48 protein-coding genes, 1 pseudogene and 1 other annotated feature are annotated in these 57,671 nt (G+C 41.9%); of the genes and pseudogenes, 42 read left to right on the top strand and 7 right to left on the bottom strand.

From position 1 onward, the window contains the following. Positions 1-182: 182 nt before the first annotated feature. The 22 genes from UF75_RS06280 (at position 183) to UF75_RS06180 (ending at position 26,282) form a co-directional block, all read left to right on the top strand. A complete protein-coding gene (locus UF75_RS06280; protein ID WP_045573749.1) occupies positions 183-962 on the top strand; it encodes an enoyl-CoA hydratase-related protein in 780 nt (259 codons plus the stop codon). 93 nt (positions 963-1,055) lie between these two features. Next, positions 1,056-2,870: an acyl-CoA dehydrogenase gene (locus UF75_RS06275; protein WP_045573748.1), complete on the top strand. Its 1,815-nt coding sequence runs from the start codon at positions 1,056-1,058 to the stop codon at positions 2,868-2,870. Positions 2,871-2,929: 59 nt separating this feature from the next. After that, complete coding sequence (locus UF75_RS06270) at positions 2,930-3,796, top strand: 3-hydroxyacyl-CoA dehydrogenase family protein (protein ID WP_045573747.1); 867 nt, start codon at positions 2,930-2,932, stop codon at positions 3,794-3,796. Positions 3,797-3,818: 22 nt separating this feature from the next. Further along, positions 3,819-4,988: a thiolase family protein gene (locus UF75_RS06265; RefSeq protein ID WP_045573746.1), complete on the top strand. Its 1,170-nt coding sequence runs from the start codon at positions 3,819-3,821 to the stop codon at positions 4,986-4,988. A gap of 165 nt (positions 4,989-5,153) precedes the next feature. Further along, positions 5,154-6,032 carry a 3-hydroxyacyl-CoA dehydrogenase family protein gene (locus UF75_RS06260; RefSeq protein ID WP_045573756.1) on the top strand — a complete coding sequence of 293 codons (879 nt, stop codon included), beginning with the start codon at positions 5,154-5,156 and terminating at the stop codon, positions 6,030-6,032. Between the two features lie 89 nt (positions 6,033-6,121). Beyond that, a complete protein-coding gene (locus UF75_RS06255) occupies positions 6,122-7,270 on the top strand; it encodes an acyl-CoA dehydrogenase family protein (RefSeq protein WP_045573745.1) in 1,149 nt (382 codons plus the stop codon). A gap of 23 nt (positions 7,271-7,293) precedes the next feature. Beyond that, complete coding sequence (locus tag UF75_RS06250; RefSeq protein ID WP_045573744.1) at positions 7,294-8,487, top strand: thiolase family protein; 1,194 nt, start codon at positions 7,294-7,296, stop codon at positions 8,485-8,487. Positions 8,488-8,938: 451 nt separating this feature from the next. Beyond that, the gene (locus tag UF75_RS06245) at positions 8,939-10,492 is read left to right on the top strand and encodes a carboxyl transferase domain-containing protein (protein ID WP_045573743.1); all 1,554 of its coding nucleotides are present in this window, start codon (positions 8,939-8,941) and stop codon (positions 10,490-10,492) included. Between the two features lie 54 nt (positions 10,493-10,546). After that, positions 10,547-11,386 carry a 3-hydroxyacyl-CoA dehydrogenase NAD-binding domain-containing protein gene (locus UF75_RS06240; RefSeq protein WP_082075037.1) on the top strand — a complete coding sequence of 280 codons (840 nt, stop codon included), beginning with the start codon at positions 10,547-10,549 and terminating at the stop codon, positions 11,384-11,386. A 48-nt stretch (positions 11,387-11,434) separates the two neighbouring features. Next, positions 11,435-12,736, top strand: coding sequence for a DUF362 domain-containing protein (locus UF75_RS06235; protein WP_045573742.1), 1,302 nt, complete (start codon positions 11,435-11,437; stop codon positions 12,734-12,736). 379 nt (positions 12,737-13,115) lie between these two features. Beyond that, positions 13,116-13,634, top strand: a complete 519-nt coding sequence (locus UF75_RS06230; RefSeq protein ID WP_045573741.1) for a carboxymuconolactone decarboxylase family protein — start codon at positions 13,116-13,118, stop codon at positions 13,632-13,634. 148 nt (positions 13,635-13,782) lie between these two features. Next, complete coding sequence (locus UF75_RS06225; protein WP_045573754.1) at positions 13,783-14,937, top strand: NADH:flavin oxidoreductase; 1,155 nt, start codon at positions 13,783-13,785, stop codon at positions 14,935-14,937. Positions 14,938-15,024: 87 nt separating this feature from the next. After that, positions 15,025-16,785, top strand: a complete 1,761-nt coding sequence (locus tag UF75_RS06220) for an adenine deaminase C-terminal domain-containing protein (RefSeq protein WP_045573740.1) — start codon at positions 15,025-15,027, stop codon at positions 16,783-16,785. Positions 16,786-16,858: 73 nt separating this feature from the next. After that, positions 16,859-17,146 (top strand): putative quinol monooxygenase, encoded by a 288-nt coding sequence (locus UF75_RS06215; RefSeq protein ID WP_045573739.1) that lies wholly within the window; start codon positions 16,859-16,861, stop codon positions 17,144-17,146. Beyond that, complete coding sequence (locus UF75_RS28050) at positions 17,146-17,304, top strand: hypothetical protein (RefSeq protein WP_156146262.1); 159 nt, start codon at positions 17,146-17,148, stop codon at positions 17,302-17,304. The genes UF75_RS06215 and UF75_RS28050 overlap by 1 nt, the downstream gene beginning before the upstream one ends. 33 nt (positions 17,305-17,337) lie before the next feature. After that, entirely contained in the window at positions 17,338-17,520 is a 183-nt protein-coding gene (locus UF75_RS06210; protein WP_045573738.1) for a hypothetical protein, read from the top strand. A 422-nt stretch (positions 17,521-17,942) separates the two neighbouring features. Continuing rightward, positions 17,943-19,145 carry an ABC transporter substrate-binding protein gene (locus UF75_RS06205; protein WP_045573737.1) on the top strand — a complete coding sequence of 401 codons (1,203 nt, stop codon included), beginning with the start codon at positions 17,943-17,945 and terminating at the stop codon, positions 19,143-19,145. 405 nt (positions 19,146-19,550) lie between these two features. Next, the gene (locus UF75_RS06200; RefSeq protein WP_045573736.1) at positions 19,551-19,952 is read left to right on the top strand and encodes a MaoC family dehydratase N-terminal domain-containing protein; all 402 of its coding nucleotides are present in this window, start codon (positions 19,551-19,553) and stop codon (positions 19,950-19,952) included. A gap of 76 nt (positions 19,953-20,028) precedes the next feature. Then, on the top strand, positions 20,029-20,895 hold the full coding sequence (locus UF75_RS06195) for a 3-hydroxyacyl-CoA dehydrogenase family protein (RefSeq protein WP_045573735.1): 867 nt from the start codon (positions 20,029-20,031) through the stop codon (positions 20,893-20,895). Between the two features lie 68 nt (positions 20,896-20,963). Next, complete coding sequence (locus tag UF75_RS06190) at positions 20,964-22,613, top strand: long-chain fatty acid--CoA ligase (RefSeq protein WP_045573734.1); 1,650 nt, start codon at positions 20,964-20,966, stop codon at positions 22,611-22,613. 100 nt (positions 22,614-22,713) lie between these two features. Next, positions 22,714-24,186, top strand: a complete 1,473-nt coding sequence (locus UF75_RS06185) for a 4-hydroxyphenylacetate 3-hydroxylase N-terminal domain-containing protein (RefSeq protein WP_045573733.1) — start codon at positions 22,714-22,716, stop codon at positions 24,184-24,186. Positions 24,187-24,632: 446 nt separating this feature from the next. Beyond that, positions 24,633-26,282 carry a long-chain fatty acid--CoA ligase gene (locus tag UF75_RS06180; RefSeq protein WP_045573732.1) on the top strand — a complete coding sequence of 550 codons (1,650 nt, stop codon included), beginning with the start codon at positions 24,633-24,635 and terminating at the stop codon, positions 26,280-26,282. 149 nt (positions 26,283-26,431) lie between these two features. Here UF75_RS06180 and UF75_RS06175 read toward each other — a convergent pair whose 3' ends face one another. Continuing rightward, positions 26,432-27,631 (bottom strand): MFS transporter, encoded by a 1,200-nt coding sequence (locus UF75_RS06175; RefSeq protein WP_045573731.1) that lies wholly within the window; start codon positions 27,629-27,631, stop codon positions 26,432-26,434. 272 nt (positions 27,632-27,903) lie between these two features. On the opposite strand from UF75_RS06175, the gene UF75_RS06170 reads away from it, so the two are divergent. The 4 genes from UF75_RS06170 to nrfD all read left to right on the top strand — a co-directional run bounded on the left by UF75_RS06170 (position 27,904) and on the right by nrfD (position 33,736). After that, positions 27,904-28,836 carry a magnesium transporter CorA family protein gene (locus tag UF75_RS06170; RefSeq protein ID WP_045573730.1) on the top strand — a complete coding sequence of 311 codons (933 nt, stop codon included), beginning with the start codon at positions 27,904-27,906 and terminating at the stop codon, positions 28,834-28,836. 321 nt (positions 28,837-29,157) lie between these two features. Continuing rightward, a complete protein-coding gene (locus UF75_RS06165; RefSeq protein WP_045573729.1) occupies positions 29,158-31,728 on the top strand; it encodes a molybdopterin-dependent oxidoreductase in 2,571 nt (856 codons plus the stop codon). Further along, a complete protein-coding gene (locus tag UF75_RS06160; RefSeq protein WP_045573728.1) occupies positions 31,725-32,411 on the top strand; it encodes a 4Fe-4S dicluster domain-containing protein in 687 nt (228 codons plus the stop codon). The genes UF75_RS06165 and UF75_RS06160 overlap by 4 nt, the downstream gene beginning before the upstream one ends. A gap of 14 nt (positions 32,412-32,425) precedes the next feature. Further along, positions 32,426-33,736, top strand: a complete 1,311-nt coding sequence (gene nrfD, locus UF75_RS06155) for an NrfD/PsrC family molybdoenzyme membrane anchor subunit (protein WP_156146260.1) — start codon at positions 32,426-32,428, stop codon at positions 33,734-33,736. Between the two features lie 87 nt (positions 33,737-33,823). Here nrfD and UF75_RS06150 read toward each other — a convergent pair whose 3' ends face one another. Further along, complete coding sequence (locus UF75_RS06150; RefSeq protein WP_045573726.1) at positions 33,824-35,083, bottom strand: DUF438 domain-containing protein; 1,260 nt, start codon at positions 35,081-35,083, stop codon at positions 33,824-33,826. 450 nt (positions 35,084-35,533) lie between these two features. On the opposite strand from UF75_RS06150, the gene UF75_RS06145 reads away from it, so the two are divergent. After that, positions 35,534-36,580, top strand: a complete 1,047-nt coding sequence (locus tag UF75_RS06145; protein ID WP_242860139.1) for a permease — start codon at positions 35,534-35,536, stop codon at positions 36,578-36,580. Between the two features lie 357 nt (positions 36,581-36,937). On the opposite strand, the gene UF75_RS06140 is transcribed toward UF75_RS06145, so the two are convergent. Together UF75_RS06140 and UF75_RS06135 are read right to left on the bottom strand one after the other, a co-directional pair. After that, positions 36,938-37,642 (bottom strand): phosphatase PAP2 family protein, encoded by a 705-nt coding sequence (locus UF75_RS06140; RefSeq protein ID WP_242860138.1) that lies wholly within the window; start codon positions 37,640-37,642, stop codon positions 36,938-36,940. 464 nt (positions 37,643-38,106) lie between these two features. Further along, complete coding sequence (locus tag UF75_RS06135; protein ID WP_052693040.1) at positions 38,107-39,429, bottom strand: heparan-alpha-glucosaminide N-acetyltransferase domain-containing protein; 1,323 nt, start codon at positions 39,427-39,429, stop codon at positions 38,107-38,109. A 244-nt stretch (positions 39,430-39,673) separates the two neighbouring features. Here UF75_RS06135 and UF75_RS06130 point away from each other — a divergent pair, with 244 nt between their 5' ends. From UF75_RS06130 to mutY, 4 genes are all read left to right on the top strand, one after another. Further along, positions 39,674-40,174, top strand: a complete 501-nt coding sequence (locus tag UF75_RS06130) for a GNAT family N-acetyltransferase (RefSeq protein WP_045573724.1) — start codon at positions 39,674-39,676, stop codon at positions 40,172-40,174. Positions 40,175-40,354: 180 nt separating this feature from the next. Continuing rightward, positions 40,355-42,763, top strand: a complete 2,409-nt coding sequence (locus UF75_RS06125) for an ATP-dependent DNA helicase (RefSeq protein ID WP_045573723.1) — start codon at positions 40,355-40,357, stop codon at positions 42,761-42,763. Positions 42,764-42,808: 45 nt separating this feature from the next. Next, positions 42,809-43,237, top strand: a complete 429-nt coding sequence (locus UF75_RS06120; RefSeq protein WP_045573751.1) for an EamA family transporter — start codon at positions 42,809-42,811, stop codon at positions 43,235-43,237. Positions 43,238-43,486: 249 nt separating this feature from the next. Continuing rightward, positions 43,487-44,755 carry an A/G-specific adenine glycosylase gene (gene mutY, locus UF75_RS06115; RefSeq protein ID WP_045573722.1) on the top strand — a complete coding sequence of 423 codons (1,269 nt, stop codon included), beginning with the start codon at positions 43,487-43,489 and terminating at the stop codon, positions 44,753-44,755. A 121-nt stretch (positions 44,756-44,876) separates the two neighbouring features. On the opposite strand, the gene UF75_RS26860 is transcribed toward mutY, so the two are convergent. After that, a complete protein-coding gene (locus tag UF75_RS26860) occupies positions 44,877-45,188 on the bottom strand; it encodes a late competence development ComFB family protein (protein ID WP_242860137.1) in 312 nt (103 codons plus the stop codon). Positions 45,189-45,813: 625 nt separating this feature from the next. Between UF75_RS26860 and UF75_RS06110 the strand changes: the two genes are divergently transcribed. The 6 genes and pseudogenes from UF75_RS06110 (at position 45,814) to UF75_RS06085 (ending at position 52,310) form a co-directional block, all read left to right on the top strand. Then, positions 45,814-46,065, top strand: a complete 252-nt coding sequence (locus UF75_RS06110) for a hypothetical protein (RefSeq protein WP_045573721.1) — start codon at positions 45,814-45,816, stop codon at positions 46,063-46,065. After that, positions 46,062-46,319, top strand: coding sequence for a hypothetical protein (locus UF75_RS06105; RefSeq protein ID WP_045573720.1), 258 nt, complete (start codon positions 46,062-46,064; stop codon positions 46,317-46,319). The genes UF75_RS06110 and UF75_RS06105 overlap by 4 nt, the downstream gene beginning before the upstream one ends. A 594-nt stretch (positions 46,320-46,913) precedes the next feature. After that, on the top strand, positions 46,914-47,996 hold the full coding sequence (serC, locus tag UF75_RS06100; protein ID WP_045573719.1) for a 3-phosphoserine/phosphohydroxythreonine transaminase: 1,083 nt from the start codon (positions 46,914-46,916) through the stop codon (positions 47,994-47,996). Between the two features lie 15 nt (positions 47,997-48,011). Continuing rightward, positions 48,012-49,175 (top strand): phosphoglycerate dehydrogenase, encoded by a 1,164-nt coding sequence (locus tag UF75_RS06095; RefSeq protein WP_045573718.1) that lies wholly within the window; start codon positions 48,012-48,014, stop codon positions 49,173-49,175. Between the two features lie 14 nt (positions 49,176-49,189). Continuing rightward, a pseudogene (locus tag UF75_RS06090) lies at positions 49,190-50,429 on the top strand (DUF1015 family protein). A 289-nt stretch (positions 50,430-50,718) separates the two neighbouring features. Continuing rightward, positions 50,719-50,973: a binding site (T-box leader), on the top strand. A gap of 188 nt (positions 50,974-51,161) precedes the next feature. Further along, entirely contained in the window at positions 51,162-52,310 is a 1,149-nt protein-coding gene (locus tag UF75_RS06085) for a bifunctional 3-deoxy-7-phosphoheptulonate synthase/chorismate mutase (RefSeq protein WP_045573717.1), read from the top strand. 138 nt (positions 52,311-52,448) lie between these two features. On the opposite strand, the gene UF75_RS06080 is transcribed toward UF75_RS06085, so the two are convergent. Continuing rightward, on the bottom strand, positions 52,449-53,003 hold the full coding sequence (locus UF75_RS06080; RefSeq protein ID WP_045573716.1) for a manganese catalase family protein: 555 nt from the start codon (positions 53,001-53,003) through the stop codon (positions 52,449-52,451). Between the two features lie 243 nt (positions 53,004-53,246). Between UF75_RS06080 and UF75_RS06075 the strand changes: the two genes are divergently transcribed. The 5 genes from UF75_RS06075 (at position 53,247) to UF75_RS06055 (ending at position 56,966) form a co-directional block, all read left to right on the top strand. Further along, positions 53,247-53,924 (top strand): GntR family transcriptional regulator, encoded by a 678-nt coding sequence (locus UF75_RS06075; RefSeq protein ID WP_045573715.1) that lies wholly within the window; start codon positions 53,247-53,249, stop codon positions 53,922-53,924. Between the two features lie 334 nt (positions 53,925-54,258). Then, positions 54,259-54,786 carry a chromate transporter gene (locus UF75_RS06070; RefSeq protein WP_045573714.1) on the top strand — a complete coding sequence of 176 codons (528 nt, stop codon included), beginning with the start codon at positions 54,259-54,261 and terminating at the stop codon, positions 54,784-54,786. A 43-nt stretch (positions 54,787-54,829) separates the two neighbouring features. After that, positions 54,830-55,369, top strand: coding sequence for a chromate transporter (locus UF75_RS06065; RefSeq protein ID WP_045573713.1), 540 nt, complete (start codon positions 54,830-54,832; stop codon positions 55,367-55,369). A 67-nt stretch (positions 55,370-55,436) separates the two neighbouring features. Beyond that, entirely contained in the window at positions 55,437-55,781 is a 345-nt protein-coding gene (locus tag UF75_RS06060) for an HIT family protein (RefSeq protein WP_348983031.1), read from the top strand. Between the two features lie 54 nt (positions 55,782-55,835). After that, positions 55,836-56,966, top strand: a complete 1,131-nt coding sequence (locus tag UF75_RS06055; RefSeq protein ID WP_045573711.1) for a M20/M25/M40 family metallo-hydrolase — start codon at positions 55,836-55,838, stop codon at positions 56,964-56,966. A 451-nt stretch (positions 56,967-57,417) separates the two neighbouring features. Here the strand turns inward: UF75_RS06055 and UF75_RS06050 are convergent. After that, on the bottom strand, positions 57,418-57,671 hold a 254-nt coding region (locus UF75_RS06050), incomplete at its 5' end, for a Uma2 family endonuclease (protein WP_045573710.1).

Raw genomic sequence — 57,671 nt, 5'->3', positions numbered from 1 at the left:
GAAAAGCGGCTACTTTAAGAGATAGATAGGTCAGCTTATTTTTCTTTACTATATTTAGGCAATTGGCATGGTTCTTGTATATAAAGAATAGGTCAGATTTTTTGAATATTCGGAAAAGAGTTGAGATTTAAGAACTAATGCTTACGTGAGACAGAAATAAGTAATTGGGGGAGGTAGTTAAATTGGCTTACGAAACAATCCTTGTGGAAATTGAAGAGGGAATTGCCACGATCACTCTAAATCGCCCAGAGGTACTAAACGCTCTCAATAGTCAGGTTTTTATTGAATTGGGGGAGGCGGCCCAAACGTTAAGTATCGATAATTCTGTACGAGTAGTCATTATCACGGGCGGCGACAAAGTATTTGCAGCCGGCGCGGACATCAAGCAAATGGCTTCTGCAACAGCTGTGGATGTATCGACAAGTGTTAGACCCTCGTTAATATCGTTTAATTTAATTGAAAATATGCCCAAGCCTGTCATCGCTGCAGTTGCAGGATATGCTTTAGGTGGTGGGTGTGAACTAACCTTAGTGGCCGACGTACGCATTGCAGCCGACAATGCTCAGTTTGGTTTACCGGAAATAAAGTTGGGTATTTTACCGGGTGGTGGAGGAACTCAACGCCTGCCTCGACTCATCGGTGCAGGTAAAGCAAAAGAGTTGATTTTTAGCGGCGATTTTATCTCAGCAGAGGAGGCTTTGCGGATTGGTCTTGTGAATAAAGTGGTACCTGCAGATCAATTATTAATCGAAGCAAAGAAAATGGCTAAGAAGTTTGCATCCCGAGGCGCTGTGGCCATTCAGATGGCTAAAACATGTGTCAATGAAGGGCTACGGATGGATTTGGATATGGGCTTACAATATGAGCATAAATGTTTTAGCCTATTGTTTGCTACTGAAGATCAAAAAGAAGGCATGAAGGCCTTTGTTGAAAAACGCAAACCAAACTTCCAAGGGAAATAATAGTTTCGTCCAAATCATCATAAAGAGCTTCTTCGAATGGTCGACTCGCTGTTCGATGAAAGATCAGAACTAAGCAAAGAAGGAGTGCATGTTATGGCCAGTAATTATCTATATAGCACACGCGACCATAAATTTATTATCAAAGAATGGCTAAATGGAGAAAAAATTCTTGGGTTGAAACGTTTCAGAGATGTATACAGCATGGAGGATGTCGATGGTATTCTTGACCAATCCTTAAGAGTCTGTAAAGAGGTTGTCGCTCCTACTAATGATGACGGCGACACGATTAGAGCAGTTTTTAAGGATGGGAAAGTGACCGTTCCCCCTTCCTTTCATAACGCTTTCAGGTATGTAGCAGAAAATGGGTGGGGTGCAAGCAACAAGGACGTGGACGGGGAGGGCTCCCTTCCATCGCTGTTGTATGGAGCTGTCCATGAATATATGATTGCCGCAAACCCTGCGTTTGTAGCGTATTTGGGTTTGCCCGGCGGGGTTGGGTCCATTATTAAGCAGTTTGGGTCTAAGGAACAAATCGACTTCTTCACTCCTAAAATGTTCGAGGCTGTGTGGGGAGGAACGATGTGTATTACTGAACCTGGTGGCGGTTCCGATGTGGGGGATATGTTAAGTAAGGCCTATCCAACGGATGACCCTAAAATTTATAAGATAAAAGGAACAAAGTGCTTTATTACTTGTGGGGATCACGATCTTACTGAAAATATCATTCACTTGGTTTTAGCCAGAATCGATGGGGCAGTTCCCGGTACCAAAGGCTTGTCACTTTTCATTGTCCCTAAAATCTGGGTGAATGAAGTTGGAAGTCTTGGGGAACCAAACGATGTTGCAACTGTGGGAATCGAGCATAAGATGGGGCTTCAAGGCTCTGCTACAGCGGTACTTAACTTCGGTGAAGAGGGTTTGTGTCGAGGCTTTCTGTTAGGTGCACCACTGGATGAAAAAGGGTTTGGGCAAGGCATGGCGCAAATGTTTAAGATGATTAATGGATCACGGGTAGATACTGGACATTGCGCTCTGTCCGTAGCGACTGTGGCGTATAATAACGCGGTCGCTTATGCCAAAGAACGTGTTCAGGGTCGCCCCATTGATAATCCTAAAGGAAGTCGGGTACCTCTTATTCAACACGAAGATATTCGGCGCATGTTACTCACCCAAAAGGCCACGCTTGAAGCTTTGCGAGCTATGATTTTTAAAGGGTACTACTATTTAGATTTAATTGCGTTTGGGGATAATCCAGAAGATGTTCGGCAAGCCAAACGTTATATTGAAATAGTTACTCCCTTAATTAAAGCATACGGCTCTGACCAAGCTTGGCTGATGATTACGGAAGCCATTCAAGTCCATGGAGGATACGGGTATACCGAGGAGTACCCAATTGCTCGTCAAGCGAGAGATGTTAAGATTTATTCCATCTGGGAAGGTACAAATTTCATCCAGTCTTTGGATTTAGTCTTCCGTAAGTGGGGATTAGACAAAGGTAATGTTTTCAAGGAATGGCTACAGGATATTGCTGTATTTGTTCAGGAAAATTCAGCGAATGTAGAATTCCCCCGCGAGATGGCAATGCTGAGTCAAGCGCTAAAGGCTTATCAGAAACTCATGGGAACAGTATTTGGCTATATGAGGGAAAATATTCACTTGGTGCCGCTGTATAGCACAAGAATTTTACGGGTTACAGCCGAACTCTATTGCGCTTTTTTGTTGATGCAACAAGCATTAGTTGCTCAGGAAAAACTGGCTCAAGGAATTGGGGATACAGACTTTTATCAAGGTAAAATTAACTCTGCTCAATTCTATTTGCGAAATATTGTGCCGGACGTGATAGCTACAGCCCAGATTATTCAAGATTATGACACCTCTGCCATGGAGATTCCTGAAGGAGCTTTTTAGGCCTTTAGTATAAACTAAAATTCTTTTTGCTTAGAGATAATTTTGAGGAGGTAATAAAATTGAAGATAGAAGATGTTAAAACTATTTGTGTGGTTGGCGCTGGTAACATGGGTCATCAGATTGCCTTAGCATGCGCATTGGCAGGTTATAAAGTGACCTGCACGGATATTAGTCAAGAGATGCTGGATAAGGCAGAGGGGTTTGCACGATCGTATTTACCAGAGAGGGTTGCAAAAGGAAAGTTAAGCCAAGAAAAAGCAGACCAAGCTCTAGCCAACATTCGCTTTACTGCGAACCTAGAAGATGCTGCAGGAGAGGTCGATTTTGTCATCGAGGCTGCTGTTGAAAAGATGAATATTAAGCGGAAGCTTTTTGCAGATTTAGATAGGATCGCGCCCCCTCATGCCATACTTGCCACAAACAGTTCCTATATCGTTAGTTCACAGGTAGCAGATGCAACCAATCGTCCGGATAAGGTTTGTAATATGCACTTTTTTAACCCTGCTTTGGTTATGAAACTAGTTGAAGTTGTGCAGGGACCCCATACTTCTACAGAAACCGCTCAGGTAACGATGGATTTGTGCGCTAAACTTGGCAAGACAGCAGTTTGGCTTAAGAAGGAAATCTATGGTTTCTTAGTCAATAGAATTCTGTCTGCACTAGCTCAAGAGGCTTTATTTCTTGCCGACATGGGGATCGCTACTCCAGAAGAGATCGATATTGCCGTGACGAATGCCTTAGGCCATCCGATGGGACCCTTCCGCCTCATGGATTTAACAGGGATTGATCTTGCTTACTATTCTTCTATGGAACGTTATCAAACGAGTCGTGATCCAAAAGATAAGCCCTCACCGTTGGTAGTTGAGAAGTTCACCAAGGGAGAATGGGGTAAGAAAACTAAAAAAGGCTATTACACTTACGAGTGAAATAAAAATAGGGGGTGTTTTTATGATTAATGAAGCAGTTATTGTATCCGCAGTTCGAAGTCCTATTGGTCGGGCAGGGGGCGCCTTAGGTAAGATTCCTCCCGAATATTATGGGGCGGAAGTCATCAAAGAAGCGATCAAACGCGTAGGCTTAGATCCGAATGAGATCGAAGATGTATTGTTTGGAAACTGTTTGAATGCAGGAGGTAATATTGCTCGTTTATGCGCTTTGCAGGCAGGGTTACCCGTGGAAATTTCAGGGGTTACGATTGATCGGCAGTGTGGGTCTGGTTTGAACGCTGTAAATTCAGCGGCTCAAGCTATAATGGCCGGAATGGGCGACGTTTTTATTGCTGGTGGCACTGAGAGCTGCTCACTAAAACCGTATATTATGGAACATATGGAATTTTTCAGTAAGACTCTCCCTCAATTTCGGAGTGGTTTCCAACTCTCCACGAATGAAATCGGTAATCCACCCATGGGGATCACCGCAGAGAATTTGGCGGAAAAATATCAGATCAGTCGTTTAGAACAAGATGAGTTCTCTGTATACAGCCAACAAAAGATGGGTAAGGCAATGGAAACAGGTTTGTTTAAGAGCCAAATTGTTCCGCTCACCATTCCAGTAGGCAAGAATAAGTCGCTCGTTTTTGATACGGATGAACATCCACGGCCACAGACAACACTTGAAGGATTGGGGAAGCTTTCTCCTGCTTTTAAAGCGAATGGTACGGTTACAGCGGGAAATAGCTCTGGCTTAAATGATGCGGCAGCCGCAGTTGTAGTAATGTCGGCAGAAAAGGCGAAGGGCTTAGGTCTAAAACCTTTAGCTAAAATTCGCACATTTGCCTATGCTGGTGTTGATCCAAACATTATGGGAATCGGTCCAGTGCCAGCTACCAAGAAAGCTTTAGCCAAGGCAGGTCTGTCCTTAGAGGATATCGATCTGATTGAATTAAACGAAGCTTTTGCGGCCCAAGTGTTAGCCGTGGATCGGGAGCTTCATTTTAACATGGATAAAGTGAATGTTAATGGTGGGGCGATAGCCCATGGTCATCCAATCGCTGCAACCGGGGCAATTCTCACTGCAAAATTAGTCCACGAAATGAAGCGCAGGGATGTTCAATTTGGTTTAATTACGGCTTGTATTGGTGGCGGACAAGGGGTCGCTACGATTTTTGAGAGAGTCTAAGGAATCCTTCAAGATAAGGTTGTTTGATCTCCCCTGGCCCTAAAGGGTTAGGGGAGACTTATCCTTAAGCATCTTATGGCAGGCTCTATTGTGCGGGTAGATACTCACCCTAAAGGTTTCTTTAGTATAGCAGAAAGTGTAAGTGAACAATTATTGCTAGGGGGAATGAATGTGGGAGAGCATAAAATTCGTAAGGTTTGTATCGTTGGGGCTGGGAATATGGGACATCAGATTGCCTTGAGTGCAGCATTAGCGGGCTTCGAAGTGAAATGCACAGATGTTAATGAAGAGGTATTAAAAAAAGCGGAGCAATTTGTAATAACCTATCTACCTGAAAGGGTTGCTAAAGGTAAGCTGACGCAGGCACAGGTAGATGCAGCCAGAGCAAACCTTTCATTTACTAACGATTTATCAGAGGCTGCTTGTGATGCGGATCTAGTGATAGAGGCGATTATTGAACGATTAGAAATTAAACGTAAGTTATTTGCAGAATTAGACAGCCTATGTCTACCACATACCATTCTCGCTACGAATAGTTCATATATTGTGAGTTCGAAAATTGCAGACGTGACGGAGCGTCCTGAAAAGGTCTGTAATCTCCATTTCTTTAATCCAGCCTTGGTCATGAAACTAGTTGAAGTTGTTAAAGGACCCCATACTTCTGAGGAAACTGCCCAAACATTAATGAATTTTTGCGTTAGCCTAGGTAAGACCCCTGTTTTATTAAAACAGGAGATATACGGTTTTCTCGTCAATCGAATGCTTGCCGCTATTAAAAATGAGTCCATTTATTTACTTGACATGGGGATAGCGGGGCATGAAGAGATTGATACAGCGGTTACCTTAGCCCTTGGACATCCGATGGGACCCTTTCGTTTAATGGATCTGACGGGAATTGATCTCACCTATATTGTAGGTTTGGAACGTTTTCAAGAAACGGGTGATCCAATCTACCGTCCTTCCCCTACAATTGCAGAGAAGTTTGTCAAAAAAGAATGGGGCCGGAAAACAGGCAAAGGATTTTACGATTACCCGAATGGCTAAGTGACTAGATAGTTTAACGAGACTTCGAATGAGTAAACACCCGAAGCAAGTTTCCTATAACCAGAAATTGAAGGGCTGGAGGGATTGCGATGAATGTTTCTGACGAAGAGCTAAATATTATTCGTCAAGCAGTACGCACTTTAATTAAAAAAGATGTGGAGCCTCTGGGTGAACAAATGGAGGAAGAAGACAAAGTCCCTCAAAGTTTACTCGATAAGGCTGCAGAGATGGGATTGTTTGGGCTAAGCATTCCCCAAGAGTATGACGGCTTAGGGGCAGGTATGGTAGGCAAAGTCATGATTTTTGAAGAATTAGGCCGCGGGCCGAATTGCTTTGTGTCGATAATTGGTTGCCACAATGGAATTGGAAGTGTCGGGATTGTGATGGCTGGCAATGAAGAGCAAAAGAAACGTTACTTGCCTAAAATGGCTACGGGCCATTCGATAGGCGCATTTGCCCTGACAGAAGCGTCTGCGGGTTCAGATCCTGGCAACATGAAGACAACCGCCGTGTTAAAGGGTGATAAATATATCTTAAACGGTACCAAACAGTTTATTACCAATGGTGATATAGCCGATGTATTCACGGTGATGGCCGTGACGGACAAGAGTAAAGGGAGCAAGGGTATTACATCGTTTATCGTAGAGCGGAACTTTAAAGGGTTCACTGTCGGTAAGTATGAGAAGAAAATGGGACTTCACGGGTCTCAAACGGCTGAGCTGATCTTTGAAGACTGTGAGGTCCCCATTGAGAATGTTTTAGGTGAGCCAGGGCAGGGATATGTTAATGCTCTTAAAATCTTGGCTAATGGACGAGCTGGGCTGGCAGCCCGAAATCTTGGTTCTAGTCAAAAATTAATGGAAGTAAGTATCAAATATGCTTTACAGCGCGTCCAATTTGGCAAGCCAATTTTTGATAATCAAATTATTCAACATTATTTAGCCAACATGGCAATCGAGATTGAGGCCTTGCGCAGCTTAACCTATGATGTTGCTCGGAAAATTGACCGAGGAGAAACCATCATCAAAGAGGCTGCTATTGTAAAAACTTTTGGCTCTGAAGTCTATGGTCGGGTTGCGGATATGGCTGTGCAAATTCATGGAGGTATGGGTTACATGAGAGAGTGCGAAGTGGAACGATTTTATCGTGATGCTAGGATTGCACGCATCTACGAAGGCACTTCAGAAATTCAACGCAATATTATTGCCAATCAGTTAAGAAAAGAATTTGCGCTCTAAAGCTGTGGAAAGGGGGAGAGGGAATGCAAGAGGCAGTTATCGTTGCCGGAGTACGCACAGCTATTGGTAGAGTGGGTGGTGCTCTCAAAGAGATTGAGGTCGATTATTTAGCGGCTGAAGTCATGCGAGAAATACTCAAGCGCAGTGGGATTCCCGGGCAGTCGGTCGATGAAGTGATACTTGGTCATACAAAACAGAGTGGGGATAATCCCAACCTTGCTCGTTTAGCTTTATTGAGGGCTAATATGCCCGAAGAAGTGCCCGCCTATACGGTACATCGTCAATGTGGGTCTGCACTGACTGCTGTCAATAACGGGGTTCAGGGGATTTGGGCGGGAACCTCGGAAATGATCATGGCTGGTGGAGCAGAAAGTATGAGCACGGCTCCTTATTATCTGAGAAACGCACGTTATGGCTTTCGCATGGGAAATGCTGAAATTCTGGACTCAAATACTGAAAGTCAACCTCGCTGCCAGCCGGAAGATCGTTATGGGCGCTTGACAATGGGCATGACTGCGGAAAATTTAGCCGATAAATACAATATCAGTCGCCAAGAACAAGATGAATTTGCCCTGGCTAGTCAGGAACGTGCCATGAAAGCAATTGAGGCAGGACTGTTTAAAGAGGAAATTGTACCTTACGAAATTAAAAGTAAAAAGGGGGTTATCATTTTTGATCAAGATGAGCACCCTCGTCAAACCAGTATGGCTCAGCTTGCAAAATTAGCCCCTGTGTTTAAAGAGAATGGTACGGTTACGGCTGGGAATTCTAGTGGACGCAATGATGCCGCGGCAGTATTAATGCTAACGACTCCAGAAAAAGCTAAAGCGTTTGGGCTTAAACCCTTAGTTAAAGTGATTGGAATTGGAGCAAAAGGAGTACCGCCCCAAATTATGGGTATTGGCCCTGTGGCGGCTTCCCAAGCTGCTCTTAAAATGGCTGGTTTAAGCTTAAATCAGATAGATTTGATAGAACTGAACGAGGCCTTTGCGGCTCAGACATTGGCCGTTGTAAAAGAGCTTGGCCTGGATTTTTCGAGAACGAATGTCAATGGCGGTGCGATTGCTTTAGGACACCCATTGGGAGCAACTGGTGCAATCATCTTAATCAAATTAATCAATGAGATGATGCGGACTGGCAAGAGATACGGCTTAGCAACTTTGTGTATCGGCGGAGGTCAAGGTATCTCTACTGTGGTTGAAAATCTGACCATTTAACTCCAATAAAACAGAGCAATTAACATTCCTGAGGCTGCTATTTAACAATATTCAGTCCCCATTAGTTTGCTAAATATTACAGAGCCTTTTACCACTTAAAATTTTAAGGGTGAAGGCTCTGTGCTTTATGAAACAGGTAAGGAGTTTCTAAAAATTTTGGAATATTGGCACAATAATTGCATTTAATTTCCCTGAAGGAATTAAGCAGAACATATTGTCGGCCAGTAAATCAAACGGTTGGAAAGGGGTGGGAATAATGGGGTAAAGCCAACTAATTCTTAAAACTAACGCGATCAACGCAGTTTCTTAATCTAAAAAGGATATCGTCAGGGCTATTGCTGGAATGACACCTAGGTCGAAAAAGTAGTAATACTTGTGGGCGAAATACCTAAAGTATTGAAAGAACTAGCGCCGCGTGAGAAGCTCAAAAGGTTCCGGAGGGGGTTATAAATTGAATTGGCAACCCGAGGTTGATGAATTACACAAACGAGAAGAATTAGCTAAACTAATGGGGGGAGAAGAGCGGGTCGCTAAGCATCGGGCCCAAGGTAAGTTAACGGTAAGAGAAAGAATCGATCAACTCCTTGATCAAGGTACGTTTCACGAAACGGGAGCTCTAGCAGGAAAAGCAATCTATGAGGAAGGCAAGATGACTGACTTCCGGCCAGCCAATTTTGTCCTTGGTACGGGTCGTATTGAGGGGCGTAAAGTTGTAGTTGGAGGGGATGATTTTACCGTGCGCGGTGGCGCTGCAGATGGGTCAGTGCGAGGTAAACAGGAGTATGCAGAGCGCATGGCCCATGACCTTAAAGTTCCTATCGTTCGTTTTGTCGATGGCACTGGGGGTGGAGGAAGCGTTAAATTCTTGTCCAATGAAGGGTACACATATGTACCAGTCAACCCTGCTTGGGACTTAGTGGTTGCAAACCTAGGTCGTATCCCTGTGGTAGCGGCTTGTCTCGGATCCGTAGCTGGGTTGGGTGCGGCTAGGGTGGTAACCGCCCATTTCTCGGTGATGGTTGAGAGCAATTCCCAGGTTATGGTGGCGGGTCCGCCTGTTGTTAAATTCGGGACCGGAGAAGATTTAACGAAAGAGGAACTGGGCGGGGTCCTTGTTCATAGAGCCAGCGGGGTTGTCGATAATGTAGTTAAATCAGAACAAGAGGCTTTCCAACAAATTAAAACGTTTCTTTCTTTTTTACCTTCCAATGTATGGCAACTTCCGCCCGTTATGCCTTCCAACGATGATCCTCAGCGAAAAGAGGAAAAATTAGTTGCAGTAATTCCGCGCAATCGAAGGCGACCCTACAAGATCAGGGAATTATTGTCCATGGTTTTTGATCAAGGCTCTTTATTCGAAATGGGACGTTTTTTCGGTGCTGGTACTGTTACAATGCTGGCACGATTAGACGGTCATCCAGTAGGTGTTATCGCCCCTGATCCCTTTATTCGGGGGGGAGGGCTTACCGACAAAGGGGCGGACAAATTAGAACGATTCGTCGATCTATGCCAAACATTTCATTTGCCCATTGTCAATTTGGTAGATCAACCTGGAATGGATATTGGTTTGAATGCGGAAAAGAGGGGGACTATTCGTCGAGGTGCTCGAGCAATAGCTGCTATCTACCAAGCAACAGTACCTATGCTTGAAGTTATTTTAAGACGAGTCTTTGGTGTTGGCGGAGCAGGGATGATCAATGGTCATGCTCTTCATTTGCGTTACGCTTGGCCGTCGGGTGACTGGGGTTCCCTACCTTTAGAAGGAGGAGTACAAGCGGCCTATCGACGAGAGTTAGAGGCCAGTTCGGATCCCGAGGCTCTTCTTAAGGAAATTATGGATGGAATGGAGTCCGTTCGTTCACCCTTTCGAACAGCAGAAGCTTTTGGCATCGAGGAGATTATTGACCCTCGTGAAACCCGTCCACTTCTTTGTGACTGGGTGAAAGATGCTTATGCGCTTTTGCCAGAACTATTGGGTCCCTACCAACATGCTATGCGACCATAAAAAAGAAATAAGCTTGGGACGAAGTGGCGATTCGTATTTGAGGAGTGGGATGAGTTGTCGATTGGAATAGTTGGATCCGGAACCATGGGGGCGGGTATTGCCCAGGTGGCAGCCCAAGCAGGATACGAAGTTTTCTTATGGGATTTGAATGAAGAGTTGGTACAGAGCGGTCTTGCCAACATCCAGAAAAGCTTGAATATGATCGCACAAAAAGGTGAGACAACCGTAGAGACTGCTAAACAGTGTTTAGAGCGAATTAATACGACCACCAATTTAGCAAATCTCAGTTCCTCGGACTTTATTATTGAATCGGTCATTGAGAAATTGGAGATTAAAAAGAGTCTGTTTAAAAAACTAGACGGTCTTTGTCCACCTGAAACAATTCTAGCGACCAACACTTCAGGGCTTAGTATTACTGAATTAGCTGCAGCTACAAATAGACAGGAAAAAGTGATAGGAACACACTTTTTTATACCACCCCCGCGCATGGAACCAGTAGAGTTAGTACAAGGTTATCACACGTCTGAAGCCACCTTGAAAGAAACGGAAAAACTATTAATAAGCTTTGGAAAAACAGTCATTAAAGTTAAGGATAGTCCTTTATTTGTGTTCAATAGAATCATCAATCCCATGATCAACGAGGCTATCTTTGTGTTACAAGAAGGATTGGCTACGGCAGAAGATATCGATAAAGTTATGAAACTGGCTGGACATCACCCAATCGGTCCATTAGCTTTAGCGGATTTCTGTGGTCTAGACGTAGTTCTAATGGTTTCAGAAACCTTGTTTCGAGACACGGGTGATACTAAATATCGGACTCCTGTTTTATTACGACAATTGGTCAGCGCAGGCCACTTAGGTAGAAAAACCGGTAAGGGTTTTTTCGAATACTAGTCAACCGAAGAACGACCAAGAAAACCATAAGGATCGAGGAGAGTAACTATGGAAAAAGCCACTGTATCAATTGTAAAAGTAACTGACGTCTACGATTCTCTACAAGAAAGTTTGAGATTAAGTGATGGACTAGCAGGATTAAACGTGAACGACCGTATTCTCATCAAGCCGAACATTGTAAGCTGGGATTTCGATTTACCATTTCCTCCATTTGGTGTTGTTACTACAAGTGTCGTTATGAGTGCATTAGTGCGCATTTTAGTTGAACATGGGTTTAAAGATCTAACCATTGGCGAAGGTGCAGTTACAAATGGAAAGTCTCTAGGAGATGCTGTTTTCGAAGCGCTGGGTTATAAAAAATTGCAGGAACGTTACGGAGTTAAATTAGTAGATTTCAACCAAGATGAGTTTGTAACGACGGATTATGGGGACGGGTTTAAAATTGACATCGCTAAAAAAGCTCTTGAAGCTGATAAAATTATCAATGTACCCGTGCTAAAGTCTCATAATCAGGCTAAAGTATCTTTAGGTATTAAGAACCTTAAGGGGTGTATTAATAAAAAATCAAAACAATTTTGCCACGGACTTGGGGATGGAGAACTCAGTAGTACATTCCCGCGGATCATCGAAAAGTTGCCAGTGGCTTTAACGATTATCGATGGTCTCTATACTCTTGAAAAGGGACCTGGTCCAACCGGCAAGGCGTTCAGAAAGGATCTTTTAATAGCTTCTCGTGATCCTTTTGCTTGTGATCTTGTGGGTGCGGCTATCATAGGCTATAAAGCTGAAGAAGTGGTACATCTGACAAACTATGCTAAACGGCACGGTTACAGTTTGGAACTTGCAGATTATGAGGTTAAGGGAGAACGTATTGCCGATCATCAACAGTATGTTAATTATGACTGGGAATGGACAGAGGAAGACACTGGTCCAGCCGGATTTAAAAAGCGCGGCATTACCGGTCTAGCAATCCGTAAATATGACAGCAGCCTTTGTACCGGTTGCTCGGCACAATATAATCCCATGTTGATTCTTTTTTCCTCAGCTTATAAGGGAAAGCCCTTTCCAAATGTAGAGGTAGTCACCGGAAAGAAACAACTAGCCAGTTCTAGTTTTGACTACTCAGTGCTATTTGGAAAATGTGCTTGCCACCTAAATAAGGATAATCCATCCCTTACAAAGGCTATACCAATTTGGGGATGTCCCCCTGATATGGAGAAATTGGTAGAAGTGTTAGCTAAAGAAGGGATCGAGTGCGACTATAAAGAATATGTGCGTTTTCGGCACTATCTATTTGACAGATATAAGAATGTCGAGGGTTTTAGGCTCGCAGACTGGTCGGTCGAATAGTTTAATGGTAAACCGAATTTAGTGAACTCGTTCAACTAAAGTTAAACATCGATGATAAGATTAATAAAAATTAGAACTAATTTCAGGGAAACTTGGTTAGTTCTTTTCTTTTCAAAAGCGAGCGAGGGTATTGGGGGTGGCACAAATATTGCAATTGTAAGTTAAAAATATTTTTTTAGAATACTGAGAAAGAGAGAGGTGTTATTACCTTCCGTGTAAAATTAAAGTACATAGCTAGGTAGTAATGGTTTGAACTAGGAAGAGCGGAAGAAAAAAATTTTTTAACTAAATAATTCAGAACATTCACAATTTAAGAGAAACATTTAATTACTGGATCTATTTATTGAATAAGAACTTTCTTAAGTAAGGGGGATTGTAAATGACTAGGTTACCCATGATGCCGTTGGAGGAGATGCCTGAAAAGACTCGCAATATGATTACAGGAGGCAAGTCCCAACTGAGTGTCCTAAATATCAACAAAATGATGGCCCATGCAGAACACAGTGTACGCCATTTCATGCGTATGGGAAATTCTTTACTGACTCAAGCAAAGCTTGATGCCCGCCTCCGTGAATTATCCATTTTACGGATTGCCTATCTTTGTGACTCCCGATACGAGTGGTACCAGCACGAAATTGTGGCTAAGCAAGTTGGGGTACCGGAACAACAGATCACTGCAGTTAGGCAAGATAGGGACAGTCTGGTATTCAATGATCAAGAGCGTGCCGTCCTTAGATACACTGAGGAAGTTACGGTCAATGTCAAATCAAGTGAAGAGTCTTTTGCCGAACTATCTCAGTTCCTAAGCCACCAGGAATTAGTGGAACTTACTCTTACGATCGGCTTTTATAATATGGTAGCCCGATTTTTGGAAAATACAGGGGTGGAAATTGAGTGAATCAGCAGCAAAGTAGCGCTAGTTAACGGAGGGAGTAAAGGGATTGGGCAGGCATCGCCCGCACCTTGGCAGAAGTGGGCTTTTAAAGAAAAAAGAAAGCCCAAATTTAAGGGCAAGTAACTTGAAAAATCTTATTATGGAGGCAAGTATGAGTGTTTTATTTGAGCCTTGCAGTATTAAAAACTTAGAGATTAGAAATCGCTTTGTAAGATCTGCTACTTATGATGGTTTTGCAGACAACAACGGTCATATATCTGATAGACAAATAAAGCTATACTCTGATCTAGCTGAGGGTGGGGTAGGATTAATCATATCGGGTATAGCCTATGTTCATCATTCAGGGCAGGTATCCCCGTTTCAGAACTCTATCGCAGGGGAGGAATTTGTCCCTGGCTTTAGAAAGCTTACAAGTGCAGTTCACGAACGAGGGGCTAAAATTGCTGTTCAACTTTTTCATGGTGGGAGAGAGGCTAAATACTTAAAAACAAAAAATACTCTTCCACTAGCCCCATCAATCATTGAAAATGATCTCTATTATAAAGGCGAATATCGGGCCCTGACTGATAGTGAAATCTGGGAGATAATTCATGCCTTTGGGGATGGAGCAAAACGAGCCAAGGAAGCCGGTTTCGATGCTGTACAGCTTCATGGTGCCCATGCCTATCTTTTAAGTCAATTTCTTTCACCCTATACAAACCAAAGACAGGATCAATGGGGCGGGAGTCTTGAAAATCGCCTTCGTTTGCATTTCGAAATATATAGGGACATTAGGGAAAAGGTTGGCAATGACTACCCTGTATTGATTAAAATCGGAGTAGAAGATGGTTTCTTGGGTGGTCTGGAGTTTAATGAGGGAAAACAAGCCGCTAAACTACTGGCTGATTTTGGATTTGACTCTTTAGAAATCAGTCAGGGGTTAAGGGGTATAAGGTATGTGGGTACTGAATATAAAACTAAGATCAATAGCCGCGATAAAGAGGCCTACTATCGCAATTGGTGCCGAGAAATCAAAAGCCAGACAGATATTCCAACCATGATGGTGGGTGGGTTAAGAACCTTTTCTCTTATGAAGGAGATCATTGAGAATAAAGAGGCTAATTTTGTTTCGCTATGTCGTCCTCTTATCTGTGAACCAAACCTCATCAACGATTGGAAAACTAATGAACATAAGAAAGCAAAATGTATCTCGTGTAATAAATGTGTCGAAAGTATTTTTAAAGGCAAACCGATTGATTGTATCCAAGCAACCAAGAAAAAGTCCAAAAGGCGAATTGGGCCTAAAAACAAGGAAGGATCTTTATGATTATACGGGTGTAGATATAGACAAGTTGATTGAAAACCGTGACAGACTATTTATAAAAAGGCTAATAGAAGAAGGCGATAGAACGAAATGAAAATATCCATTCAAACGGATGAGATCTTACGTCTGCAACGGATCGCTTTGGGCAAAGAGGCGGCTGACGTCATCTTGTCTGGAGGTACTGTACTAAATGTATACACAGGTGAATTACTTCAAAATTACGAGATTTTAATTTCGGGCGAACGCATTGCTTATGTAGGACCTAGTCAAGGCTTTCCTATCGGTCCCAATACTTTGAAGCTTGATGTTCATGACCAAGTAGTCATTCCGGGGCTAATAGAAGCTCATTGTCATATGGATAATTGGATGGGGTTAAGAGAATTTGTTACCTTGATCCTTCCTCATGGAACTACTACCGTGATTACAGAGACTTCTTCAGCAGCGAACGGAATGGGAATAGCCGGGGTCCGAACGTTTGTGGAGAAATTCTCTGCATATCCCCTCAGGTTTTTTGCAACTGCCCCGGTTATTTCTTTTCTTTGTGCTCAACGTGAGGAAAAGCCAGCTGTCAGCAAAACTGAAATGCTCGAAATTCTTGAATACCCAGAAATATTAGGTCTGGGAGAGATTTATTGGTCAAGGGTTGTCGAAGCGATTGAGGGAGATCTAAGTGAATTAGTTGCCAAGGCACGTTCCCTGGGTAAAACGGTGGAGGGACATGGTGCTGGGGCTAGAGAGGGTAGGTTAAATGCCTTTGTCGCTTATGGAGTGGACAGTTGTCACGAACCAATTAATTGCGAAGATGTATTAGGTCGACTGCGCTTAGGCCTAGCAACCATGATCAGAGAAGGCTCAATTCGTCGTGAGTTGGAGACTATCATTCCAGTGTTAAGTAAGCTAGATATCGATCTACGTCGGGTCATCCTGGTTTCCGATGGCCTATTGCCCAACCATTTGCTACAATACGGTCACATGGATTTTATTGTTAATAAGGCCATTTCCTTAGGATTGAATCCGATTAAAGCGATTCAAATGGTGACTTTAAATGCGGCTGAACATTTTAATCTGGATACTGATCTAGGCGGAATTGCTCCGGGAAAATATGCAGATCTAGTCGTAATTCCCTCAATTGATAAAATTGAGGCTCAACTGGTAATCAGTAAAGGCCGAGTAGTGGCTCAACAAGGTAAACTAGATATTGACCTGCCGGTAGAGAATCTCTCCTCTGAGTTTAACCAAAGCATTAAAATTCCAACTGTGACGCCCTCTTTCTTTCATATTGCGGCTCCTGGCAATACTGTTCGAGTTAGAGTCATGGATATGATAACAGAGATCGTGAACCGAGAGGCTCTTCTAGACATGCCTGTTGATGAAGGTGTGATCCAATTGAAAGACAATATTTTAAAAATAGCGGTATTCGATCGTTTTGAGGGGACAGGTCGCAGATCGCTAGGATTGATTAAAGGTTACGGTTTACGGCAGGGGGCGATTGCAATCAGTACGGCTTTTGATGAAGGTAATGCCGTCGTAATTGGGTGTGACGATCAGAGCATGTCTATAGCGGTAAATCGTCTGCAGGAGTTAAATGGAGGTATAGTTTACATTTGTGACAGTAAGGTAAAAGTTGAATTGGCCTTCCCGATATATGGGGTTGTTTCCACTCTCGCCGGAGCAGTTGTTGCTGAGCGGTTAACTTCATTAATATTAGCGTTACGAGAGGCGGGTTGTTGGGCTGAAAATCCTCTTTTAACCCTTTTAACCGCCACTTTTACGGCAATTCCTTCTTTGCGGCTCACTGTCGGGGGATATTGGCTTTCAAAGGAGAATCAAATCGTAAGCCTTTTTGTCTAGTGCTTGAAATAAGACCCATACCATTAAATGGACTGAAATAACCAAAAAACTAAAAAAGAGAGGGGATTTTTAAATGATAACCATTTTAGCTGGTTTAAAAGCCCAAATGGGCAAAGAAACCGAATTAGCTGAGGCCTGCGCTCTACTGGCCAATGAGGTAAGGACCCAAGAAGAAGGTAATTTAATGTACATTGCCCATGTTACAGCCAACGACCCTACCGAGATTATCTTTGTAGAGAAATATAAAGATGAGCAAGCGATGGCTGATCATCGACACTCAGCTCATTTCAAAGAGGCTGGATCAAAATTTAAAGATCTTCTTGCTGCTCCGCCCGCCATAAAAATCTTAAAGGAGTTGTAGTGTTCTTTTTAGTAATCGGCACAAAGAAAGAGAAGGTGGGATCATTGATTAGTAAACGTGAGATTATCGACCAGGCTCTCAAGCTGGGGTTTGATGACGTTGGTTTTACGACTGCCGATGCTTTTGAAACACAACAAAAGTGGTCGGTGCTATATTGATGATGACAGGGTTACGCGAGGTAGCCAGTATACATGTCTGCAAATGAAATTTGGCGCTGGAAAATGAATGTGGCACGGGTAATGGGAAATAGCCATGATTCTTTTTTCATCCCCCATTTGGAAAAGGCTTTCTTTGAGAATAGCGATGAACGGGTTAAGGGTATGGCAGCCTGGGCATTGGGTTGTATTGGGGGCTCAGATCATACAAGCTTTTGAACGATGATTTTTAACGGGTAAACTTAAATTTGTAAAAATGAGGACTAATACCAGGCGAGCGGGTTAGTCCTTTTTCTGTTTAAGGCATAAGGTATCAAAGGCTTGTTAACTGCCAAATTTCATAGGAATAATAGACATTATATGTTTACATTTCATACAATAAATGGGTAAAAGTGTATAAAAAGTAAATAACTTTTAGATATAGATCCGCAAATAGCGGAGATTAGGGATGGTATCAAATTTGCATATAATATTCAGTATATTAATAATATTCAATTAATTAATCTTTTTTTTAAAAGGTGTTTTCAGTTTCTATTGTGATGAGTGTTAAAAGGGGGAATTGTTATAGCATATTGAAACGTTAAGTAACACATAACCATCATAAAGAGAGCTTAAGAAAAAGGAAGAGGTGTAATGACTTAATGAATCGTAAGAATAGTTTATGGCTAGCAATTACTTTAATCGGCTTGCTGGTGATTGCAGGTTGTAGTACTAAACCTGCTACTAGTAGCACTACCCCCTCTGCTAACACGGAGGTAAAAACGTTGAACATTGGTTATACCGGCCCTCTAAGTGGCGGTGCCGCATTATATGGTAAAGATAATACCGATGGTTTGGATATGGCTGTAGAAGAGATTAATGCCAAAGGAATGACGGTATCCGGACAAAAGTATAAAATCAATCTAATAAAACTAGATGACCAATACTTACCAGATAAAGCCGCGACAAATGCTCGAAGACTTAAGTCTGAATATAATACCCCTGTTATATTTACACCTCATAGTGGTGGTGCTTTCGCTCTTCAACAATTTAATGAAACCGATGGATTTTTGCTCGCTGCTTACACCAGCGAACCAAAGATTACTTCGGGTGGAAACAAATTAACTTTACGGATTCCTCCACCGTATAGTCTCTATCCTGAGGAGTTTTCAAAAAAGGTTATGGATAAATATGGCAAAAAAATTGCGCTTATTCCTACTACAAGTCAATATGGAAAAGACTGGGCCACAGTACTCGTCCCAGTGTGGGAAAAACTAGGAGGTACTGTAGTAGCCAATAATCCAGTGGATTATAACAAAGAATCCGATTTCAATACCTATATCAGCAAAGCCCTAGCCAGCAAACCGGACGTATTGTTCGTAGGTGGACCTTCGCAACCCACGGCTATGGTTGTTAAACAAGCCAGACAACTCGGCTTTAAGGGTGGATTCTTAGTCATGGACCAAGCCAAAGTAGAACAAATGGCTGAAGTAGTTCCATTGGCAGAATTGGATGGAGTTGTAGGTGTTGTACCAGTCTATCTTTTCGAGGGTCCAGGAACAAAGGCCTTTGTTGATCGATTTAAAGCCAAGTATAGTAATAAAGTTCCTGCCTGGGAACCAACTTGGAATTATGAAGCAATGATGCTTGTAGCAAAAGGAATTGAAAAGTCCGGGAGTGTTACTGATGCAACTAAGATTTTTGAAGGAATTAAAGGAAGTATGCCCTTTAATGATCCTAGTCTCGTTGTTCCACTACCCGGAGTCGATGCGGGGGGCGGGATGACAACGGATGGAACAGGGATTATGGTGGAAAATGGGAAGTACGGTAAGCCATTCTCGATTAAGAATTCTGCAGGCAAGTAATTGGCTAACTAAAATTTAAGTGAGGGCCGTAATGGGGTGAATACCCAGAACGGCCCTTCACGTTGGGGTGGATCTTTTTAATGGTCGAAACATCGAGGTGGTTATAGGGAATCGACGTTTAAACTGTATACTATCAATACAAAAATCCTAAAGTTTGTATTGATTTCGTACACGATAAGGTAGCTTAAGTCCTTGGATAGGTTATACAAGTTTCAGAGGGAGCATAAACTCTTCCTAAAAAGCAAGTTTTTAAATATTTAACTCATAAACTTTGGTGGCATAAATATTGCAGTTAAATTTATCAGAATATTTGAAAAAGGAGAAGTTATTTGAATTAGAAATTTAGGAGTATCTTAGAATTCTGGTCTAAGAAGAGGAGATCTGCGAATAGAAAGGAAGCAGAGTATGATTGCGAAAGAATTAATTGGCCGGGAAAGTGAGCCGATTTTATTAAAGATAAAAAGCGAGGAAGTACGTAAGTTCGCCGAGGCTGCGGGAATCAAATGTGATGACCGGGTGCCCGCAACGTTTGTGGGGACTCTAATCCAGTCTAACATAGGGGAATTTGAATTACCTATTCCCGGTATGATTCATGGAGAACAAAAAATAACTTACCATCGACCACTTTTTATTGGAGACAGCGTAACCTATAAGCGTCGTGTTAAAGATGTCTATGAACGCATAGGAAAGTCGGGAAAGTTAATTTTTGTCGTGGTTGAAACCATAGGTTATGATTTTTCGGGCGAATTGGTGTTTACCAGCTGTTCCACCCTGATAACACGAGCGACAGAGGAAGAGGGATTATAAGGCAGCAAACGGCCTATGAACATTATCGGATTACGTTAAAGTGGTGTGAGCAAACGAAAGATTGCGGAGGTAAATCATGAAAATTGATAATATTAAAAAGATCTGTGTAATAGGTGCTGGAAATATGGGTCATCAGATTGCTTTATGTACTGCATTGGCTGGCTTTCAGGTCAGATGTACTGATATTAGTCAAGACATGCTGAATAAAGCAGAAGATTTTACACGAACTTATTTGCCCGAACGGGTTGCCAAAGGAAAAATACCACAAGCGCAAGCTGACCAAGCCCTCTCAAATCTAAGCTTTACACAGAATTTAGAGGAAGCAGCTGGAGAGGCTGATTTTGTAATCGAGGCAGCTGTAGAAATAATGGACATCAAAAGGAAGCTTTTTGCTGATTTAGATAGAATCGCCCCTCCTCATGCGATTTTAGCCACCAACAGCTCCTTTATTGTCAGTTCAAAGATTGCTGATGCTACGAAACGACCGGACAAAGTATGCAACATGCACTTTTTTAATCCTGCCCTAGTTATGAAGCTGGTTGAAGTTGTAAAAGGGCCGCACACTTCAATAGAAACAGTACAAGTCACGATGGATTTATGCACTAAACTAGGTAAAAATGGTGTGTTGCTGAAGAAAGAAATTTATGGTTTTTTGGTCAATCGGATCCTATCGGCGCTTCATCATGAGGCACTGTTTCTAGCCGATATGGGTATTGCTAGCCCGGAAGAAATTGATATGGCGGTAACTAATGCTTTAGGTCATCCGATGGGTCCGTTCCGCCTAATGGATTTTACAGGCATCGATCTTTCCTACTATATCGGCATGGAACGATACAGAGAAACCGGTGATCCTAAAGACAAGCCTTCACCACTAGTTATTGAGAAGTTTTTTAAAGGAGAATATGGTAAGAAAACTAAAAAGGGCTTTTATTCATATGAGTGAGAAATTATGAAAGAAAACCTAGGTAAGCTTATGCCTTTTTGATTGATGGGAAGAAAGAGAGGTTAAGGATGATGAAGAGCGAGAAACTATGGTTGAAAAGCTACCCAAGTAAGGTTAGGTATCACATTGATTATCCCTTTAAGTCGCTTGGCCAAATGCTTGATGAGACTGTGGACAAAGAGCCGGACACAGTTGCTATGATTTTTGGGGCTCAGACCGTAACTTATAGGCAGTTCGGGGATCAGGTCAATCGCTTTGCGGGAGCTTTAGCTAACATTGGTATTGTAAGAGGGGACCGTGTCGGGCTTATGGGTCCGAATTGCCCCCAATGGGAAATCGCTTTCTTCGCCATACTCAAATTAGGCGCCATTGTTGTACAGACAAACCCCATGTATATTGAACGGGAAATAGCCTATCAAATGAATGATTCTGGTGCAACGACCATCATTGTCTTAGAAATGATGTATCCTAGGGTAAAGAATATAATTGCAGAAACGTCCTTACAACGGGTGGTAGTCTTTAACTTTTTGGCTTCGGTTCAGCCGGCAGAAGGTTTGTATTCCTATGATGAACTCATCAAACATGACTCTGTTTATCCCAAGGTAGCCATTAATCCCATCGAAGATCTCGCCGTCCTGCAGTACACGGGTGGAACAACGGGTGTATCCAAAGGGGTTATGCTCACACACCATAATTTAATCGCTAATACCCTCCAAGTTCAAGAATGGGACCCAAACAAGGAGCATGGAAATGAACGGATTCTCACGATCCTACCGATATTTCACGTCTATGGTATGACCGACTGCATGAATTATGCCGTGTCTCTTGCAGCTACGCAGATAATTTTGCCGCGTTTTGATGTAGATCAGGTGTTGGAAACGATTCGCATCCATAAGCCGACGTTCTTCCCGGGCGCGCCAACTATGTTTATGGCACTTAACAATCATCCCCGGATCGAGGAATATCGTGAGTACTTAGTTGCGATCAAATCCTGTACGAGTGGCTCCGCACCTTTACCCTTAGAGGTAGCCCAGAAATTTAGCAAAGTGACGCATGGCGAAGGAATCTTAGTCGAAGGCTATGGTTTGTCTGAGGCTTCCCCTGTTACGCATTGTAATCCACTTGATCGTCCATCTCTCGCTGGTTCTATCGGTTTACCGCTCCCTGACACGGATTACGTAATCATGGATCTAGAGACGGGCGACCGGGAAGTTCCTGTGGGTGAGATAGGAGAATTATGCGTTCGGGGTCCTCAAGTCATGAAGGGATATTGGGAAAAGCCCCTAGAGACAGCTGAAACCTTGCGCAACGGTTGGTTGCATACGGGTGACATCGGCAGAATGAACGAAGATGGCTTCTGCTTTATTATTGACCGCAAAAAAGATATCATCATTGCAGGTGGATATAATATCTATCCGCGTGATATCGAGGAAGTCCTATACGAACATCCTAAGGTTAAAGAAGTTGTTGTTGCAGGGGTACCGGATCTCTACCGTGGAGAAACTGTCAAGGCATATATAGTTTTGCACGCCAATATGGAAGCAGATGAAAAGGAATTCATCGCTTTTTGCAAGACCAGAATGGCAGCTTTTAAAGTTCCCCGCCACGTGGAGTTTAGAGATGAATTGCCAAGGACTATTGTCGGGAAAGTTTTGCGTCGCAAGCTGGTAGAAGAGGAAAAAGCTAAGCTTCAAGCAGCTGCAACGACGGAATCCTGAGTTTGGTTACAGTGAACTCGTCTAAATAAAGCTGAGCCTCGAAACTTCGGTGACGAAAGCTTCAAGCAATTGAGTTAATCTTGCAAATGAGGTGACCAGGATGACTTTGAAAACGTCACAACAATATATCAATGACATTCGTAAAATGAAAATCGACCTTTATATGTTTGGGGAGAAGGTAGAGAATTACGTTGATCATCCGATGGTTCGCCCCTCGGTCAATGCTATGGCGATGACCTATAAGATGGCCATGGAAGCAGAGTATGAAGATATCATGATCGCCACTTCGAACCTAACCGGTCAAAAGGTTAACCGTTTCACACATCTTCATCAGAGCACTGAGGACTTGGTGAAAAAAGTTAAGATGCAGCGTCTCTTGGGACAAAAAACAGGCTGCTGTTTTCAACGCTGTGTCGGCATGGATGCGTTTAATGCAGTTTTTAACACAACGTTTGAGATTGATGTTAAACATGGTACCCACTACCATCAACGATTTATTGAATTCATGAAATACGTGCAGGACAACGATCTCGCGGTTGATGGATGTATGACTGATTCACGCGGCGATCGGTCGAAGAGACCTAAGGAACAAACTGATCCAGATGCCTATGTTCATATAGTGGATCGGAGTGAAGCCGGCATTGTCGTTAGGGGATGCAAGATGCATCAAACTGGCATGCTTAACTCTCATGAAATCTTAGTGATGCCCAATAACTCACTTAAAGAGGATGAGAAAGAATGGGCAGTAAGCTTTGCTGTGGCGCTCGAAACTCCGGGAATTATTTTTGTCTATGGTAGACAATCCTGTGATACCCGTAAAATGGAGAGCGGAAGCATAGATGTCGGCAACCAGTATTTTGGTGGGCAAGAGATTATGACTATATTCAATGATGTATTTGTACCGTGGGAACGGGTCTTCATGGATGGTGAAACCGATTTTACGACCATGCTGGTGGAACGATTCGCTTCTTATCACCGTCAGAGTTATGGGGGGTGCAAGGTTGGAGTGGGTGATGCTCTAATTGGAGCTACTCAAGCTATGGCAGAGTACAATGGGATTTCTCGCGCCTCGCATGTTAAGGACAAGATTGTGGAGATGTGCCATCTTAATGAGACTCTATATTCTTGCGGAATTGCTTGCTCGGCGGAGGGGTATAAAACAGCCGCTGGCAATTACCTTGTCGACATATTGTTAGCTAATATCTGTAAGCAAAACGTGACACGTTTCCCATACGAGATTGCACGCTTGGCGCAAGATGTTGCAGGTGGAGCGTTCGTTACGATGCCATCGGAAAAAGATTTTGTTCATGCTGATGTGGGGCCAATAATAAGGAAATACTTTGTAGGTAAGTCAGATATACCGGTTGAAAACCGTCAGCGAATGCTGAGGTTAATAGAGAATCTCACAATGGGAACCGCGGCCGTAGGTTACCTCACAGAATCTATGCATGGAGCGGGTTCTCCCCAAGCTCAGCGCATTATGATTAGTCGATTGATTAATCTAGAACATCGTAAAAACCTTGCTGAGAAGCTTTCAGGGGTTAAAGAAAATAAGGACTTGGATTGGCAATAAGTGAATTTGTTAAACCATAAGGAACTGGTTGCTTTTACTAAGTGAAGCAGTTCCTTTCTTCGTAAACAAAGTCTTTGATTCTCGCAAAGGAGATTGTCAACCATGAATAAGGAATTTATTTAAGGGTCGATTGTGCGGTTTACGTACAAAAAATAGAGTTTGAAGAGGACTGTTTGTATGTAATTCCATACAGGTTAGACTCACACAACCTACTAATCGCTTAGTGGGGTGGGTTTGATTGACATATTTGGATGGCACAAATATTGCATTAGATTGTCCTAGTGGTTGTCAGAATATTAAAAAAGGAATGAGGTGCTGATTTAACGTCCTGTGGGAGATATTCACAACAAGGCATAAGGAGAAAAAAATTTTAAATTAGGTATTCTGAAAATTCCTAATTATATAAAAATACTATGATTAAGGAGTTATAAAGAGGAGGAAATCGAATGAAGGATAACCAAAAACTCTGGCTTAAAAGTTACCCCTCCAGTGTTAGGCACCATATTGATTATCCCTATAAGTCGCTTGGTCAAATGTTTGATGATACAGTTGAAAAAATGCCGGACACAATTGCTATGATTTTTGGGGGTCAGACGGTTACCTACAGGCAGTTTGGAGATCAGGTTAACCGTTTCGCGGGTGCCTTAGCTGATATAGGTATTGTAAGAGGGGACCGTGTCGGGCTGATGGGTCCGAATTGCCCCCAATGGGAAATCGCTTTCTTCGCCATACTCAAATTAGGCGCCATTGTAGTACAAACAAACCCCATGTATATTGAACGGGAAATAGCTTATCAAATGAATGATGCGGGTGCAACGACCATTATTGTCTTAGAAATGATGTATCCTAGGGTGAAAAATATAATAGCAGAAACGGCGTTACAACGGGTAGTTGTCTTTAACTTTATGGCACCAGTCCAGCAGGCAGAAGGCTTTTATTCCTACGATGAACTCATCAAACATGATCCCGTATATCCCGTCACAGCGATTAATCCCGTCGAGGACCTCGCCGTATTGCAATACACGGGTGGAACGACCGGTGTATCTAAAGGGGTAATGCTCACCCACCTTAATCTGATCGCCAATACCCTTCAAGTCATTGAATGGTCGATAAATATGGAGTATGGGAATGAACGAATTCTTACCATCTTGCCAGTATTTCATGTCTATGGTATGACCGATTGCATGAATTATGCAGTATCACTTGCGGCTACTCAGATTATTTTGCCCCGCTTCGACCCGGATCAAGTGCTGGAAACGATTCGCAACTATAAACCCACTCTTTTTCCGGGCGCGCCAACTATGTTTATGGCACTTAACAATCATCCTCGGATCGAAGAATATCGGGAGAATTTGGCGGCCATTAAAGTGTGCACGAGTGGCTCTGCACCTTTACCCTTGGAGGTAGCCCAAAAGTTTACTGCAGTGACGCATGGCGAAGGAAATTTAGTCGAAGGCTATGGCTTGTCTGAGGCTTCCCCTATAACTCATTGCAATCCACTTGATCGTCCAACGCTCTCGGGTTCCATCGGTTTACCGCTCCCTGACACGGATTATGTAATCATGGATCTAGAGACGGGCGACCGGGAAGTTCCTGTGGGTGAGATAGGAGAATTATGCGTTCGGGGTCCTCAAGTCATGAAGGGGTATTGGGAAAAGCACCTAGAGACAGCTGAAACCTTGCGCAACGGTTGGTTGCATACGGGTGACATCGGCAGAATGGACGAAGATGGCTTCTGCTTTATTATTGACCGCAAAAAAGATATCATCATTGCAGGTGGATATAATATCTATCCGCGTGATATCGAGGAAGTCCTATACGAACATCCTAAGGTTAAAGAAGTTGTTGTTGCAGGGGTACCGGATCTCTACCGTGGAGAAACTGTCAAGGCGTATATAGTTTTGCACGCTAATATGGAAGCAGACGAAAAGGAATTCATCGCTTTTTGCAAGACCAGAATGGCAGCTTTTAAAGTTCCCCGCCACGTGGAGTTTAGAGATGAATTGCCAAGGACTATTGTCGGGAAAGTTTTGCGTCGCAAGCTGGTAGAAGAGGAAAAAGCTAAGCTTCAAGCAGCTGCCACGACGGAATCCTAAATCAGCCCTTGATATATAATCATATGTTTTAAAAAGGTAGCTATAAAACGCTTATTCAAAGTGAAGGGGATGTACCGAAACTTCAAAGTTTTCGGCACATCCCCTTCTTAAACTTGGGTTAGATAGAGTCTCTATCACTGAGAACATACTTATACGATAGCTTCATTAGCGGGTTGACTACTTGACGTCTTCATTCTAGTCGTTAAAAGTAGATTGAGGGCTGCAATAGCAGATCCAACCATAAATACGTATTCATAGCCGAAAACAGTCCAGATAAACCCACCCAGAAATGGCACAAACATTGAGACTATGTGATCAATGCTTATCCCCATGGATAAAGTTGGAGAAACATCTTCGTTATTTAAGGCGATTTTCTTAACATAGGTGGCTCTGGCCATGCTCACGGACGCCAGCATTTGATCGAGAACAAATAATGCACAGACGACGTAAAGCGCAATTTTTCCTAGACCCAAATTTCCTAGTAACCCTTGAGTAAAAGCATAACCTAAACAAATAAAGATTAAAGACACCGCTTCTCCCGCCAGAACAAATCGTTCGCCTTTACTATCAATCAGGTACCCGATAAACGGCTTAAAAAGAATTCCAAGTCCCGCTATGATAAAGCTTAAGATAGCGAAGGTCGCCACACCCTGTCCAAATACCTTAATGAGTACCCACGGCCCAAAGGTGACAAAGATCTGTTTCCTTGCGCCAAAGAGGATGCTTAATCCATAAAAAACCCTATACTCTTTGCGCAGCACAAACCGCTTACCGATTCTCTTACCCGTGTGTGGTTTCATCATTAAGATGAGTACAGCCGAGAGAAAGAAGGCTCCTGCCGAAATTGCGAAGGCCAAATGATAGTCGATTTTAATATACCTGAAAAGGAGGGCTGTAGCCAAACTGGTCGCTAAAAAGACGGCTGTGTTGACAGAGTTGATCTGACCTAATCTTCTCCCCATCTGGCCATCAGAGGCTAAATTCATTCCTATACTATTGGACATAGGCATAAACAAATGTTGCCCCATACTGTAGACTGTCAACCAGCCAATCATAGGTAAGTATTCAGGTGACCAGAATGCGAGACCGAGAGCCCCTAATCCACCGAGAAGGTTCGCTACAGCGGCTGTCCGAACGTCTCCAAAAGCAAACAAAAGACCCGTTACAAAGACAACTGCAAAGCCTGGAAATTCCCGGGGGATTTCCAGGAATGTTCTCTGAGAAATGGTTACATGATAAGTATCACTTAGAAAGTTGTTAAAAAATGAAGTATCGATGCTTTGCGTAATTCCGATCACAGCACTCGCCAATAAGAATAAAACAAAATCTCTTTTGCCAAAACCCCACATATCAAGTCCTCATTCTCTCAATATTACTTATAATAGATTCGACTATTATAGAGAAATACCTTGCGATAAACGAAACTTTTTATAGCTATTCTGCTTCAGTAGAAGAAGACTCTTCTTTTGTCAGAAATTTTACCTTTGTCAGCATTGGCTAATTTAACAAGCACTTAGAGCTATAAAGATACTTTAAAAATGGCATGCTAGTCGGGAGAGTTAAAGAACCTAGAAATGGGGCTTGGTTGGGATTTGCTTAACCGAAGTGGAGGGCAGTTATAATGTTAGCGGTGTATAATACGGTGGACGATATCATCTGTAATATAAATAAACTTGAAGAAAAGGGAACTTGGATAAATATGGTTGATCCAACTGAAGAGGAAATTGGATTAGTAACCAAGACCACGGGAATGGAATGTGATTATTTCATTAAAGATGTTTTGGATGATGAAGAGAGACCACGAATTGAAACTGAGAATAACCAGATTTTGGTTATTATTAACGTTCCCATAATTAAAGATGCTACGGTTATCTACGAAACGATTCCTCTCGGGATCATTTTAACTGAGGACCATTTTGTGACGGTATGTTTACAAGAGGTCGATTTCCTTAATGATTTTGCACGTGGGAAAATTCGCGGAATAGAAACCTATAAGAAGACAAGGTTTCTATTTCAAATCCTCTATAGAAGTGCCTCGTTATATCTAACCTTACTTAGAGAAATTGAAAAGAAAACGAACGAAATAGAATTGGCACTCCACAAATCAATGAAGAATAAGGAATTAATCAGGTTGCTAAACCTTCAAAAAAGTCTGGTCTATTTTACCACCTCCCTCAAATCCAATGAAAAGGTCATGGAGAAAATGTTAAGAACTAAGGTCCTGAAAGTATATGAAGAGGATCAAGATTTACTTGAAGATGTCATCATAGAAAATAAACAAGCGGTCGAGATGGCTGAAACCTATAGCAACATTTCGAGTAGTATGATGGACGCTTTTGCTTCTATAATTTCAAATAACTTAAATATGGTCATGAAGTTTCTAGCATCGATTACAATTATTTTAGCTCTACCGACTATGTTAGCCAGCTTTTTCGGTATGAACCTAAAAATTCCTTTTCAGACTTCAGACTATGGTTTTGTGATTGTCGTGCTTATGTCTGTTGTCCTTTGTTTTGGTGGTATTGTTTATTTAATGAAGAAGGAAATGTTTTAGAAAAACGGGGGTATTGTCGGCAGATAGTCGAAATTAAAACAAGGCAATTAAAAGAGACTTAAGCCCTTAATTTAGGGTTTGAGTCTCTTTTAATCCGTGGTATCAGAATTCTTATAGAATTGATGGAATCACAGTTTCAATTGATGAGATTATCCGGTGGCTAACCGCTACCAGGCCCTCCATGACGTCGGGAGAACAAATCACATTTTAAGTGTGACAGCGTTCACGGAATTACTAACGAAATTGTGATCTAATTGAGCGTAAGAACCAACTACATAGAACTACGTTTGGAAATAGTACAATCAAGTGGAGGTGTCCAAAGTGGAAAGAAAGAACTTGAAGCTTTCGCGTCGACAATTTCTTAAAGTGTCTGCGGCTACGGGCGTTTTGGTGGGGACAGGAGGTACGGCGTCATTCATTCAGCAGGCGATGGCCATACCCGAACAAGTTGATCCGCAGCTAAATTACGTTCGCACAACGTGTTCTCCGAACTGCACTGGGGCGTGTGGGATGAATGCTCTTGTCGAGAACGACCAGATTAAATCCATTATTCAAGCTGCAGACTATCCAGAAGAGGAGTACAATCCCCGCGGTTGCCTGAAAGGACTTTCCATGACAAACCTTATTTATGGCCCGGACCGCTTGCAAAAGCCTCTCATTTTAAAAGGGAAGCCAGGTTCAGGCGATTTTAAAGAAGCTTCGTGGAATGAAACCTTGGATTATACCGCAGGCCGATTAAAAGAAATAGCTGATAAATACGGCCCTGAGTCGATCGGGGTACTCTTTCAGGTAGGCGGAACTGGGTATGTCCAAAAAGGGGCAGTGAGTAGGTTAGCAACTTTAGCAGGTTGGACTATGCATCATGCTTATGACCAAAACGGAGACTTACCAATGTTTTGGCCGATGACCTTCGGGGTGCAGAGCGAAGAACTCGAGCCGAGAGAATGGACTAATTCCCGTTATGTCATGGTCTTTGGCTCTAATATCCTAGCCACGCGAATTCCGGATGCCCATTTTTTGCTAGAAGCTAGAAATCGTGGAGCTAAGATTTTGGTTTTTGACCCTAACTTTAGTCCTACCGCAGCTAAAGCGGATGAGTGGTTTCCCATTAACGCCAGCAGCGATGCAGCGGTTGCCTTAGGTTTGGCGCGGGTTTTAATTGAAGAGAAGCTATATGATGTGGATTTTATCAGAACCTTTACCGACCTGCCGCTTCTTGTGCGCTTGGATAATGGCAAACGACTTAAAGCGGATAAGGTTAAAGATCTCGTCAAACCAGCAGATATACCAGCCTACAGGGAATCCTATGTTGCTTATAACGGTCATTTTATAGCGGTCCATCCGGAGAAACTCGATCTTCCCACAGATATCATGATCGAAGGTATTCTGAACGTAACCCTTATAACGGGTGAAATCGTGAAAGTCAAACCTGCGTTCCAACTTCTTAAAGAAAGCCTCAACCAATACACCCCAGATGCCGTCGAGAAACTGGCGGGGATACATAAAGAGGATCTTGTACGCATTGCTCGAGAAATGGTGGAGAACAAACCATTGCATGTGATTTATGGGGCAGGTAATTATCAGTGGTATCACGGTGATCTTAAGGGACGAGCGCTAGCTATGCTTCCAATTTTAACGGGGAATATTGGTAAACCCGGAGCAGGGATTTCCACGTATGCTGGTCAGTATCGGATTCGTTTTAAAGTCGCAGAGTGGTGGGTTCCTGAAGGCAAAAAGCAAAATTGGCTACCCTTTCTTTATGTCCTTAATGGCCCGACTAAAACCATGAAAGCCTCATGGCCCAAAAATGGGATTAAAGCACTGGTTGTAGGTTGGGGTAATCCGTTTGATCAGCATAACATGTCAAATAAACTCCGTGAAATGGTAGAAAAAACAGACTTAGAATTTGTCGTGACCACTGATTTTCAAATGACCACGTCGTGTCAATATAGTCATGCCGTTTTACCGGCCGTATCTTGGTATGAAAAAACTGATCTTGTGGCCACGCCGGTACATCCATACCTTCAACTGCAACAACCAGCTGTGAAACCGCTTTATGAGGGTAAACCGGAGTTTTGGATTATTCGCGAACTGGCGAAGAGGCTTAATCCTAATTTTGAAAAGTACTTTTATCCAGAGCTTGATCCGCAAGCTGCAGCAGAGAAGGTCATTGAGCTTTTGCTCAAAACTGGAGGACCTGAGGTTGAGGGGATTACATTAGAACAATTGAAAAAAGGCCCAGTTCGCTTGAAGTCTGATGTCCCAGGAGGTCGGCAAATTCCATTCTATGACCAAGTCCAGCATAAGAAGCCATTTCCCCCCATCAGCCTGCCTGCCAAACTTGAACAAACAGCACAGTTTGTGAAGAGTGGACGGATTGAACTTTACAAAGATGAAGATATCATGCAGCAATTGGGCGAGGCGCTTCCAGTCCATAAACCTCCCTTTGAGGAAAGCGAGTATGCCTTAAATCCACTCAATAAAGAAAAGTATCAATTTAGCTATGTCACTCGGAATGCTATCTACCGAGTACACTCCACGCACTCCAATAACATCTGGATGAATGAGCTTCAAGAGGGGAAGCCGAGAGTTTGGCTCAGTCCTGAGGATGGCAAAGAAAAGGGAATCAATGAAGGGGATCTCGTCGAAATCTTCAATGATCGTGGCAAAGTCACAGCTTACGCAATTATTGATCCAGGGGTTGGACACAAGCAAGCGGTTTTTGAGCAGGGCTGGTGGAGTCGGTATCTAAAGGGGGAGTCTTACAACTCCTTAACCTATCCCTTCATTAAGCCGACCCATGAACTCTACTTTGTCCCCGGGATGTGGTCCCCAAACACGGCCTGGAACGAATGCCTCTGTGATGTGAGAAAGGTGGATGATGTCCAATGAGACTTGGAATGGTGATAGACCTGGATCGTTGCATTGGTTGCCGTTCTTGTGCGGTGGCCTGCAAATCCCATAACGCACAGCCGCCAGGGACGTGGTGGAATAGAGTATTTACTCCAGGGAGTACCTTTCACCAAGCCGCGGTGGGCAAAGCTGGAGCCTTGCAAATGAATTTTCTGCCTGTATCCTGTCAAATGTGCGACAATCCCCCTTGCCAAAAGGTTTGTCCCACTGGAGCCACCTATACCGATGAACGTGGCGTGGTTTTGATTGACTACGAACGTTGTATTGGTTGTCGATATTGTTTTGCAGCCTGTCCTTACGGGGTTCGACAATTCAACTGGGAAGACCCTAAAAAGGCTAAAGAACGGGTGGGATATAAGGAAGGGTATGAGTATGGCTACCCTGTCGATTTCCGAGATAAGGAGGGTAGATTGGTTTTTACCCCTGATCGGCCAGCAGGAGTAGCCGAAAAATGTACGTTCTGTGTGCAATACACCGCTAATGGAGAAGAACCAGCCTGTACTCGAGGCTGTCCGGGAAAGGTGCGCATTTTCGGAGACCTCGATGATCCAAATTCAGAAGTTAGTAAGCTTATCGGAAAACGGCCTTCGTATCGCTTGAAAGAAGAACTGGGCACTTCACCCAAAGTATTCTATCTGGCGCCCACGAAGCCGATACGCTAGGAGGTGGGTTTGACGTGAAAAGAAGTAATATCCTGATGGGCTTAGCAATTGTTTTAATCCTGATCAGTTTAGGTGCCTGGGGATACCAACTGCACAAGGGTTTAATTGTGACTAATATGCGCAATTCCTTTAGCTGGGGACTATACATCGCGACCTTTGCATTTTTTGTTGGGGTTGCTGCAGGAGGATTGATTGTTTCCTCTTCAGTCTATCTCTTCAATATTGAGAAACTAAAGCCTTTTACCCGTATCGCCTCTCTCTCGGCGTTCGCCAGTATTTTAGGTGCAGGGGCCATGATTTTCCCAGATATGGGCCGGGTTGAGCGGGTATGGAAGATCTTTGTTCATCCAAATTTTACCTCACCACTCGTTTGGGATGTCATTGTCATTACAGCGTACCTTATTATTACGTTTTTAAGTGTTTATGTTCAACTTTTACCGGATTGGAGAAAAGAAGGGCGTGGTTTTTTCAATAACTGGACCAAAAAACGCTCCCAAGAAGAGATTGAAGTTCTCTCGAAAAAGTGGTCAAAACGTGTCGCTCTCATTGGATTACCGGTAGCTATATTGATTCACACGGTGACGGCTTTGATCTTTGCCACACAGGGATCACGAGGGTGGTGGAATACTGCAGTGATGCCTCCAGATTTTGTTTCTGTGGCGGTTGCCTCTGGAACTGCTTTAGTCATGGTAATTTCTCTTCTTACTGTAGGAAAAGAAAAATTTTATCAGTATGAGGAAGCCTTTCAAACGATGGCCCTTATCGTGGCTGGAGCTTTGGTAGTACACTTTTTCTTCGTCACGGTTGACCTGCTCGTCCATGGGTGGTGGGGGAAACCAGAAGCCAATGAAATCCTGTCCCTTGTTTTTGGTCGCTATGGGCTTCTCTATGCGACAGAACTTCTGCTGCCTGCCTTTACCATGATTTTCTTCTTTACTAAGCGGGGAAAAGGCAGTTTCAAGACTCTGATGATCGGAAGTATCCTCCTCTTCATAGGAGTTTTCGTTCACCGTATGATGCTGATGTTCCCTGCCTTTAATGCCATCCCGCTCACCTTAGCTATTCCAGGAGCGGGGATAGAAAGTTGGGCTTATCCGATTGCCCTTGGGCAATTTAGCGAAGGCATGCCTGTTTTTGTCAATACTTGGGACTACGCGCCAACTTTGGTGGAGTATGCAGTGGCGCTCTTACCGTTCGGGCTAGTGCTCTTTGTTGTGACTGCTGCGTTAAGAATGTACGATTTTCTGCCACAGAAACGGGTGGGTAAACATTTGGCAAGCAAAATAGAGCAAGCAAAAGCTCCTAAGGGTATAGACTTTACTTGAGTAGATTGATAGGATTAGCCCTCTTTACAAAGTTTAGTAAAGGGGGCTAATCCAGTTCGTACTAAAACATGAGAGATATTCAATTTATTATTCCTCTGAGTAAATGCGTTTTTCCCCTTGAAGGGTCTGAATTTTTTGTACATCTTGGGTCACTTCGATTGTGCCACGATAAGTTCCATCATCATCACGTACTGCGAAATATTGAATATAGACATACTGTTCGTTCATGTGGATCCAGAATTCGGCTGAGTCTCGTATTCCTCTTTTAAAGTCATCCACTATTTTGGTGACAATATGAACACTATCTGGTGGATGACAGTCTTTAACATTGCGTCCGATAATGGCCTTACTCCGTTGGAATATGCGTTCTTTGCCGTAGGAAAAGTAACGGACAAGATCTTTTTCGTCAACAAATGTAATATCGATGGGGAGATGGTTAAAGATAAGACTGATCTGCTCAAGGGTTAAGGCACCAGTCTCAAAAGGAAGAAGTGCTTGGAGTCCGTTTTTTCCTCCTACGGGATTTGTTTGAAACGCTCCTGGATCGACTGATGGCTTGGGTGGAGCAGAAGGAATCCAACCATGCTCAGGTTCCACCAAAGTATAGCCAATTTCGCCACTCTGCTCAGCCACAGCAGCCCATTCCCCATCGGTTAAAGTTTCCATACTCATAGGAAACATGATGTTTTCCTCTTTGTATATTAGATCTTCAATCGCTTGTAGGGCTGGGAGGGCTGTGGTTTGGATGAGTTTAGTTAGGTCGTCTGTTTCAACTTTATTGTTGGAAAGTCCTTGAGAGATTTGTTTGAGCTGAGCGCGTATGTCATCTTGAATAGCCCACATGACTTTAGGAGGGCCGCTCACCCCATGTTTTTCTAAATAAGCAAAGAGAATGTTCTCCTTACGACTATAATGTTTCTCGATCTCTAGTAATTGTTTATGTAAAGAGTGCCAGTCTTCGAGCTTAGCTTCCAAGTTAAGCTCGTTGTTTTTGTGCAAAATCTGCTCCAGAATAGGGCGAATTGCCTGAACAAGCTGGGTAATGGCCTTATTTTCTTTGCGAAACGTATGAACGGGGTGGCCCCCAAGTTCTTGTGATTTAGGTTGTTTGTCGAGACTATCTTGAAACACGGAAACGTGGACATCACAAAGGCTCTTAATTTCTTCAGCAGGCAATCCTTCTTGAATTAACTCTTGTTCAAGAACAGCAATTTCCGTGGCACCCACATCAGATAAAAGCTCTCGGAATCTTTCTTTAAGTTCTCGCGGACTCTTATTTTGGTGGATATCAAGAATAATCTGCTTTAAGGTTTCTCTTCGTTGTTTATTGTCAATTAGTTCGCTCATAGTGAGACTCCCTTCAACCCAAATTTTCTGTCATCCTAAGGATGTGAGGATTATCTACTTTTCATACATCTTTATCCAATCTCTAGACCCCACTTCCATAAGCTTCAATCAGTGTTCGTTCTTCGAAACCCTCAAGTAAAGTAGACATCCTATGGGCGGCAATGTTTTTTTGGAGTTAGCCCTTCGACATTAGTAATCTCAGGGGGTTAGCACTCTATGAGAAGCATGCGCCTTCGGTAATAGTAGATGTTCCTTACAAGTGTTCAGGTTTAGCTGAAAGGGTTTCAGTGACTTGGTTAATTTTGGTCTTGACGGACGGGCTTATAATCACTATAATCACCTTATTGCATAAACAACAGGTTATTAAATACATAACCTAATACCTATATTATCGTTTTCACACACAGACTAGTGAATACGGCAAGGTCAAAGCAGAAAGAGGAGAATTAATTGAGAAAAATAGAGATGAACTCTGTAATTCCCATCCTAATATTCATGGCGATTGCTATCAGTGGGATATGGTATGTTAAGTGGGCACCATATTACTATAAGGCCTTTCTAGCAGCAGGTAGCCATTCGATCGGGTCATCTATTCTATCCGGAAAGATTGCTTCTGCGCCAGGTCCCTCTTGGCAAACTGCTCTGAGTTATACTACTACTTATTTCACCTCAGTCTGGAAAGCGGTGATCCTTGGGCTGCTAATGGGATCCTTAGTTCAAGTTCTATTGCCACGAGAATGGATCAGAAAAGCACTAGGGAGTACGTCTTTCGGTAGTACTTTGATTGGGGGGATGGCCTCTATTCCGTCAATGATGTGTACTTGCTGTGCGGCACCAGTAGCGGTTGGTTTACGTAAAAGTTCGGCATCTGTGGGCTCTTCCTTAGCTTACTGGTTGGGTAACCCAGTCCTTAATCCTGCTACGATTATCTTTATGGGATTTGTTCTATCTTGGAAATTTGCTTTACTTCGAGTCATAGCCGGTCTTATTTTAGTCTTTGGTATTGCCTATTTCGCCAATTATTTGACGAACGATCAAGACCTAAACTTGCATGAAGAAGTAATACCATCGATGTCACTAACTCCGATTAAAGAGAACTTTTTTGTTCGATGGATGAAAGCGTTGTGGCCACTGATTTTAGATACAATTCCTGCCTATATCGCGACGGTATTTATACTTGGCGCGGTAAGAGCTTGGCTATTTCCGGTTATAAGTCCAGAATGGGCTAATAGTTTACTAGTGATTATTTTCTTAGCAGTTACAGGTACCTTGTTTATTATTCCTACCGCAGCTGAGATCCCAATTGTTCAAACCTTGATGGCATTCGGACTTGGTGTAGGTCCAGCGGTAGCACTAATGATGACATTACCAGCCATAAGCCTACCTTCACTATTGATTGTTAAGAGGACATTTAGTACACGAATCCTCTTCTTTGTAACAGGTTCAGTTATCTTAATAGGGATTATTAGTGGCCTCAGTGCTATGGCAATTTTTTAACTACTAGGCGCTCTATGACCGTCCTTCGCGTGATAAGTGGCGCTAAGCTCCTGGATAACATGATCTAAGATTTAGAGGGGGTAAAAACCCCACCTGAATCTTAGGAGATTGTTGATAGAAGTCATGAAGAATTGGAACCGATAATAAAGAATTGAAACCGATAATGAATTATAGAAGACGTGGAAACAGAGCTGATCTTGTTTCCACGTCTTCTATAATGAGAAACATATAGTTTAATTTGGATTTAAGTTTGGATTTAAGTTAGGGCTATGACTTGAGCCTGGAACTTGATTTGTAGTTACTTTTGTATCTGTATCTGTATTTGCCTGTACATTAAGATTAAGATCTGATTTAAACCTAAGCCTGAGACTCGGATTTTGTCTTCGACTCACACTTAAGTGAATAGGTAGGGCTAGATTGTCCACGATTTTTTTCCTTGAATAAAGAGAAGGAGGATATAACCCAATCTCCAAGTCTGACAGCTGTTATTGCCAGAAGAATGCCTGCAATTACATCGGTTATCCAGTGAATTTCAAGATAAAGCGTGGAATAAATAATTGAAAGGCAGAAAACTGTCCAAACCCCGCGGAAAAGTCTATCTTTTTCTCTCCAAGCAAGTAAGAGCATAGCGAATGCCACAGAAGTATGCATTGAAGGAAAGCAATTGACTACTGTAACTGCGGCGTCATTTGGTGTAAGATGGCGAGCCATACCGTCGGGATCGCTCAGAACATACCAGACTTCTTTTACGGTAATCGATAAATAGAAGGGAAAGATTAATATAAATTGTAATACATGAGCCGATAAACAGTAACGAAACATTTTCAAAGAGTCTTTGGCTAGAAAAGAACGAAAAACAGGAATGAGTACGGGGAGTGCAAACCCATTAGCATAGATCCAACGGAAATAGCCTGTTAACCAAGGAGTCTGAATGGTCCGAAAGATCCCTCCATCATTATAAGGGATTGCTTTAAAAAAATTATTTAAATCTAAAAGGTGTGTTTTTGTTCCTAGCTGCCAATAAACGACTTCATTCCAGATTGGTGGGAAGTATTTCCACATCAGGATGGGAAAAAGAACCAGGGGAACCCCAACCTCTAAGAAGTGCTTCCCGGAATTCTGTAAACGATCATGTCGCACGCCCCAAAAGGAGAAGGCTAATAAGATCCAGGGGTAATGAGTAGAATGGTTTGGAACAATAATAAAACAGAATCCTATGATTAATGAACAGATTTGAAAGGAATGTTTCGTGATCATTGTTTCAGTCCTTCCCATAAGGGTACAAAAGAGCTTTCAGTTTTATTTTACTAGTCAGAAAGTATAACTTCGTTATATACTTTCTGGAAGGTCCCTTCTCGCCATCACGGCGCCTTGCCATCCATGGCGGCGCTCTAATCTCGAACATCCTTGTTCGAGTCTTGGCTACAGGGACACTCGGCCAATCCACACTGCTGGAGTATGCGTAGTGAGTTGCAGTGTGGCGATAAGCTCATCCGCTTATCGTCATGGCCAGCGCATAAGGGCAACTAAGGCGGCCGCCTTCGCCAAGGCTGCAAGAAGGTTAAAACGTGCGAAGAACAGTGTCTTCGCTCCGCTAAGCTAACACGTGCGAAGACAGTGTCTTCGGGCGCCAGCCAAGTTTTCTTTATACAAACGGGCTTAGCTCCCTGAGTAAATCCCACTTTACGTTTAAGGATTCTGGCGGAGGATTGTTTTGCCAAATAAAAACAACACAGTGGATATAAAATAAATAAACCTATGAGCCAAATTCCAAATCCTTGCGTCAGAGAATAGGCATTAAAGTTCTGAAGTAATGCTGGTATTGCTGCATAAAGCCAGAGATGTGCGTTATAAAAGAGAAGGGGAGTTTGGCCAAAGTTCTCCAGAATCCGCCCTATTTTTGAGAACTTTGGCAGTTTGTCTAACAAGAAAAACATGATGAATAGAAGCCCTAGATTTAAAAGCATGTAGTCTAGACTAGGGGGGTATTTAGAAAGGCCCATAAAGCCATGAAAGGTCCCATTTGAGGGAAGGTAATCCCCTGTTTTCAATAAACGTAGAATTAAAAAAAGCGTCAAGCTACAAATCCCAGTCATCGCAAATCGTTTTGCCTCGTAAGCAACGCCACGTTGCTTAGCATAGGTAGTTCCATAGAGCCAGCCAAGGCTCATAGGTAAAAACCAAGGAATCAAGGGGAAGTTATTATTCACAAAACGTTCTGCAGAGAAGGGAATAGGTAAAATAAAAATAGTTTCAAAAACCTGTAATAAAGTTTGATTTTCAGGGAAAATCGTTGTAAAAAAGGGTAGAGACAGTTGACTGAAAAGATAAAAGAACCCAGATATCCCCGCTAGAGTCCAAGGAGATATATGACGCCCAAGTGTAAAAATAAGGAAACCAAAAGCAATCGTTGATAAAACGCTCAATGATAAAAAGGTTCCTAAAGTAACGATGGTAAGTGTTTGGGCTTGTACTATTGTAGGTAGATAAAATGCTGGGGAAACTATAAACAGTTGAAAAGCTATCAAAGTTAGCGCTCTTCGCCATAACAGACGGTCAATATTCGAGCTGGATTGTCCATTTGCTTGACGCTTTTTAATAGAACCAGCTAATACATACCCGGCAATAAAAAGAAATCCTGGCGCACAGATATTTGCTGAAAGCATGACTATTAAAGCTAAGTTATTTGAGCTCACAATTGGATTATAGGAAACGATACCATTAACTAGACGTGGTAATCCTTCATTATTAATTCGTCCAACACTCCAAAAAAATAAGGCATGGTCTAGAGCCATAAAAATCATAATCAAACCGCGGGCACGGTCTAAAAATGGGAGTCTAAAACTCAAATTAACCCATCCTTCCCTAGAACTAAGACAAGATCATAGATTATGTTACCCAAAATTGTAGAAAATTTGCAAAAAAAGTAAGTCTCAACTTGTCTCATTAAGGAACTGTAACGTAACCTTGCTTGTGATTCAGAACAAAACATTGAAATCGACCGTCAAGGAGGAATTAGGATGAAAATGGAGAAATGAACTTTCAGCTATTTGTGCAACATTTTGTGATTTTCCGATTTGGAGGTGAGTAGAGTTGGATATTATTCAAGCTTCTGAAAGACACCTAGAAGAAGTTCTGAGTTTATGTAAATATTGTTCAGAAAACATGACGAAAAACTTAATAGATCAATGGGATGAAGTTTATCCAAATAAAAAAGACTTCTTGGAGGATATAAGAGATAAATCGTTATACCTTGTAGTGGATAATAATTTAGAGGAAGTAATAGCTTGTATTGTCTTAAATGATTATCAAGATCCGGAATACAAAGAAATCCGATGGGGATATGAGGGAGAAAATGTTGCGGTCATTCACAGATTAATGGTTCATCCACACCATGAAGGAAAAGGGATTGCCAAACGTTTAGTAAGATATGTTGAGGAACTAGCGAAAAATAGACGATATGAGGCAATTAGATTAGATGTTTTTGTTAAGAATCCTAGAGCAGTAGGTTTTTATAATCAACAGGGATACGAAGTGATCGATAAAGTCATTTTTAGAAAAGGAGAGTTTTTTTGTTGTGAAAAACTCATATAAGCGGAGACGAAACTCCGGTTCGATTACAAAGGTTGCCCTTTCGATGTGTTATAATATGTTGAGCTAATAAGGCAAAAGGCTTCGTCCTTATCAAATTCACTTTACCCAATAAAAAAGATGTCAAGGAGCATATTGATGGAGCGATTTTTTTCGCTCTGTGAAAGATAAATAGGTGAAAAAATGAAAAAAGATGGCGCAGAGGCATCAGAACCAACTCCTTGTTTCAAAGTATCGGTCCGAAATCTCGTTGAGTTTGTGCTTATGCACGGAGATTTACAGCCGGGTTCGATCGGGGCTTCACGAGCTCAAGAAGGGACCAAGGCCCATCAGTATGTTCAAAAAATAAGTGGAGCAGAGTATGTCCCGGAAGTAACGCTAAGTTATGTGTATTCCAAGTTGGACTCACAACTCAAGGGTGATGAAAGAGCAAATCTTTCTCTCGAAATCAAGGGGCGTGCAGATGGCGTTATTAAGAACGATTTTGGGATCTGCATCGATGAGATAAAAACAACCTCGCTGGATTTAGATCTTATCGATGAAACATTTAACGATTTACATTGGGCACAAGCTCAGTGCTATGGCTTTATGTATGCCGTTCAAGAGGGCTTAGAAACAGTGGATATTCAGCTAACCTACTTTCAACTTGATACCGCCAAAACTAAGAAATTCAGGAATAGCTTTTCAAAGACAGAGCTTTCGCAGTTTTTCTTTCACTTAGTCGAGCGCTATCTGGCATGGGCATATCATTTAAAAGAATGGTCAGAGGCGAGAGACTCTAGTATTCGCGAGATGCAATTCCCCTTCGGGTCGTACCGACCGGGACAACGGGAATTGGCGGTTGCAGTATACCAAACAGTCAAACATAAACAAAAATTATTTGCCCAAGCTCCTACTGGTATCGGCAAGACGATGGGAACCTTATTTCCTGCGCTTAAGGCTATGGCCGAAGGGTTAACGACTCAGATCTTTTATCTTACAGCAAAAACCATTACCCGAACGGTTGCCGAAAGAGCCCTATCCGATTTGCATAGGCAAGGGTTATCAATCAAGTTTTTGACTTTGACAGCGAAACGTAAACTTTGTTTTCTCCCCGAGTCGACATGTCTCCCTGAGGAATGCCCTTATGCACAGGGATTTTACGATCGCATACGAACAGCGGTGGAAGATGTGTTTAAGGAGGATGCTTGGACGCGTCATGTAATTGAAGAATATGCACGCAAACACTCAATTTGCCCCTTTGAATTCTCTTTGGAAATGGCAAATTGGGCGGATGTCGTGATTTGTGATTATAATTACGTTTTTGACCCTCGGGTGTACTTAAGAAGGTTTTTCCTCGAAGGAGGAGAGTACACATTTTTAGTCGATGAGGCTCATAACCTAGTAGATCGGGCAAGGGAAATGTTTTCAGCAGAAGTTAACAAGGAATCTTGGTTAAAACTTAAGAGGCTCACGAAAGAGGACGATCCGAGGTTAACGAAAAGCTTAAGTAAAGTTAATTCCGCCTTAGTCAAAGAGAAAAAGCTGTGCTCTGAAACCGGGGGTAACGGAGAACGTGTGGAAAAGGAGCTTCCTACCAAGTTGCTCCAAGCGTTGAGACAGTTTGTCAAAGAGGCTGAACGTGTTCTGAAAATTAATGAACGACCTTTTTCCTGGCAGGAACTATTTGTCGAACACTATTTTCAAGCCTTAAGTTTTATTCGGACCTCTGAAAGTTATGATAGTCATTATGTTAGTTATCATCAGCCAATTCGAGATGATTTTCGGGTAAAACTGTTTTGCCTTGACCCTTCGGTTCGATTAAAAGAAGCCTTGGGGAGAGGGCGGGCGACGGTGCTTTTTTCGGCTACTTTGAGCCCGATGGACTATTATATGAACATTTTGGGTGGCGAGGAAACCTCATATAAGTTAAAGCTAACGTCGCCCTTTCCCTCTGAAAACCTTTGTCTGCTTATTCAGGACCATATCTCTACCAAGTATAAACAGCGTGTTCAGTCGTATGATCTTGTTGCTGAAGCCATTAATGCTGCCATTTCTTATAAAGAGGGAAACTATCTGGTCTATTTCCCCTCTTATGCTTATCTGAATGAGATTTATCTCAGGTTTAGTGAACAAAACCAACACGTTCAAGTGATCTGCCAAACTCCAGGTATGGCAGAAGAAGCCCGGGAAGAATTTTTAGCAAACTTTGCTTCAAATCCCGAGCAGACCTTGGTCGGTTTTGCGCTGATGGGTGGGATTTATGGCGAAGGCATTGATCTGATCGGAGATCAACTTTCCGGAGCAGTGATTGTGGGAGTTGGACTACCACAGATAGGCTCAGAACGAGAAATTATTCGCTCATATTATGAATCCGCAAGTAGGCAAGGCTTCGAATTTGCGTATATGTATCCAGGTTTCAATAAGGTCTTACAAGCTGTAGGGAGGGTTATTCGTACTGAAAGAGACCGAGGGGTGGTTCTGCTGATCGATGAGCGTTTTTCTCAATCGTCATATAAGAGGCTCTTTCCAGAAGAATGGAAAGAAGTTGGCCTTGTCACAAATCCGGATAGTATCCGTACGGCAATGAAGAGATTCTGGACGGATGTTTAATTGACATCTTGCACCAAATACCAAATGATTGTTGAGGTTGAATTTATGGTTCTGTATATGTTCCCGATTGCTCTTATTGTTTTGTCAAATATCGTCTATAATGTTTGCCAGAAATCGACACCTCAGAGTGTTAACCCCTTTTCGGCGTTGCTGATTACTTACTTGACTGCAGCAATTTTAACTCTAGTTGCGTTTCCATTTTATAAAACGGATAAGGGCTTTTTTCAATCCTTTTATGAGTTGAATTGGACTAGTTTTGCCCTAGGTGGAGCAATTGTCGGACTTGAACTAGGATATCTGTTTGCGTATAGGGTGGGATGGAATTTAGGTGTCGGTTCCTTAGTGGCCAATATTATTCTCGCGATTATGCTTATCCCCATAGGAATTCTGTTTTACAAAGAGGGATTTGCGATTAACCAGATTATAGGGGCAGTATTTTGCATTGTAGGATTGATACTAATCAATAAGAAATAAGTAAACCAAGGGGACATGAAACAAGGGCATGAAACAAGGGGACAGGTTCCTTGTTTAGTGTGAAACAAGGGGACAGGTTCCTTGTTTGCATGAAACAAGGGGACAGGTTCCTTGTTTAGTGAAACAACATGTGTGAACCAAGGGGACAGGTTACATGTTTTGATTTCCGTTATCTGAAATAATGCATGCACAATTAATATAACAAAGGACGGCCTAAGACTTTATGGCAACTATAGGAGATGACACAAGATGGATGCATCCTACGATAGCTTAATAGATATAGCCCAAGATCAGAGTCTGTCTGTACGATTACTAACTTGGTATACAGTAGAAAAAAGAGATTTGCCTTGGAGGAAGACGAGTGACCCCTATGCTATTTGGGTATCCGAAGTCATGCTACAGCAAACTCAGGTGAAAACGGTCATACCCTATTATGAACGATTTTTGCAACGTTTTCCCAATGTAGAACAACTCTCAAAAGCTAATCTCGAAGACGTCCTGACAATCTGGAGTGGGCTGGGGTACTATTCTAGAGCTCGAAGAATGTGGGAAGGGGCCCGATATATTTGCGATTTCTGCGGAGGGAAGATGCCTGAGGATTATGATTCACTTCTTCGAGTGCCAGGGATCGGAAAATATACTGCCGGAGCAATAGCCAGTATTGCGTTTGGTCAGAGTGTGGCGGCAATCGATGGCAATGTCCTACGAGTGGTATCTCGATTGTTAGCTTGGTCTGAACCAGTTGAGACAGTTCGTAGCTTTCGCCACTTTAGTGACCATTTGGCAGTTTGGCAATCCGATGATCAGCCAGGCGACTTTAACCAAGCATTAATGGAATTAGGAGCTATGATTTGCATAACGACAAAACCAGACTGTAGCAACTGCCCGCTGGCTCAACTCTGTGTGGGGTGTTTGCAGGGTGAAGTCCTGCGCTATCCCGTAAAAAAGCCCAAAGCTCAGCGGCAGGTGCTGACCCGCTTGACCTTTGTCTTACGTATAGGGGATCAAATTTACCTACAAAAACGTCCTTCCAGTGGGCTGCTCGCTGACTTGTGGGAGTTTCCCGGCGTCGAATTGTCTGAAGACAAGGTCATGGAAGAGGGTATCCCTATCTTTAATTTAAGTCAGATCTTTGATTATTATAAAAAGGCGATAGCTGTACGGTCGTTTGACGGACGAGTGAAAGATCGATTTGCGCAGGGATTACCATTGCAAGGCCCGGTATGGTACACCTTTAGTCATAGACGGTGGAGAATTATCTGGACAATAATTGATCTACCTAGTCTGCCCGATTCGATCAAACTTACTGATCCGCTCGACTTACCGGAATTGCCTGAATCGATTGGAACAAAGTCGACGGGAGTTTCGTTGCTAAGAGAACTGGACGGGAAATATCTGTTCGATCCAAGGGAAGTCTTTCAGTCCGTCGATAATAGTTGCTGGGTTTCGCTTCAGGACTTAAGCAATTTCCCTCTCCCAGTAGCATTTAGTGCTATTGTTGAAGATTTAACCAAATAAGTTTTGCATAAACAATGTTCCATAATGTGAAAAACGCCAATCAAGGTAACTGTTAACCTTGACCGGCGTTTCACTTTTTGTGAATCAAAAAACATTTTGGTTAATACATCGCTAGGGTGGTTTAGTCAAGCGTGTGTAAAGGTCTAGCGCTGACTTGTTGGACAGCACGAACAACTTCCGCCATTACATGCACTTGGTCTGAAAGGACATGTGATTCCGATTTCATAATAAGTTCGCCTCGTAAGGAAACAAAATAACGTGCTGGTAAACGGTTTAAGGTTAGTGCCATTATATCAGCGATACAGCGTTTACAAGAGCAGGATATTGTGTTATTACGGAGATATTCTTGTAGTGCTTGATGGACTACAATTTCCGAATAATTTCTAAATTCATAATCGATGATTATACAACTCCTTTGAATTTTAATTATCAAGCGAGATCCTACATATTAGATTAGCGTTATTACAATTGATAAATAACAATATTTAAAACAAATAAAAATAATATTCTGTTAATTTTAAAAAATTCGACATAAGTTTCTGATCTCCTTCTAATTGGTCATATGATCATAATAATTTCCAGAAATAGTTAGAGATAATTGGTGCCTCAGTTAAGTGGGGCACCAATTATTAATGAATTTTCTTCAAACTACAGATTCCACTTTACTTTATCATGTTTTTCATGTTTGCGCAGGATTCAGGGGGAGACACAGCATTCTTCATCTTACAATCCTCACAGATTTGTAAACCATGGTCTTCATACAAATCCTCTTTCGAAACATTAACGTTACACTTTTCGCATTGTGCCAATTCAATCCCCTCTTTCAAGTTCAGCTGGAATATAAAAACCCTCACTTAACTTAACTCGAAAAAGAAGGGTTTAGTCATTTACTCTTCGCTCAAAACTTGGATGATGGCATTAAGATCTATGGTTAAGTCAGGAAGAACGTTAACAGGAAGCAGATCGTTAGTAGAACATTGGCTACATCATAAGTTCATGTCTCTCAACCCTTTGGGGCATAACTAAAGGAAAGTATGAGTTGATAAGGAGTTTTTTCCGTGCAGTTAGTAATTAAGGCAGCGGGGGAAGGGGCTAAGGCCTTATCGTTTCTCCTAGCCAAGAATCCCCAAAATCTTTATGACCGGGCCGAGAAAGGGTATCTTGTTCGTCTAGCTTATACGATTTTCACGGAAACAGAAGTGGAAGTGATCTTGTTTGTTACTCATGATCCGATTGAACTAGTAAAAAAACAGTCCAGATTTGTAGTTAAGCCGGACACTTATATTGCTCGGAATGATAAAGACGTTTGATCCAACCTGCAATTAAGGCCAGGGGGAGAAACTATCTTCATATCATTTATGGCATTGATTACTTACAACCTGAGAATTTAGCCCGCTTAAAACAGCGCAATGTCAGCCGCAAGCAACGTCATGCTTTAATGGAGTTTGCTTTAGGGATAGAAGGGGTCAAACGTTTTGTTGACAAGGAACCAATCTCAAGAGTTCATGAATGTGTTTTGGCCACCTTGGCCTTAGAGGCTGAACCCGTTGACCCTAGGTTATAAACAAGCATCGTTTTTTACTCAGGGGCTGGATGAACCAATATCTTCTAGGATTTTTAGCGTGAAAATCGAAAATAAAGACTTGACATGCAGGCACGAATCAATTAATATCTATATAATCCAAAAAATAATACTTAACACGATGAAGGGAAGTCCCTAGCTCATAGAGTTAAGAGAACTGACGGTTGGTGCAAGTCAGTCTACAGAGCTTAAGGATTCCATCCTGGAGTGGCCAATGATGAATTGTGACGGGTTCCGCCCGATAAAGCGGACATAAGTTGGCCGATTTAGGCAACATGGGTGGCAACGCGGGAATAACCTCTCGTCCCTTATTGGGACGAGGGGTTTTTATAATTTTAAGCGTCTGTTTTCATGTACCTTAATCGACTAGAACTTGGGTGGCACCGCGGAATTCCCGCCCCAATGCTGGGGTGGGTTTTGTTTTTTCTCTAATTACCCAATTTTAAACATTTTATTAATAATTTTAAAAGGGAGGAGTATTTTGGGAGTTACAAATTAGTGGTATTGAGCTCAAATTTAAGGACGCATTAATAGTATGTTAAGGTACGTTTTTAAATAGAAGAAGGAGGATTTTTTATGACAAGAGTTTATAATTTTGCGGCAGGTCCTGCAGTATTACCGGAAGAAGTGCTTAAAGAAGCAGCAGAGGAGATGTTAGACTACAACGGTACGGGCATGTCCGTAATGGAGATGAGTCATCGTTCGAAGGCTTTTGAACAAATTATAGTGGATGCAGAAAACACATTAAGGGATTTAATGAAAATTCCTGATAATTACAAGGTTCTATTCCTTCAAGGCGGAGCATCTCAACAGTTTGCCATGATTCCCATGAACTTAATGAAAAATAGAGTGGCCGATCACATTAACACGGGGCAATGGGCAAAAAAAGCGATCTCTGAAGGGAAAATATATGGCAAGATCAATGTCATTGCTTCCTCTGAAGATAAGACGTTTTCATATATTCCGGATCTAAAGGACCTTAAGATTTCGGATGATGCTGATTATGTCTATATATGCCATAACAATACCATCTATGGAACTAAATATCATGAATTACCAGAAACCGGGGACAAAATTTTAGTCGCTGATATGTCCTCAGATATTCTTTCTGAACCTGTTGATGTCACAAAGTACGGCCTAATTTTTGCAGGTGTTCAAAAAAATATTGGTCCTGCGGGAGTCGTTGTGGTGATCATTCGTGAAGATTTAATTAGAGAGGATGTCTTACCTGGGACTCCAACGATGTTGAAATATAAGATTCATGCCGATAATAAATCTCTGTATAATACCCCTCCAGCCTATGGGATTTATATTTGCGGTAAGGTATTTAAGTGGGTTCAAAAGCTGGGTGGGCTCGAGGCGATGAAAAAAGTCAACATAGAAAAAGCTACAATTTTATATGATTACCTTGATTCCAGTAGATTATTTCGAGGTACCGTTGTCAAGAAGGACCGTTCTTTAATGAATGTCCCCTTTGTAACGGGCTCCGATGAGCTGGATGCTAAATTTATTAAAGAAGCAAAGGCTGCTGGATTTGAAAACTTAAAGGGACATAGAACGGTGGGTGGTATGAGAGCAAGTATCTACAATGCCATGCCAATTCAAGGGGTAAAGGCTTTAGTTAAACTGATGAAAAAATTTGAAGAAGAGAATAAATAAGGGGTGGAAGTTTTAATGTTTAAAATTAATTGTTTAAATCCGATTGCTAATGTGGGGTTGGACCTATTAACTGATCATTATCAAATGGTGGATCGTTTAGAGGATGCAAATGCAGTACTCGTTAGAAGTTCTAATGTTCATGAATTAGAGTTACCCCATTCGTTAGAGGCTATAGCTAGAGCGGGAGCGGGTGTTAACAATATTCCTTTGGACAAATGTGCTGAAAGTGGTGTTGTCGTCTTTAATACCCCAGGTGCTAATGCGAATGGAGTTAAAGAGATTGTCATTGCTTCCTTAATTATTGCCTCGCGTGACATTTTCGGAGGAGTTAACTGGGTAAATTCTTGTCAACAGGATCCAGAGGTTGCAAAACTGGTGGAGAAAAATAAATCAAAGTTTGCTGGAACAGAAATTAAAGGGAAAAAACTAGGAGTCATAGGACTTGGAGAAATTGGAGTTTTAGTTGCTAACGCCCTGAATAAACTTGAGATGGAAGTCTACGGATATGACCCATTTATTTCAGTGGATGCCGCCTGGAGGCTTTCCAAATTTATTAAACCCACTAAGTCTTTAGAAGAGATTTATCGAGAATGTGATTTTATTACAGTCCATGTACCTTTAACTGATTCAACTAAGGGAATGTTCAACAAAGAGACCTTTGCGATCATGAAGGATGGAGTTAAAATACTAAACTTTTCTAGAGATTCTTTGGTGATTGATGAGGATATGATTGAAGCCCTGAAATCTGGAAAAGTCGGTCGATATGTCACAGATTTCCCAAATCCCAAGGTGTGCGGCGTCGACGGAGTTATTACCATTCCTCATTTAGGAGCTTCGACGAGTGAATCAGAGGATAACTGCGCGGTTATGGCAGTTCAGCAATTAATGGACTACCTTGAAAATGGGAATATCAAGAATTCGGTTAATTTTCCTAACTGTGATATGGGGATTTGTACACATACTGGACGGATCGCCATTAATCATAGGAATATACCGAACATGTTAAGTCAATTTACATCAACCTTCGCCAAAGAAAACATTAATATTCCCGACATGATTAATAAAAGCAAAGGAAAGTATGCATACACTGTACTTGATTTCGAGTCCCCATCAACCCCTGAATTAGCAATGAAGCTTAGAGCAATCGACGGAGTATTAAAAGTTAGAATCATTAAATAGGTGGAGGAAGAGCATTGGCTATTATTAGACCGTTTAATTCGCTAAGACCTAGAGAAGATGTTGTCAGTAAAGTGGCTGCACTTCCCTATGATGTTTATAATCGTCAAGAGGCTTTAGAAGAAGTTTTAAAAGAACCTTTATCTTTCTTGAAAATTGATCGGGCAGAGACTCAATTTAATAAGGACATTAACCCATATGATGAAAAGGTCTATGAGAAAGCACGAGATAGCTTGCAGGAAATGATAATGGATGGCATCCTAATAAAGGAAGGTCGGAACTGTTACTATGTTTATGAACTAACGATGAATGGCCGTTCTCAGACCGGTATAGTGGGATGTGCAGCGATTGACGATTACCTCAATAATGTCATTAAAAGGCATGAGAAAACGAGAGAAGACAAGGAACTTGATAGAATAAACCATGTAGATAGTTGTAACGCTCAAACTGGGCCGATATTTTTGGCGTATCGTTCTCAGGAAAAAATTAATCAAGTGGTAGATGTGATCAAGAAGGAATCTCCAGTATATGATTTTGTCGCTCAGGATGGAGTCAAACATATGGTGTGGAAAATAGATAGTGAAAGCAATATACAAACTATCTATACAGAATTTAAAACAATACAGAGTATCTATATTGCAGATGGACACCATAGAACTGCTTCAGCGGTAAAAGTTGGCTTAAAAAGAAGAAAAGAAAATCCGGGGTATACTGGAGACGAAGAATTTAACTTTTTCCTATCGGTGCTTTTCCCGCATGATCAGTTGATGATCCTGGACTATAACCGAGTGGTGAAAGATTTAAATGGCAATAGTGATGAAGGCTTTTTAAATGAAGTAGCTAAAGTTTTTACAGTTGAAGCGATGGGGTTAGAAGCATATAAACCTATAAAAAAGGCTACATTTGGGATGTATTTAGAAGGAGTATGGTATAAGTTAACGGCAAAAGATGAGACCCGTTCAAACGATCCTGTTAATGGACTTGATGTCGCATTACTTCAAAATCATTTACTAACTCCAATTCTCAATATTAAGGATATAAGGACCGACAAAAGAATAGACTTTGTCGGCGGAATAAGAGGGCTTAAAGAACTTGAAAAAAAGGACCAATAGTGATATGAAGGTTGCTTTTTCGATGTTCCCGACTTCGATAAACGAGTTGTTTGAAGTATCTGATGCAGGTCAATTGATGCCCCCAAAATCGACTTGGTTTGAACCTAAACTTAGAAGTGGATTGTTTGTTCATGAGTTAAGTTAGACCGTTGGATTGACTAAGGAAAATAATTTTTAGGAAAAAGTATAAAACTTAATAAATAGGTTATACTATGTTTTGAGATGAAGTTCATGGCAAATTCAGACTGATTGACAAGTAAAAATACTGCCGTTGGCATTGGTTACAATCGCTACAGCCTTATTGGCTTAGTCTAAATCCTAAGTAGAACGTGAATAAGTCATCCAACAGAGCCCGGAAATTTCGGGCTCTGTTTTTTCCTATAATACTGGTTGACAAAATTTTATCTGGTGTTATAATACAAATAACTAAATTATTAAAGGCGACGACGGAGAAAAGTAGTCTATTTATTACCTTTCAGGGAGGAAGAGTCTCGACTGAAAACTCTTCTATGTGTGATGATAGGTGAAGTTCCCTCCCGAGCTTCCGGCTTAACGTTAAAAACAAGTAGGCTAGGACGGTTCTTCACCGTTAACAGGAAGGGGGTATCGGTATTATTCCCGTACCTTTGTTGAGTGGCCATTTTGGCTAAGTTGGGTGGTAACACGAGATATAACTTCTCGTCCCTACATGGGATGAGAAGTTTTTTATTTTGTTAGAACTAACTACATTCGACAAATACGAGTTTGATAGTCTGTACCTTTTGTTGAGAGGGCCAATTTTGGCCAAAATGGGTGGTAACGCGGAAGTCCACGGCTTTCGTCCCTGTGGAGGGATGATCCGTGGATTTTTTTGATTAAAATTTGGGAGGAAATTACTATGAAAGATTTGAAATTAGCAGGACTGAAGGCGGAACGCAGTGCGATTGAAGTTAAAGGAGTAACTATTGGAGGTAAAGAAATTATTTTAATCGGTGGACCCTGTGCTGTCGAATCAAGCATCCAAATGAGTCAATCAGCTGAGACTGTAAAAAAAGCGGGAGGCAAGATTCTACGTGGTGGGGTTTTCAAACCTCGTACTTCCCCCTATAGTTTCCAAGGGTTAGGACGGGAGGGGCTTAATTATTTGGTGCAAGCAGCTAAAGAACAGGATTTGCTTTGTGTTACTGAGGTGATTGATGCTCCAAGTCTCGAGTTGGTAGTTGATCAGATTGACATTATTCAAATTGGTGCGCGGAATATGCAAAACTTTGAGCTTCTTAAAATGGCAGGAAAAATTAAAAAACCGATAATCCTTAAACGAGGTTTATCTGCTACGATTGAAGAATGGCTGTTAGCGGCTGAATATATTATGTCCGCTGGCAACCCTAATGTTATCCTTTGTGAACGAGGAATTCGCACGTATGAACCCAGTACTCGAAATACCTTAGATATCAGTGCCGTCGGGGTCGCCAAAGAGCTTTCACATTTACCAGTGATTGTCGATCCAAGTCATGCTGCGGGTAGAAGAGACCTGATTGCATCCTTGTCTAAGGCTGCCATTGCATCTGGTGCGGATGGTTTATTAATTGAGATGCATCCTAATCCTGCCGAAGCAGTTAGCGATGGGCCCCAGTCTTTGCACCCTGAACAGTTTATTCAACTTGCAGGGGAACTGGGTGTCGTTGCTAGATCAGTAAATCGAATCTTTGTCCATGGTGTGCATAAGAATGAGGAGACTCTTGAATCTTTGCGAGATCAAATTGACGACATTGATCAAACGATTATCGAACAACTAGCGGCGCGGATGCAAATCGTCAATAAAATAGCGGATCAAAAACGACTGGATCGTGTGAAAGATAGCCCGCGGGAAAGAGAAGTTATACAGCGCCTTATTAAACTTAGCAATGAATTAGAACTTCCCTCAGAATTGGTAAAGAAGATCTATCCACTAATTTTTGAAGTGGCAGTTCAATCCCAAATTAAACGAAAATTAGTGAGAGAACAGGAACTCGATTTATCACTTGTAGAACATTTAGGAAGTAAATAATTAAAGATTTTGTAATTTAAAAGTTTTTCTCTCAATGGGCAAGAAAGATATTGTGTTAATATGGCTGAGAAAAAAAGCAAACTGTATCATGACTAGATACAGTTTGTCTTTATTTTTGTGTATTTGATTCATTAGCTATTACTCAAACGTTTGTAGACTCATTTTATATTCGGAGAGTAATTCATTAAATTGTTCAGGAGCTGCTCCTTGTTGAATCATCATCTGAGCCTTTTGGAAAAGGTGTTTATGAACATCTTCCCTGCTACCTAAGAAACTGATCATTTTTTTAAGACCCGGGTCATTGGTCATCGTAAAATGCTTATTGTATAATATTCGGGCCCGAACCTCTGCTTCCACGTCAGCTTGTAGCATTGCGATAGGGTCTAAACTTTGATCGACATAACTGATATTCCAGGGGATGCCTTGAGAATTAACATAACATAGGGGTGGCCCACCTAACTTGTTGATAGCGACGGCGATCATTTCCATGTGACCCATTTCTTCTGCAGCAATCAGGCCCAATAGATCGCGAAGATAACGGTTGCGCATGTTTGAACGGTGATTTAGGTATTGAGACGCTGCGGAATATTCACTGTCCTTTCCACCATAATGTTCTAATAATACTTGGCCAAATACCGGGTCACGAAGTTGAACCTGAACCGGATAAAATAAAGGTTTGCAATAACTAAACATGTTCTGGCCTCCTCGAAACAATATAATACCTGAATTCATTATATGATCGAGGGGATCATTTGGTTATGGCTATTACCTTAGAAGTTTGAACTAGCGAAAAGCTTTCGCAGTACCCCGTATGTTTAGATAGACTTTGGTTTTTGGAATATGGTATACCATATATCACTTGCATTTCGACTATAGAAGGAATTATAATTGCTTTAAAAAATAGATATTTGTCAAAATTCTAAAGGGGGCATTGAAGTGGCACACCATTTTTCACCCATTAAGTTCGATGACAAGGGTCATATCCGAGATTCAGTGTTTTCTATTCTGAGAAATGCTATTCTGGACAAAAAGTTAGAGCCAGGACAGAGGCTAGTGGAACGTAATATTGCGGAACAATTGGGGATCAGCAGGACTCCAGTACGTGAGGCAATTCATAAGCTCGAATTGGAAAGGTTAGTAACTCATATTCCTCGCAAAGGGGTAGTGGTATCTGGATTCACAAAGGGAGATATTGTTGAGATTTTGGTCATACGGACATCTTTAGAAGCGCTAATTTGCAGCATAGCAGCTACTAAAATTAGACCCCGTGATTTAGAACGTTTGGAAAAGCTTGCGAAGCTGCTGTCTGAAGAACATGGCAAAGGAAACTTTAAGAAATCTAATCAATTGAACGATAAGTTTCATGAAATCATTTATAGAGCTGCTGAAAGCCCACGATTATACGATCTTCTCAATACATTGCTCGAGTATATAACTAAGTTCACTCAAGTGGCTTATTCTAAACCTGGCAGATCTGAAGAAGTATGGGTGGAACATAAGTCACTCATTGAGGCCTTGCGCGCGCATGACAGCTCTGGGGCAGAGGCAGCCGCGAAAATTCATACTGAAAATTCGAGCAAAGCATTTTTAGAAATGGCTTATTGGGAGAGATAGTACTTTGAAGTTCTCTTTTGATTTTTTTTAATGAGTGTTAGTAATTTAATTAATTGCAAAAAATAAATTTGGTATACAAAAATTACAATATGGTATACCAAATGTATTGAATTATGAAGTTCTAGGTTTTATACTAAGCAAAGAAAACTAAATATATTGGCTGAGATAGGTAATTTAGAGAATTTCAAAAATATATTTGGTATACCGTATACCTAAAAATTATTAATTAATTAGATTTAATAATTTAATCTTTATTATTCTTTCAAATAGCACAAGCTATTTAAGGCAGTTGTTGATTCATTATCAACTATATAAGGAGGGAGACGAATCTAAGATGTTTACACAACTATGGGATCTGTTAGTTGCTTTTGCTAGGGCTAGTAACCTGGGCTTTGGCGGTGGACCGGCAGTTATTCCTCTCATTAAAATTGAAGTCGTGGAGAGGTATCATTGGTTAACTAACGCTGAATTCACGGATGCACTTGCCGTCGGAAATGCTTTACCTGGCCCAATTGCGACAAAATTAGCGGGGTATGTTGGATATCAAGAAGCCGGATGGTTAGGAGCTTTGGTAGCGAATATTGGGGTTATTCTTCCTACTGTTCTCGCGGTTATTTTATTAGCTGGTTTTTTAATGAAGTATTCGAATTCCCCAGTCTTAAAAGGTATGCTTAAGGGAGTACGACCGGTGGTTGTCGTCTTAATTGCTCAGACTGCATTCGACATGGGAAGGGGATCTTTCCCGAACCTAACAACCTGGGGTATTGCCCTGGCAACGGTGGCTTCTTTATATTGGTTGAAGTTGCATCCGGCGCTAATTATCGTCATATCTATGGCTTTTGGACTGTTAGTATTTCGATAGTTAGTGACTTATTTAAAACAGGTGTTATGAGGGGGCGGTCTTCATGTTTAAAAAGCTTTGGAACTTATTTATAGCCTTTACCCGGGCCTCAAACCTAGGATTTGGGGGAGGGCCTGCACTGATTCCACTTGTTAAAGCAGAAGCGGTGGATCGATATCAGTGGATGGATAATGAAGAGTTTGCTGATTCCTTAGCCATCTGCAATGCCTTACCTGGACCTATTGCCACTAAAATGGCTGCCTATATAGGCTATAAAATTGCGGGGTGGCTGGGAGCATTCATTGCCATCGTTGGAACAGTCGCTCCAACGGTGATCGTTGTTGTATTATTAGGTAGTCTTATTGCGAAGTACTCTAATTCCCCGGAACTCAAAGCAATGCTCCAGGCAGTTCGCCCTGTAGTGGTTGTGCTTGTCGCGGAAACAGCGTATGATATGGGAAAAAAATCGTTTCCTACAGGCAGTTCATGGGGGATTGCGGTTGCAACCGTGGCCTTACTTTACTTAGCCAATATTCATCCGGCCTTTATTATTGTGGCCTCGATGCTGTTTGGGTGGGTTGTGTATGGACGTAATAAAAAGTAGAAGAATTATTGCTTGAAATGTGTTATGTTAATCCTTAAGGGTACAGTAAAAAAATGGGGGAGGAAACATGATGAGTGAATGCATTTTTTGCACTTTGCCAGGGATCAAGATTTTTTTAGAAAATGAGCTGTCCTTGGCTTTTTTTGATAAGTTTCCTGTCAGCAAAGGACATGTCTTAATTGTAACTAAGAGACACATCTCAAATATTTTCGAGGCAACTTCTGAGGAAATGGCCAGTATAGGAGATCTCCTCAAGAGAGTTAAGGAAGAGTTGGACAAAACATATCATCCTGACGGTTACAATGTAGGGGCTAATACTGGTAGTACTTCCGGACAGACAATTTTTCATTTGCATGTTCATGTCATTCCTCGTTATCAAGGGGATGCTGGAACTGTGCGGTGGCATACATAATGCATTGCTAATTCTGTTGTCGTTCGAGAGACTGAACTTAAAGGGTGTGCTTAAATGATCAATCAAAAAAGGTTATTGGCTGAGTTTTTTGAGCTAATCAGAATTGATTCACCAACTAAAAAAGAACGCCAGATTGCAGATATACTCAAAGAACGTCTTGAAAGCTTGGGATTAACTGTAACAGAGGATAATGTAGGTGAATTAATCGGCGGCAATTGTGGCAATGTTCTTGCCTACTTGAAAGGGGATCTTCCGCAGGCTCCCAGAGTGTTACTGTCAGCACACATGGACACGGTAGATCCTTGTCTTAATATCGAGCCGGTATTAGTTGAAGGGATGGTCATTTCTGCTGGCTCGACGATTTTGGGAGCAGATGATAAATCTGGAATAGCTCCCATCTTAGAAGCGATCAGAACTATCCAAGAGAATCGTATTCCGCATGGCGACATTCAGGTGATTTTTAGTGTGGCCGAAGAAGGTGGTCTTAACGGCGCTAAAAATTTGGATAGAACATTTTTGAAAGCAGATTTTGGATTCGTATTTGACTGTGCCGGCGGACCTGGAGAAATCGTTCTTGCTGCGCCTGGACAAGATCGTCTCAATGTTGTCATTAAAGGCCGAGCATCTCATGCGGGTATGTCACCAGAAGACGGAATCAACGCGATTGTTGCGGCATCTAGAGCAATTGCCATCATGCCGATAGGTCGCATTGATGAGGAGACAACCGCAAACATCGGCATAATTCAAGGAGGTAGAGCTACAAATATTGTAGCTGACAGAGTTGAGATTACGTGTGAATCAAGAAGTCGAGATATAGGGAAATTGGTAAATCAAACTAATCAGATGTGTGAAGCGTTTAAGAGTTGTGCGGAGGAAATGGGTGCTGTAGCAGAAATTGAAGTTATTAGGTTATATACTCCATTCACATTGGCTGAGGATTCTCCAGTCTCCCTCATTGCTAGCAGAGCTTCCAAAAATGCCGGGTTGAAAACAAAGTTTGGGGCAACTGGTGGGGGAAGTGATGCCAATCATTATAACCAATATGGTGTGCCGTGTGTCGTGCTGGGAACAGGTATGCAAAAGCCGCATACAACTGAAGAAAGCATCGCAGAAAGAGATCTTTACCGTACAGCAGAATTAATCGTGGAAATCATTAAAGATGTAGCGAGGGCTGAGAGTGTATAACGGGGACGGTCCTTTTAACACACTTTTAACGCACAGTATGTATCCATACGGATGATAACCATTATAAAAAGCAGGTGAATTACTACTAATTCATCTGCTTTTCTGATTAAACTTAAGACTTTTTGTTCATTATAGATGTCTTCTGAAGTTATAGATATTTGTGAGTTTAATTCGTAACTTGACTTTATTTTTGCATTAGATAAAGTCTGGAGGTAAATTATCTTTTAAGTAATGGAAAGGATTAGTTTTAGATCGAATGGCAAGATAATATATTATACATCTTTTTTAGCTAGGAACCATATATTTTAGAATAAGGTATGAAGTAGTTTACCGTAGCTAGTTTACCGTAGTTTAACCCAAAAGGCTGGAGCAAAAATATGCTTCCAGCCTTTTGACGGTTTTTACTTCGTTTTGTCTGACTACCAGATGTCTTAATTATTCTAGGATGTACCTAGTTAAATATATTCCGCAAGTCAATTTCTAAGTCCTCAAATATCCCATCTTTTACTGTTTCGTCTTTTCCGTACACTTCTGGTTCAGTAAATACATTCTCGGAAAATTTATATACTTCCACTATCTTATTAAATGGATCAACTATCCAGTATTCTCGGACTCCTGACAACCGGTAGCGTTTTAATTTGACCCGTTTGTCTTTTAACGCTGTTGATGGACTCAAGACCTCAACCACAAGGTCGGGAACACCGA

The organism is Desulfosporosinus sp. I2 (assembly GCF_000960765.1).
In the GTDB taxonomy this organism is placed as follows: Bacteria; Bacillota; Desulfitobacteriia; order Desulfitobacteriales; family Desulfitobacteriaceae; genus Desulfosporosinus.
Note: the sequence above shows the minus strand (reverse complement) of the source record. Positions and strands in the feature narration are given on the sequence as shown.

Excerpts from the sequence above, each read along its gene's own strand:
- UF75_RS06150 (WP_045573726.1), bottom strand. The coding sequence starts at position 35,083 with ATGAGCGAACTAATTGACAATAAACAACGAAGAGAAACCTTAAAGCAG.
- mutY (WP_045573722.1), top strand. The coding sequence starts at position 43,487 with ATGGATGCATCCTACGATAGCTTAATAGATATAGCCCAAGATCAGAGT.
- UF75_RS06190 (WP_045573734.1), top strand. The coding sequence starts at position 20,964 with ATGATGAAGAGCGAGAAACTATGGTTGAAAAGCTACCCAAGTAAGGTT.
- UF75_RS06095 (WP_045573718.1), top strand. The coding sequence starts at position 48,012 with ATGTTTAAAATTAATTGTTTAAATCCGATTGCTAATGTGGGGTTGGAC.
- UF75_RS06250 (WP_045573744.1), top strand. The coding sequence starts at position 7,294 with ATGCAAGAGGCAGTTATCGTTGCCGGAGTACGCACAGCTATTGGTAGA.
- UF75_RS06055 (WP_045573711.1), top strand. The coding sequence starts at position 55,836 with ATGATCAATCAAAAAAGGTTATTGGCTGAGTTTTTTGAGCTAATCAGA.
- UF75_RS06125 (WP_045573723.1), top strand. The coding sequence starts at position 40,355 with ATGAAAAAAGATGGCGCAGAGGCATCAGAACCAACTCCTTGTTTCAAA.
- UF75_RS06185 (WP_045573733.1), top strand. The coding sequence starts at position 22,714 with ATGACTTTGAAAACGTCACAACAATATATCAATGACATTCGTAAAATG.
- UF75_RS06220 (WP_045573740.1), top strand. The coding sequence starts at position 15,025 with ATGAAAATATCCATTCAAACGGATGAGATCTTACGTCTGCAACGGATC.
- UF75_RS06180 (WP_045573732.1), top strand. The coding sequence starts at position 24,633 with ATGAAGGATAACCAAAAACTCTGGCTTAAAAGTTACCCCTCCAGTGTT.
- UF75_RS06060 (WP_348983031.1), top strand. The coding sequence starts at position 55,437 with ATGATGAGTGAATGCATTTTTTGCACTTTGCCAGGGATCAAGATTTTT.
- UF75_RS06175 (WP_045573731.1), bottom strand. The coding sequence starts at position 27,631 with ATGTGGGGTTTTGGCAAAAGAGATTTTGTTTTATTCTTATTGGCGAGT.
- UF75_RS06205 (WP_045573737.1), top strand. The coding sequence starts at position 17,943 with ATGAATCGTAAGAATAGTTTATGGCTAGCAATTACTTTAATCGGCTTG.
- UF75_RS06080 (WP_045573716.1), bottom strand. The coding sequence starts at position 53,003 with ATGTTTAGTTATTGCAAACCTTTATTTTATCCGGTTCAGGTTCAACTT.
- serC (WP_045573719.1), top strand. The coding sequence starts at position 46,914 with ATGACAAGAGTTTATAATTTTGCGGCAGGTCCTGCAGTATTACCGGAA.
- UF75_RS06235 (WP_045573742.1), top strand. The coding sequence starts at position 11,435 with ATGGAAAAAGCCACTGTATCAATTGTAAAAGTAACTGACGTCTACGAT.
- UF75_RS06215 (WP_045573739.1), top strand. The coding sequence starts at position 16,859 with ATGATAACCATTTTAGCTGGTTTAAAAGCCCAAATGGGCAAAGAAACC.
- UF75_RS06230 (WP_045573741.1), top strand. The coding sequence starts at position 13,116 with ATGACTAGGTTACCCATGATGCCGTTGGAGGAGATGCCTGAAAAGACT.
- UF75_RS06140 (WP_242860138.1), bottom strand. The coding sequence starts at position 37,642 with ATGTGGAAATACTTCCCACCAATCTGGAATGAAGTCGTTTATTGGCAG.
- UF75_RS06225 (WP_045573754.1), top strand. The coding sequence starts at position 13,783 with ATGAGTGTTTTATTTGAGCCTTGCAGTATTAAAAACTTAGAGATTAGA.
- UF75_RS06070 (WP_045573714.1), top strand. The coding sequence starts at position 54,259 with ATGTTTACACAACTATGGGATCTGTTAGTTGCTTTTGCTAGGGCTAGT.
- UF75_RS06195 (WP_045573735.1), top strand. The coding sequence starts at position 20,029 with ATGAAAATTGATAATATTAAAAAGATCTGTGTAATAGGTGCTGGAAAT.
- UF75_RS06170 (WP_045573730.1), top strand. The coding sequence starts at position 27,904 with ATGTTAGCGGTGTATAATACGGTGGACGATATCATCTGTAATATAAAT.
- UF75_RS06085 (WP_045573717.1), top strand. The coding sequence starts at position 51,162 with ATGAAAGATTTGAAATTAGCAGGACTGAAGGCGGAACGCAGTGCGATT.
- UF75_RS06260 (WP_045573756.1), top strand. The coding sequence starts at position 5,154 with ATGAATGTGGGAGAGCATAAAATTCGTAAGGTTTGTATCGTTGGGGCT.
- UF75_RS06210 (WP_045573738.1), top strand. The coding sequence starts at position 17,338 with ATGTCTGCAAATGAAATTTGGCGCTGGAAAATGAATGTGGCACGGGTA.
- UF75_RS06265 (WP_045573746.1), top strand. The coding sequence starts at position 3,819 with ATGATTAATGAAGCAGTTATTGTATCCGCAGTTCGAAGTCCTATTGGT.
- UF75_RS06275 (WP_045573748.1), top strand. The coding sequence starts at position 1,056 with ATGGCCAGTAATTATCTATATAGCACACGCGACCATAAATTTATTATC.
- UF75_RS06200 (WP_045573736.1), top strand. The coding sequence starts at position 19,551 with ATGATTGCGAAAGAATTAATTGGCCGGGAAAGTGAGCCGATTTTATTA.
- UF75_RS06255 (WP_045573745.1), top strand. The coding sequence starts at position 6,122 with ATGAATGTTTCTGACGAAGAGCTAAATATTATTCGTCAAGCAGTACGC.
- UF75_RS06120 (WP_045573751.1), top strand. The coding sequence starts at position 42,809 with ATGGTTCTGTATATGTTCCCGATTGCTCTTATTGTTTTGTCAAATATC.
- UF75_RS06160 (WP_045573728.1), top strand. The coding sequence starts at position 31,725 with ATGAGACTTGGAATGGTGATAGACCTGGATCGTTGCATTGGTTGCCGT.
- UF75_RS06065 (WP_045573713.1), top strand. The coding sequence starts at position 54,830 with ATGTTTAAAAAGCTTTGGAACTTATTTATAGCCTTTACCCGGGCCTCA.